The organism is Amycolatopsis thermalba (assembly GCF_003385215.1).
GTDB classification, from domain to species: domain Bacteria; phylum Actinomycetota; class Actinomycetes; order Mycobacteriales; family Pseudonocardiaceae; genus Amycolatopsis_E; species Amycolatopsis_E thermalba.
Map to the genome: position 1 here is coordinate 1 of NZ_PQHW01000062.1, position 40,634 is coordinate 40,634.

Annotated in this window: 41 protein-coding genes, 1 pseudogene and 1 riboswitch; of the genes and pseudogenes, 26 read left to right on the top strand and 16 right to left on the bottom strand. The window is 71.6% G+C overall.

Going from position 1 to position 40,634, the window contains the following annotated elements:
• Positions 1-524 precede the first annotated feature (524 nt).
• Entirely contained in the window at positions 525-749 is a 225-nt protein-coding gene (locus D0D15_RS22685; protein WP_094004722.1) for a hypothetical protein, read from the bottom strand.
• 63 nt (positions 750-812) lie between these two features.
• On the bottom strand, positions 813-1,103 hold the full coding sequence (locus tag D0D15_RS22690; protein ID WP_094004723.1) for a 4a-hydroxytetrahydrobiopterin dehydratase: 291 nt from the start codon (positions 1,101-1,103) through the stop codon (positions 813-815).
• 33 nt (positions 1,104-1,136) lie between these two features.
• A riboswitch (TPP riboswitch) is annotated at positions 1,137-1,247 on the top strand.
• Between the two features lie 22 nt (positions 1,248-1,269).
• Here D0D15_RS22690 and D0D15_RS22695 point away from each other — a divergent pair.
• The 3 genes from D0D15_RS22695 to D0D15_RS22705 are packed head-to-tail and all read left to right on the top strand — an operon-like array spanning position 1,270 to position 4,936.
• Positions 1,270-2,310, top strand: a complete 1,041-nt coding sequence (locus D0D15_RS22695; RefSeq protein ID WP_094004770.1) for a thiamine ABC transporter substrate-binding protein — start codon at positions 1,270-1,272, stop codon at positions 2,308-2,310.
• Between the two features lie 14 nt (positions 2,311-2,324).
• Positions 2,325-3,926: an ABC transporter permease gene (locus tag D0D15_RS22700; protein WP_162830644.1), complete on the top strand. Its 1,602-nt coding sequence runs from the start codon at positions 2,325-2,327 to the stop codon at positions 3,924-3,926.
• A 2-nt stretch (positions 3,927-3,928) separates the two neighbouring features.
• Positions 3,929-4,936 (top strand): ABC transporter ATP-binding protein, encoded by a 1,008-nt coding sequence (locus D0D15_RS22705; protein WP_115944717.1) that lies wholly within the window; start codon positions 3,929-3,931, stop codon positions 4,934-4,936.
• On the opposite strand, the gene D0D15_RS22710 is transcribed toward D0D15_RS22705, so the two are convergent.
• The 3 genes from D0D15_RS22710 to D0D15_RS22720 are packed head-to-tail and all read right to left on the bottom strand — an operon-like array spanning position 4,933 to position 7,855.
• A complete protein-coding gene (locus D0D15_RS22710; RefSeq protein WP_115944718.1) occupies positions 4,933-5,799 on the bottom strand; it encodes an ABC transporter permease in 867 nt (288 codons plus the stop codon). The genes D0D15_RS22705 and D0D15_RS22710 overlap by 4 nt on opposite strands.
• Positions 5,796-6,800: an ABC transporter ATP-binding protein gene (locus tag D0D15_RS22715; protein ID WP_094004726.1), complete on the bottom strand. Its 1,005-nt coding sequence runs from the start codon at positions 6,798-6,800 to the stop codon at positions 5,796-5,798. Before D0D15_RS22715 ends, D0D15_RS22710 begins: the two co-directional genes overlap by 4 nt.
• Positions 6,797-7,855, bottom strand: coding sequence for a LolA family protein (locus tag D0D15_RS22720; protein ID WP_094004727.1), 1,059 nt, complete (start codon positions 7,853-7,855; stop codon positions 6,797-6,799). The genes D0D15_RS22715 and D0D15_RS22720 overlap by 4 nt, the downstream gene beginning before the upstream one ends.
• A 144-nt stretch (positions 7,856-7,999) precedes the next feature.
• On the opposite strand from D0D15_RS22720, the gene D0D15_RS22725 reads away from it, so the two are divergent.
• From D0D15_RS22725 to D0D15_RS22735, 3 genes are read left to right on the top strand one after another with little or no spacing between them, the layout of a single operon-like run.
• The gene (locus D0D15_RS22725; RefSeq protein WP_162830641.1) at positions 8,000-8,704 is read left to right on the top strand and encodes a response regulator transcription factor; all 705 of its coding nucleotides are present in this window, start codon (positions 8,000-8,002) and stop codon (positions 8,702-8,704) included.
• Between the two features lie 32 nt (positions 8,705-8,736).
• Complete coding sequence (locus D0D15_RS22730; RefSeq protein ID WP_162830645.1) at positions 8,737-10,032, top strand: sensor histidine kinase; 1,296 nt, start codon at positions 8,737-8,739, stop codon at positions 10,030-10,032.
• On the top strand, positions 10,029-10,415 hold the full coding sequence (locus D0D15_RS22735) for a (deoxy)nucleoside triphosphate pyrophosphohydrolase (protein ID WP_094004729.1): 387 nt from the start codon (positions 10,029-10,031) through the stop codon (positions 10,413-10,415). The genes D0D15_RS22730 and D0D15_RS22735 overlap by 4 nt, the downstream gene beginning before the upstream one ends.
• 205 nt (positions 10,416-10,620) lie before the next feature.
• Here the strand turns inward: D0D15_RS22735 and trpS are convergent, their stop codons facing one another.
• Positions 10,621-11,586 carry a tryptophan--tRNA ligase gene (trpS, locus tag D0D15_RS22740; RefSeq protein ID WP_115944720.1) on the bottom strand — a complete coding sequence of 322 codons (966 nt, stop codon included), beginning with the start codon at positions 11,584-11,586 and terminating at the stop codon, positions 10,621-10,623.
• Between the two features lie 300 nt (positions 11,587-11,886).
• On the opposite strand from trpS, the gene D0D15_RS22745 reads away from it, so the two are divergent.
• Positions 11,887-12,186, top strand: coding sequence for a YciI family protein (locus tag D0D15_RS22745; RefSeq protein WP_027934134.1), 300 nt, complete (start codon positions 11,887-11,889; stop codon positions 12,184-12,186).
• Between the two features lie 37 nt (positions 12,187-12,223).
• Positions 12,224-12,604, top strand: a pseudogene (locus D0D15_RS22750) (integrase core domain-containing protein); the annotation flags it as partial.
• 39 nt (positions 12,605-12,643) lie between these two features.
• Here D0D15_RS22750 and D0D15_RS36375 read toward each other — a convergent pair.
• Positions 12,644-12,799: a hypothetical protein gene (locus D0D15_RS36375; protein ID WP_167481539.1), complete on the bottom strand. Its 156-nt coding sequence runs from the start codon at positions 12,797-12,799 to the stop codon at positions 12,644-12,646.
• Between the two features lie 141 nt (positions 12,800-12,940).
• On the opposite strand from D0D15_RS36375, the gene typA reads away from it, so the two are divergent.
• Both typA and D0D15_RS22760 read left to right on the top strand, forming a co-directional pair.
• Entirely contained in the window at positions 12,941-14,854 is a 1,914-nt protein-coding gene (typA, locus tag D0D15_RS22755; RefSeq protein ID WP_094004773.1) for a translational GTPase TypA, read from the top strand.
• 192 nt (positions 14,855-15,046) lie between these two features.
• The gene (locus tag D0D15_RS22760; protein ID WP_369806792.1) at positions 15,047-16,777 is read left to right on the top strand and encodes an ABC transporter family substrate-binding protein; all 1,731 of its coding nucleotides are present in this window, start codon (positions 15,047-15,049) and stop codon (positions 16,775-16,777) included.
• Positions 16,778-17,028: 251 nt separating this feature from the next.
• Here D0D15_RS22760 and D0D15_RS22765 read toward each other — a convergent pair whose 3' ends face one another.
• The 5 genes from D0D15_RS22765 to D0D15_RS22785 all read right to left on the bottom strand — a co-directional run bounded on the left by D0D15_RS22765 (position 17,029) and on the right by D0D15_RS22785 (position 22,993).
• On the bottom strand, positions 17,029-18,081 hold the full coding sequence (locus D0D15_RS22765) for an ABC transporter ATP-binding protein (protein ID WP_094004732.1): 1,053 nt from the start codon (positions 18,079-18,081) through the stop codon (positions 17,029-17,031).
• Positions 18,078-19,163: an ABC transporter ATP-binding protein gene (locus D0D15_RS22770; protein WP_094004733.1), complete on the bottom strand. Its 1,086-nt coding sequence runs from the start codon at positions 19,161-19,163 to the stop codon at positions 18,078-18,080. Before D0D15_RS22770 ends, D0D15_RS22765 begins: the two co-directional genes overlap by 4 nt.
• The gene (locus D0D15_RS22775) at positions 19,160-20,101 is read right to left on the bottom strand and encodes an ABC transporter permease (protein ID WP_094004734.1); all 942 of its coding nucleotides are present in this window, start codon (positions 20,099-20,101) and stop codon (positions 19,160-19,162) included. Before D0D15_RS22775 ends, D0D15_RS22770 begins: the two co-directional genes overlap by 4 nt.
• Complete coding sequence (locus tag D0D15_RS22780; RefSeq protein WP_094004735.1) at positions 20,094-21,074, bottom strand: ABC transporter permease; 981 nt, start codon at positions 21,072-21,074, stop codon at positions 20,094-20,096. Before D0D15_RS22780 ends, D0D15_RS22775 begins: the two co-directional genes overlap by 8 nt.
• 167 nt (positions 21,075-21,241) lie before the next feature.
• Positions 21,242-22,993, bottom strand: a complete 1,752-nt coding sequence (locus tag D0D15_RS22785) for an ABC transporter family substrate-binding protein (RefSeq protein WP_094004736.1) — start codon at positions 22,991-22,993, stop codon at positions 21,242-21,244.
• 384 nt (positions 22,994-23,377) lie between these two features.
• Here D0D15_RS22785 and mshB point away from each other — a divergent pair, with 384 nt between their 5' ends.
• Genes mshB through D0D15_RS22800 form a run of 3 tightly spaced genes read left to right on the top strand, consistent with a single transcriptional unit; the run spans position 23,378 to position 25,283 of the window.
• Positions 23,378-24,208 carry an N-acetyl-1-D-myo-inositol-2-amino-2-deoxy-alpha-D-glucopyranoside deacetylase gene (mshB, locus tag D0D15_RS22790; RefSeq protein WP_094004737.1) on the top strand — a complete coding sequence of 277 codons (831 nt, stop codon included), beginning with the start codon at positions 23,378-23,380 and terminating at the stop codon, positions 24,206-24,208.
• Positions 24,209-24,580 carry a hypothetical protein gene (locus D0D15_RS22795; RefSeq protein WP_094004738.1) on the top strand — a complete coding sequence of 124 codons (372 nt, stop codon included), beginning with the start codon at positions 24,209-24,211 and terminating at the stop codon, positions 24,578-24,580. It abuts the gene before it with no gap.
• Positions 24,573-25,283: a hypothetical protein gene (locus D0D15_RS22800; protein ID WP_198958177.1), complete on the top strand. Its 711-nt coding sequence runs from the start codon at positions 24,573-24,575 to the stop codon at positions 25,281-25,283. Before D0D15_RS22795 ends, D0D15_RS22800 begins: the two co-directional genes overlap by 8 nt.
• 3 nt (positions 25,284-25,286) lie before the next feature.
• Here D0D15_RS22800 and D0D15_RS22805 read toward each other — a convergent pair whose 3' ends face one another.
• Positions 25,287-26,048, bottom strand: a complete 762-nt coding sequence (locus D0D15_RS22805) for a site-2 protease family protein (protein WP_094004740.1) — start codon at positions 26,046-26,048, stop codon at positions 25,287-25,289.
• 213 nt (positions 26,049-26,261) lie between these two features.
• Here D0D15_RS22805 and D0D15_RS22810 point away from each other — a divergent pair, with 213 nt between their 5' ends.
• Together D0D15_RS22810 and D0D15_RS22815 are read left to right on the top strand one after the other, a co-directional pair.
• Positions 26,262-26,585, top strand: a complete 324-nt coding sequence (locus D0D15_RS22810; RefSeq protein ID WP_026153473.1) for a WhiB family transcriptional regulator — start codon at positions 26,262-26,264, stop codon at positions 26,583-26,585.
• A gap of 136 nt (positions 26,586-26,721) precedes the next feature.
• Complete coding sequence (locus tag D0D15_RS22815) at positions 26,722-28,647, top strand: hypothetical protein (RefSeq protein ID WP_115944721.1); 1,926 nt, start codon at positions 26,722-26,724, stop codon at positions 28,645-28,647.
• A 122-nt stretch (positions 28,648-28,769) separates the two neighbouring features.
• Here D0D15_RS22815 and D0D15_RS22820 read toward each other — a convergent pair whose 3' ends face one another.
• Entirely contained in the window at positions 28,770-29,231 is a 462-nt protein-coding gene (locus tag D0D15_RS22820; RefSeq protein ID WP_094004742.1) for a metallopeptidase family protein, read from the bottom strand.
• Positions 29,232-29,327: 96 nt separating this feature from the next.
• Here D0D15_RS22820 and D0D15_RS22825 point away from each other — a divergent pair, with 96 nt between their 5' ends.
• The 7 genes from D0D15_RS22825 to D0D15_RS22850 all read left to right on the top strand — a co-directional run bounded on the left by D0D15_RS22825 (position 29,328) and on the right by D0D15_RS22850 (position 34,368).
• Entirely contained in the window at positions 29,328-29,684 is a 357-nt protein-coding gene (locus tag D0D15_RS22825; RefSeq protein WP_094004743.1) for a DUF3499 domain-containing protein, read from the top strand.
• 79 nt (positions 29,685-29,763) lie between these two features.
• The gene (locus D0D15_RS22830; RefSeq protein ID WP_094004744.1) at positions 29,764-31,119 is read left to right on the top strand and encodes a phosphomannomutase/phosphoglucomutase; all 1,356 of its coding nucleotides are present in this window, start codon (positions 29,764-29,766) and stop codon (positions 31,117-31,119) included.
• A gap of 11 nt (positions 31,120-31,130) precedes the next feature.
• Complete coding sequence (locus tag D0D15_RS22835; RefSeq protein WP_094004745.1) at positions 31,131-31,343, top strand: Trm112 family protein; 213 nt, start codon at positions 31,131-31,133, stop codon at positions 31,341-31,343.
• Positions 31,327-32,421 (top strand): hypothetical protein, encoded by a 1,095-nt coding sequence (locus D0D15_RS22840; protein ID WP_115944722.1) that lies wholly within the window; start codon positions 31,327-31,329, stop codon positions 32,419-32,421. Before D0D15_RS22835 ends, D0D15_RS22840 begins: the two co-directional genes overlap by 17 nt.
• Positions 32,422-32,489: 68 nt before the next feature.
• Positions 32,490-33,713, top strand: a complete 1,224-nt coding sequence (gene manA / locus D0D15_RS22845; protein WP_094004747.1) for a mannose-6-phosphate isomerase, class I — start codon at positions 32,490-32,492, stop codon at positions 33,711-33,713.
• 35 nt (positions 33,714-33,748) lie between these two features.
• The gene (locus D0D15_RS37880) at positions 33,749-33,931 is read left to right on the top strand and encodes a maleylpyruvate isomerase N-terminal domain-containing protein (protein WP_425266801.1); all 183 of its coding nucleotides are present in this window, start codon (positions 33,749-33,751) and stop codon (positions 33,929-33,931) included.
• Positions 33,910-34,368, top strand: coding sequence for a maleylpyruvate isomerase family mycothiol-dependent enzyme (locus D0D15_RS22850; protein ID WP_425266802.1), 459 nt, complete (start codon positions 33,910-33,912; stop codon positions 34,366-34,368). Before D0D15_RS37880 ends, D0D15_RS22850 begins: the two co-directional genes overlap by 22 nt.
• Here the strand turns inward: D0D15_RS22850 and D0D15_RS22855 are convergent.
• Positions 34,365-34,817 (bottom strand): Lrp/AsnC family transcriptional regulator, encoded by a 453-nt coding sequence (locus tag D0D15_RS22855; RefSeq protein WP_094004774.1) that lies wholly within the window; start codon positions 34,815-34,817, stop codon positions 34,365-34,367. The two genes, D0D15_RS22850 and D0D15_RS22855, sit on opposite strands and share 4 nt — an antisense overlap.
• A gap of 80 nt (positions 34,818-34,897) precedes the next feature.
• Here D0D15_RS22855 and D0D15_RS22860 point away from each other — a divergent pair, with 80 nt between their 5' ends.
• The 3 genes from D0D15_RS22860 to D0D15_RS22870 all read left to right on the top strand — a co-directional run bounded on the left by D0D15_RS22860 (position 34,898) and on the right by D0D15_RS22870 (position 37,944).
• Positions 34,898-35,356: a DUF2000 domain-containing protein gene (locus D0D15_RS22860; protein WP_094004748.1), complete on the top strand. Its 459-nt coding sequence runs from the start codon at positions 34,898-34,900 to the stop codon at positions 35,354-35,356.
• A gap of 57 nt (positions 35,357-35,413) precedes the next feature.
• Positions 35,414-36,328 (top strand): cation diffusion facilitator family transporter, encoded by a 915-nt coding sequence (locus D0D15_RS22865; RefSeq protein ID WP_094004749.1) that lies wholly within the window; start codon positions 35,414-35,416, stop codon positions 36,326-36,328.
• An 80-nt stretch (positions 36,329-36,408) separates the two neighbouring features.
• Entirely contained in the window at positions 36,409-37,944 is a 1,536-nt protein-coding gene (locus tag D0D15_RS22870) for an amino acid permease (protein ID WP_094004750.1), read from the top strand.
• A 49-nt stretch (positions 37,945-37,993) separates the two neighbouring features.
• Here the strand turns inward: D0D15_RS22870 and D0D15_RS22875 are convergent, their stop codons facing one another.
• The gene (locus tag D0D15_RS22875; protein ID WP_162830642.1) at positions 37,994-40,294 is read right to left on the bottom strand and encodes a hypothetical protein; all 2,301 of its coding nucleotides are present in this window, start codon (positions 40,292-40,294) and stop codon (positions 37,994-37,996) included.
• A gap of 86 nt (positions 40,295-40,380) precedes the next feature.
• On the opposite strand from D0D15_RS22875, the gene D0D15_RS22880 reads away from it, so the two are divergent.
• On the top strand, positions 40,381-40,634 hold a 254-nt coding region (locus D0D15_RS22880; protein WP_162830643.1), incomplete at its 3' end, for an adenosylhomocysteinase.

Sequence of the window (40,634 nt, forward strand, 5' to 3'; positions counted from 1 at the left end):
GTCGGCAGCGGCTTCATCTGCGCCGCCATGCTCGCCGTGTCCTGCCGGCTGAAGTTGCCGGTCAGCCACACCGCGAAGCCCAGCACGGCGGCCGCGGCCAGGCCGATCGCCAGGGAAACTGTCAGCGATTTCGCTTTGGATCTATGTCGACCCACCATTTCGGAAGATCACCATTTTCGGGGAGGGGACTTGTTTCGGCCGTTCGGGGGATGGCCGTCCGTGAGATTACGAATAGGACACGGAAAAGTCACCAATCCGTGGTCATGGACACAGATCAACTGCGCAGAAAAACGGCCCGCCGGCGCACCGGCGGGCCGCTGACCAGCTGGGATCAGCCCAGCGCGGCGAGCACGAGAACGGCGATCAGGGTGATGGCGGTGGCCAGGCCGGTGATCCAGGCGCGCTGGGCCGGCGACAGGGCGGGCGTGCTGTTCATGGCGAACCTCGCGGTGATCAGGGACTTCTGCGCGTACAGCGCCCGCGTACCCGTGGTCGTTACCGCGCCGAACCAGACGTGACCGAAATCACTCCTGTGGCCCTCGGTGGCGGGCCGTGTACCAGAACACCGCGCCCGCCGCGGCGATCATCAACCCGAACGACAGCGTCCCGACGACCACCGCGCGCGTCTCGCTCGGCGGTTCGGCGGCGACCCCGGTGGACGAGACCGCCGACGCGGTTCCGGCCAGCACTCCCAGCAACACGGCGACGGCGGCCCCCACGGCGGCCAGTCGCGCGACAACCTTCCTCATGATGCGTTCCCTCCATCCGGGGAACGCACGAGACCGGCTCCGATGTTGCCGGTCCGGCCTAGATCACAGCGCGTCGATCGTGCCGTCGATCCGCTCGGCGAGCGACACGTCCTTCGCGGTGATCCCGCCCGCGGAGTGCGTGCTGCACCGGAACGTCACGGTGCGCCACCGGATGTCCATGTCCGGGTGGTGGTTCACGTTCTCGGCGATTTCCGCGACCCGGTTGACCACGGCAATGGCCTGCGGGAAGTCGGCGAGTTCGGCCGTGCGCTCCAGCGCGTCGCCCGCGCGCTGCCAGTACGGCAGCTTGTTCAGGGCCTCGGAGATCTCGGTTTCGCTCAGTAGTTCCGCCATGTGCTCCATGGTGGTACGGGGGCGGGTACGCTGCACGGTTGCCACGGGAGTCCGGGTCCACCGGGCTGAGAGGCGGGTTCGCCCCGCGACCGTTCGCACCTGATCCGGATCATGCCGGCGCAGGGAGGGCCCCGACCTTTCTCGCCGGAACGAGCGAGGAGTGGTCATGAAATTCCGCACGGGCGTCCTGGTCGGCCTGGTCTCCGCCCTGACCGCGGGCTGCACGCTGGCCGGCAACGACGCGGAAGACGGCCCGGCCACGGTCACGCTGGTCACCCACGACTCGTTCGCCGCGCCGCAGCAGGTCCTGGACGCCTTCCAGCAGCAGACCGGCATCACGATCAACGTCGTGAAGAAGGGCGACGCGGGCGCGCTCACCAACACCCTGGTCCTCACGAAGGCCAACCCGATCGGCGACGCGGCCTTCGGCGTGGACTCGACCTTCGCCTCGCGCGCGCTCGCCGAGGGCGTCTTCGCGCCCTACACCAGCCCCGAGGCCGACCGCGGCCCGCAGCGCTACGCCGTGGACTCCGAGCACCGCCTGTCCGCCGTCGACCTGGGCGACGTGTGCGTGAACATCGACACCACCTGGTTCGCCGAACGCGGCATCCCGGAGCCGGCGACCTACGACGACCTGGTCAAGCCCGAGTACAAGGACCTGCTGGTGGTGGAGAACCCGGCCACCAGCTCGCCCGGCCTGGCGTTCCTGCTCGGCACCATCGCCCGCTACGGCGAGCAGAACTGGCAGAACTACTGGACCCGCCTCAAGGACAACGGCATGCGCGCCGTCGCCGGCTGGGAGGAGGCCTACGGCCAGGACTTCTCCGGCTCCTCCGGCAAGGGCCCGCGCCCGGTCGTGGTGTCCTACGCCTCCTCGCCGGCCGCGGAGATCGGTGAGGACGGCAAGCCGCGCACCAAGGCGCTGCTGGACACCTGTTTCCGCCAGGTCGAGTACGCCGGTGTGCTGGCCGGCTCGCCCAACGCGGCCAACGCCCAGAAGGTGATCGACTTCCTGCTGTCCCAGCAGTTCCAGGCGACGGTGGCGGAGAACATGTACGTCTACCCGGCGCGCGAGGGCGTGGCGTTGCCCGCGTCCTGGACGACGGCCGCCCCGCTGCCGCAGAACCCGGCGAGCCTGCCCGCCGAGACGGTGCAGGCCGGGCGTGAGCGGTGGATCGAACAGTGGCGCTCCTTGCTCGGCCAGTGACCAGCACTCGGCCACTGAGCCGCACCGGGCTCGGGCTGGCGGCACTGGCCGTGCTGCCGCTCGGGTTCCTGGTGGTCTTCTTCGCCTGGCCGGTCGGGGCGATCCTGCGGCTGGGCTTCGTCGACGGCGAGGTGCTCGCGGCACTGGCCGAGGGCGAGACGTGGCGGCTGGCCTGGTTCACCGTCGCGCAGGCCGCCGGATCGACGCTGATCGCGGTGGTCGCCGGGCTGCCGGTCGCGTTCCTGCTGGCGCGCGTGCGGCTGCCCGGGGTCGCGGTGGTCCGGACGCTGGTGCTGGTCCCGTTCGTGCTGCCCACCGTGGTGGTGGGCCTGGCGTTCCGGGCACTGTGGACGGACGGCGGCTGGATCTCCATCGCGCTGGCCAACGCGTTCTTCAACGTCGCCGTCGTCGGCCGCACGGTCGCCGGGCTGTGGGCGGTGCTCGACACGCGGGCCGAGGACGCCGCCCGCGCGCTGGGCGCGTCCCGCTGGCGGGCGTTCCGCTCGGTGACGCTGCCCGCGCTGATGCCGGCGATCACGTCCGCGGCCGCGGTGGTGTTCCTGTTCTGCGCCACCAGTTTCGGCGTGGTGCTGATCCTTGGCGGCGCGCGGTACCGGACGCTGGAGACCGAGATCTACCTGCGCACCGAGAACCTGCTGGACCTGACCGGCGCGGCGGCGCTGTCGCTGGTGCAGATCGCCGCCGTCCTGGCCGCGCTGCTGCTCGGCGCCGCGGCCCGCAAGCGCCGGGAGAGCGCGCTCCGGCTGCGGTCGAGGCGGGAGACCGCCCGGCGCCCGGTCGGCGGGGAGTGGGCCGTCGTCGGCGCCGCGGTCGTCGTGCTCGGCCTGCTGCTGACCCCGATCGTCGCGTTGCTGGTGCGCTCGGTGTCCACCGCGGACGGCTGGAGCCTGGCCGGCTACCGGGCGCTGTCGAGCACCGGCAACGACGGCACGCTCCAGGTCTCCGGCTGGGAGGCGGCGCTGAACTCGCTGCGCACCGCCACCGACGCGACGGTGCTGGCGATGGTCATCGGGGTGTCGGCGTCGGTGCTGCTGGTCGCGTTGCGCCGCGCACCGGGACGGCTCGCGCGCGGGGTCGGCGAGTCGATGGACGCCGCGCTGATGCTGCCGCTCGGCGTGTCCGCGGTGACCGTCGGGTTCGGCTACCTCATCACGCTCGACGCGCTGCCCGGCGATCTGCGCCGGTCGCCGCTGCTGGTGCCGCTCGCGCAGGCGCTGGTGGTGATCCCGCTGGTGATCCGCACGGTGCTGCCGGTGGTCCGCTCGATCGACGACCGGCTGCGCCAGGCCGCCGCCACCCTCGGCGCGAGCCCGGCCCGCGTGTGGCGCGAGATCGACGTGCCGCTGACCTTCCGCGCGGTGGTCGCGGCGGCCGGGTTCGGATACGTGGTCGCGCTCGGCGAGTTCGGCGCGACGAGCTTCCTGGCGCGCCCGCAGACGCCGACGCTGCCGGTCGCGATCGCGGCGCTGATCGCGCGGCCGGGACAGCTCAACAACCAGATGGCGTACGCCGCGTGCGCCCTGCTCATGCTGGTCACCGCGGCCGCGGTGATCGTGATCGACCGGCTCGCGTCCGGCCGGGTTGGGGAGTTCTGACGATGGCGTTGACCGTGTCCGGCCTGACCGTGCGGTACGGCGGTTTCACCGCCGTGTCGGGCGTGGACCTGGAGACCGCCGACGGCGAGGTGCTCGCGCTGCTCGGCCCGTCCGGTTCCGGGAAGTCGACGCTGCTGCGCGCGATCACCGGCCTGGAGCCGATCACCGCGGGCAGCGTGCGCTGGGACGGCGCCGACCTGGCCCGGGTGCCGGTGCACAAGCGCGGGTTCGGCCTGGTGTTCCAGGACGGCCAGCTGTTCCCGCACCGGGACGTGGCAGGCAACATCGCGTTCGGGCCGCGGATGCACGGGATGCCGGCGGCCGGGCGCGCGGAGCGGGTGAGCCGGCTGCTCGACCTGGTCGGCCTGGCCGGCTACCAGAAGCGGCGGGTGACCGAGCTGTCCGGCGGTGAGGCGCAACGGGTCGCGCTGGCCCGCGCGCTCGCGCCGGAGCCCCGCCTGCTGCTGCTCGACGAGCCACTGTCCGGTTTGGACGCCGGGCTGCGGGAACAGCTGGCCGTGGACCTGGCCGAGATGCTGCGCAGCGCGAAGATCACCGCGCTGCTCGTCACGCACGACCAGGAGGAGGCGTTCACGCTCGCCGACCGCGTCGCCGTGCTGCAGGCGGGGAAGATCCGCCAAGCCGGGGCCGTGCGCGAGGTGTGGCGCCGTCCGGCCGACGAGAACGTGGCGCGCTTCCTGGGCGTCATCACGGTCGTCGACGGCCGGGCGGCGGACGGGATCGTGCGCTGCCCGTTCGGCGAGGTCGCCGTGCCCGAGGCGCTCGACGGGCCGGTCCGGCTGGGCCTGCGCCCCACCGGCCTTAGGCTGGCAAGCGCCGGGATCGCCGGCGAGGTGCTGAGCAAGGTGCACCGCCGCGACAACGTCCGCCTCTCCGTCCGCACCGGTGCCGGCGTGCTCGACGCGGTCGCGGCGGTGTCCGCCGACGTCAACCCGGGTGACGAGATCCACCTCGCCCTCGACCCGGACGGGGTGGCCCTGGTCGGCTAACCGTCCTTCGTGGACAGCCGCGCGTAGGCCAGGGACAGGCCGATCACGACGTAGCACGCGGCCCGGATGGCGCCCTCGCCCAGCTGGTCGGCCGGGATCGGGTCGCGCAGGATGTCCGCGATCGCCGTCCAGGACTGCGGCAGCAGGAACGGGTGCAGCCAGTCCACCGCCGAGAGCAGGAGCAGCACCGACGACACCACGACGCCGGCCAGTATCGACACCACCACGAGCATCGGGTGCTCGGTGCACGCCGAGATCGCCAGCGCGATCGCCGCGACCGCCCACAGCTGCAGCGTCACCCACGCCGCCGCCAGCGCCACCCGGCCCATCGCGTCCACAACGGACAGCGTGTTGCCGGACAGCGTGAACAGCGAACCGGTCCCGTTGATCACCAGCCCGGTCGCCATCGCGACCACGGCCATCAGCAGCGCCGCGGCCAGCGTGAACGTCGCCACCCCGAGCGCCTTCATCATCAGCAGCCTGCCCCGGCTCACCGGCGCGAGCAGCAGCCCGCGCAGTGTGCCCACGGACGATTCACCGGCGAGCGCGTCCCCGGCCGACATCGCCGTGATCAGCGGCAGCATCAGGTTCAGCGTCACGCCGAGCGTGGCCAGCGGCGGGACCAGCGCGTTCCCGGCCGCGGACGTCAGCAGCGAGTCGTTGCCGCCACCGCCGCCGGGCTGGGCGTCGTTGTTCGCCGCGATGGTCAGCCCGATCCCGATGATCACCGGGATCAGCGCGAGCAGGCCCAGCACGATCAGGGTGCGCGGGCGGCGGAAGATCCACCGCAGCTCGGCGCGGTAGAGCCGGTGGAACGGCACACTCCACCGTTCCACCGGCGTCGCGTCCAGTGTCGCGGTCATGCCGCCCCCTCGTCCACATCCGGCAGGCGACCGGTTTCGGAATCCCGCTGCGTCAGCCGCGCGAACAGGTCCTCCAGCCCGGTGCGGGCCCGCTTCGCCTCGTGCACGGACACCCCGGCCCGCACGAGCGTCTCGATCACCTGCGGCGCGGTCGCCGCGCTCAGGTCCGCCCGCACGCCCTCCGGCGTGAGCCGGCCGGGGATGCGGTTGTCGCGCAGCGCGGTGAGCGCCTGGTCACCGTCCGGAGTGGACACGACCAGCGACGGCGTGCCGGACTCCAGCAGCTCGTCCAGCTCGCCCTGCGCCACCACCGTGCCGTCGTGCAGGACGGCCACGTGCGTGCAGGTCGCCTCGACCTCGGCGAGCAGGTGCGAGGACACCAGCACGGTGACGCCCTCGGCGTGCAGCTCGCCGATGATCCGGCGGATCTCCCGCGTGCCCGCCGGGTCCAGGCCGTTGGTCGGCTCGTCCAGCACCACCATCCGCCGCGGCACGAGCAGCGCCGAGGCGAGCCCCAGCCGCTGCTTCATGCCCAGCGAGTACCCCCGGTAGCGCCGGTGCGCCGCGTGCCCCAGCCCGACCCGCTCCAGCGCGTCCTCGACCGCGCGGGGGATGGCCGCCGACGACAGCCGCGGCTCGGCGGCGGCGACGCGGCGAAGGTTCTCCCGCCCGGACAGGAACGGGTGGAAGCCCGGCCCCTCGACCAGCGCGCCGACGTCCGGCAACGCCCGCTGCGCGCCCTCCGGCATCCGCCTGCCGAGCAGTTCCACCTCGCCCTCGGTCGGGCGGACCAGGCCGAGCAGCATCCGGATCGTGGTGGTCTTGCCCGAGCCGTTCGGCCCGAGCATGCCCAGCACCGCGCCCTCCGGCACGTCCAGATCGACCTGGTCCACCGCGACCGCGGTCCGGTACACCTTGCGCAACCCCCTGGTCCGCGCGGCCAGTGCCGGACCCGCGGTGGGCGCTTCGACCGAAGCGCCCACCGGCAGTGTCTCCGTCATTTCGCTCCCAGAGCCTCGACCAGCACCTGCTCCGGCACCGCGCCGGCGGCGAAGCGGCCGTCGTCGGTGATCAGGGCGGTGCCGACCTTCGTGGTGATCACGTAGCCGGTGCCGAACGCGCCGCTGACCGGCTTGCCGAACTGCGCCAGCAGGGCCTTCGGGTCGACGCTGTCGCCGCGCTCACCCTGCTGCGGCGCGAGCGCGTCGGCCGGGAACGTGCCGGTGACGACGCTGTCCCACCCGTCGCCGCTGACCTGGACCGCGTTCTCCAGGTCCCGCTGCTCCGGGCGGTCGGCGGGCACCTGCTCCTCGGTCACCTTCGCGCCCTGCGGCGGCGTGAACTGGAACTCGCTCGCCGGCTGCGGCGCGAACGCGATGTCGCTGAACGCGACCTGGAACGCCGGGTCGGAGGTGCCGTAGGTCATCACGGCCAGCCGCAACGGGACCCGCTTCTCGGCGTCGACCGCGACGCGCACCTCGCGCAGCAGCGTGCGCTCGGTCGGCTTCGGCGTCAGCACCAGCTCGTAGACCGGCCGGCCGGCCACCCGGGCCGTCCCCTCGACGGTCACGGTGCTGCTCTCCCGCACCTTCGCGAGCAGCTGCGCCGTCGCCGTCGCCGGGTCGCTCAGCTCGTACTCCCCGGGCTTCTGCAGCGCCTCGGGCGGCACGGTGACCTTCGTCGCCGCGTTCTCCGCCGAGTCGTACGTCCACACGGTCGCGCCGTTGCGGACCACGGTGTGCTCGCTCGCGCCCTGCTCGATGGCCAGTTTGCTGTTGCCCGCCCCGTCGTTGTAGACGCGGGCCGCGTCGATGTCCAGGCTCGTGCCACCCGGCAGGGTCGAGACCGGCAGGCCCAGGTTGTTGTCCACCTCGACCGTGCCGGCCAGCGCCGGCGTCTTGGTGGTGACCACCGACTGCACCAGCTCCTCCGCGCTGATCGCCGGCAGCTCCGGGGCCTCGCCCGCGGTGGCCGGCATCGCGAGCCACGCGAGCCCGGCGGCGCCGAGCGCGGACCCCGTGACCGCCGCGGTGATGGCCTTCGTCTTCGGCTGCATTTCGCTCTCCCTGTGTCGGCGAGCACCAGTGTGCTCTTTCCCCGCCGCTGACACTCCTCCGTCGGCCCTGAGATGGACCTGAGATGCTGAGAGACCGCTGAGAGCGCGCGCCCGAGCTGGAAAAACCGGGCATGCTTGTCAATCGTGAACCCTCGGATTCTCGTGGTGGACGACGAGCCCGGCGTGCGCAAGGCGCTGCACCGCGGACTGCGGGCGGAGGGCATGGACGTGGTCACCGCCCCCGACGGCCCGAGCGGCCTGCGCCTGGCGCAGACCGGGTCGTTCGACGTGCTGCTGCTGGACATCATGCTGCCCGGCCTGTCCGGGTACCGGGTGCTGCAGGCGCTGCGCGCGCAGGGCATCACCACGCCGGTGCTGATGGTCTCGGCCAAGGACGGTGAGGTCGACCAGGCCGACGGGCTCGACCTGGGCGCCGACGGCTACCTGGTCAAGCCGTTCTCGTTCGTCGTGCTGGTCGCGCAGATCCGCGCCGTGCTGCGGCGCGCCGCCACCGAGGGGACGCGCGGGCCGCTGCGCATCGGGGGTCTCGTCGTCGACCGCGCCACCCGCGAGGTGCGCTGGCACGACGAGCCGGTGGCGTTGAGCCCGCGCGAGTTCAGCCTGCTCGAGGTGCTGGTCGGGCGCGCCGGAACGGTCGTCACCAAGGACGAGCTGCTGCGCGCGGTGTGGGGTGACGAGCAGGCGGCGACCCGCAACGTCGTCGAGGTCTACGTCGGGTACGTGCGCCGCAAACTCGACGCGGTCGGCGCGGGCGCGCTGGTGCGGACCGTGCGCGGGCACGGCTACCTGGCCTCCGACGCGGCGCTGGACGAGGTCCTGCCCGGGTGAGCTTCCTCCGCCGGTGGTGGGAACGCCGGTCCATGCAGTTCCGGATCACGGCGCCGGCCGCCGCGGTCACGCTGGCGTTCCTGCTCGGACTCGCCGTCGTCGCCGGGCGCGGGCTCGGGCCGCTGCGGGACTCCTCCGTGGACACCGAACTGGCCGAGGCGCTCGGCCCGGCGGTCGCGACCGTGTCCGCGGGAGGGCTGCCCGGGCCGCCGGACGGCGTGGTCCTGCGCGTGCTCGACACCGCGGGCGCCCCGGTCGACGGCGGTCCGGCGCCCCCGCTCGGGCCGGGTGACGTGCGTGCGCTCAAGGCCGGGCAGCCGGTGACCGTGGACCGGATGCGGTGGCTGGGCGCGGTGGCGACCGCGCCGGACGGGCAGCTGCGGCTGGTCGCCGCCGGCACCGGGCTGGTGGGCCAGCGGGCGGCCGTGCAGAAGGCGGCGACCTGGCTGCTGTGGGCCGCGGGGCTCGGCGCGGCGCTCGCCGCGGTCGCGACCTGGCTGGTGGTGCGGTTCGCGCTGCGGCGGGTGAGCCGGCTGCGCCGGACGGTCCGCGTGCTGCGGCCGGGGGAGCGGGTGCCGTTGCCCGAGGCCGACGACGAGCTGCGTGCGCTGGCGGCGGACTTCAACGCGCTGCTGGCGCGGCAGGAGGAGGCGGCCCAGCGGCTGCGGCGGTTCACCGGGGACGCCGCGCACGAGCTGCGCTCACCGGTCGCGTCGATCCGCGTGCAGGCCGAGGTGGCCGTCGCCAACCCCGATCCGGAGCTGGCGCAGGAGACGCTGGCCGACATCCTCGCCGAGGCCGAGCGGTTGTCCGCGCTGCTGGACGGGCTGCTGACGCTGGCCCGGTCCGACGCCGGGGAGCTGCCGCCCGCCGAGGCGGTCGAACTGCTCACCGAAGCGCGCGCGGCCGCGGACCGCCTGCCGCCCGGATCGCCCGCGGTGCGCGTGACGGGCGTGGTCGGGCAGGCGTGGGCGCACGCGGCGCACTCCGAGGTCGAGCTGGTGCTGAACAACCTGCTGCGCAACGCCTGCCGGTACGCCTCGTCGCAGATCGTCGTGTCGGTGCTGCCCGGGCACTCCACCGTGCGGGTGGTGGTGGACGACGACGGGCCGGGCATCCCGCCCGAGCACCGCGACCGGGTGTTCGACCGGTTCTACCGCGTCGGCGACGACCGGGCGCGCACCTCCGGCGGCACCGGGCTCGGGTTGGCGATGGTCGCCGAAACCGTGCGGCGGCGCGGCGGGCGGGTGTCGGTGGGCGAGTCCCCCGAGGGCGGTGCCCGCTTCCAGATCGTGTGGCGGTCGGCCGGTAACGTCTCCACCTCGTGAAGGTGATCGTGGGAGCGGCCATCGTGCGGGGCCGGTCCCTGCTCGCCCAGCAGCGCGCGTATCCGCGTGAGGTGGCGGGCCTGTGGGAGCTGCCCGGCGGCCGGGTCGAGCCGGGTGAGTCCGAAGTGGACGCCCTGCGGCGGGAGTGTCGCGAGGAGCTCGGGGTGGAGGTCGCGGTCGGCGCCCGGGTCGGCCCGGACGTGCCGTTGCGGGCCGGGCTGGTGCTGCGCGTGTTCACCGCCTCGCTGACCGACGAGCGCGCCCGGCCGGAGGCGCTGGACCACAAGGCGCTGCGCTGGCTCGACGAGGCGGGCCTGGACAGCGTCCAGTGGCTGCCCGCGGACCTGGAACTGCTCCCCGACCTGCGGCTGCTGCTGCGCTGAGTCAGCGTCCAGGATGCCCGGCGTGGCGTCGTGGGTGAGGGTCCAGCGCAGCGCAGGTAGGCGAGGGGACCCGCCAGCACGTCCCGGTCCCCTTGACCGGTCCTCTGCGGGCGGTCACGACGGCGCGTGATGGGAGGCGTGGCCGCCACCCCTGGCACGGGCGCTCCTCGCGGGCACGGAAAGTTGCCGGATCAGCAATCCCGGGTCACATGCCCGCGCCGACGAGCCGCATCGCCGAGGTCAGGCGGTGCTCGCCGCGTTCGGCGGCCCGGTGCGCGCCTTCCTTGCGGATCCGGGCCAGCTCCGCCGGGTCCGCCAGCAGCTCCAGCGTCCGCTCCCGGATCGGGCGCAGCGTCTCGATCACCGCCTCCGCCACGGCCTCCTTCAGCTCGCCGTACGACGCGAACTCCGCCGCCACGTCCTCCGGCGGCGCGCCCCGGCAGCCGGCCAGGATCTCCAGCAGGTTGGCGACCCCGGGGCGCTCCTCCGGCGCGTACGCGACCCCGCTGAACCCGTCCGTCACCGCGCGGCGCACCTTGCGGCGGATCAGGTCGGGCTCGTCCAGCACGAACACCACCCCGGCCTCCTCCCGCGCCGACTTCGACATCTTCCGCGCCGGGTCGGACAGGTCCCGCACCCGCGCGCCCGTCGGCGGCAGCACCGACCGCGGCACCGTGAACACCTCGCCGTAGGTGCTGTTGAACCGCCGGGCCAGCGCGCGGGCCAGCTCCACGTGCTGGTTCTGGTCCTCGCCCACCGGGACCTCCGCCGCGCCCTGCAGCAGGATGTCGGCGGCCATCAGCACCGGGTAGGTCAGCAGGCTCAGCCGCACGCCCGGCTGGCCGCTGCCCTTCTCCTTGAACTGGATCATCCGCGCGGCCTCGCCGTAGCTGCAGGTGCACTCCAGGATCCAGGTGAGCGCGCCCAGCTCGCGGGACAGGTCCGACTGCACGAACACGCGCTCGGCGGGGATCCCGGCCGCCACCAGGACGGCCAGCATCTCGCTGGTCCGCCCGCGCAGCTTCGCCGGGTTGTGGGTGGTCGTCATGGCGTGCAGGTCGGACACGAAGTACAGGTCGTCCGGGCCGCCGTCGGTCACCCAGCGCTGGATCGCGCCCAGGTGGTTGCCGAGGTGGGTGTGGCCGGACGGGGTGATCCCGGAAATTCGCATCGGTGGTGTCCTCGGGTCGGTGGCCACCCCCGCCACGGCCCCCGGGAACGACGAAGGCCGCCTGCGCGGGCGGCCTCGTCGTGGGTGCTGGTGTCAGCGCACGTCGGTGGGACCGCCTGCCGGCGGCCACCAGAAGTTCGCGATCGTGCGCACACCAGCAGCGTAGCAGCGGCCGAAAGTAATATCCACATTGCCTTCCGGAAAGCAATTCTTTGGAATGTCGAACCGGTGTCGCGCAGATTACTGGCAAATGGCTGAGAATCATTTCCCGGGGGCCGTTCCCGGGGCTACCGTGAAGGTATGTACATCGTGCTGATCGACTACACGGCCCCGGTGGAGGAAGTCGACTACTACCTGGCTGACCACGCGAAATGGCTGGACCGGCACTTCCGGTCAGGCGAGTTCCTGACCGCCGGGCGGCGCACGCCGCATTCCGGCTGCGTCATCATCACGCGGCCGATGCCCCGCGTGAAACTGGAGGCGATCCTCGCCTCGGATCCGTTCCACCTGCGCCGGCTGGCGCGGCACGAAATCGTCGAATTCGGCGCCACCCGCACCGCGCCGGAACTCCGCCTGGTGAACGAAGCGCTGGCCGTCTAGGTGTACTCGGCCAGGACGGGTGCTGGACCCGTTGACGTTCGACGACGTCCATTCCCTGGCCGATGACCACTCCCGGCTGGCCTGCTCCGCGATCCTGCCCGACGACAAAGGCGCGACGTGCCCTGCCTTCCTTCGCCCGTCGCGGCATCCCCGGATCGAGCGGTTGATGACCGGCAACGCCTGGGCCTACCGCTGGTCCCTACGCCAGACTGCGCCGAGCACGGCATCCGCCAGAGGTTCGTCAAACCCCACTGCCCCTGGCAAAACGGCAAAGTCGAGCGCTACCACCGCACCCTGCACACCGAGTGGGCCTACCGGCAGGGTCTTCACCAGCAACACCCAACGAGCAACCGCACTTGCACCCTGGCTCAAGCACTACAACACCCAACACCGCCGCGGCGCACTCGGCAGCCACCCATCACCAGCCGACTGCCACCAACCTGATGGCCAAGTACACCTAGGCCGCCTTCTTCAGGTCCGCCTTCGCCCGCTGGAGTGCGAGGACCGGGCACTTCTTGCAGCGCGGCTTCGACCGGCAGCACTTCTTCTTGACCTTGCCGGCCTTCATGAGCTTGCGGACCACCTTGCGCGGGTCCGCGTCCTTCTTGCCCAAACCACCACTCCACAGCTCCGAGGTGCCCTTAGGTTAGGTGACCTAAGTGATCATCCACCGTGGCCCTGGTCACAATGTGGTACCGGGTATCCTGAACGGGATCGCGTATGCCAAAGCGGGCCCGCGATTCATCCCTTCGAAATGTTCAGGAGCCCTCGCGTGCCCACAGCAACCGCCGAGAAGGTCCGCACCGACCTCCGCAACGTCGCCATCGTCGCGCACGTCGACCACGGCAAGACCACCCTGGTCGACGCCATGCTGCGGCAGTCCGGTGCCTTCGGCGAACGTGCCGAGCTCGTCGACCGCGTCATGGACTCGGGCGAGCTGGAACGTGAGAAGGGCATCACGATCCTCGCCAAGAACACCGCCATCCGCCGCCAGACCGCCGACGGCCCGGTCACCATCAACGTGATCGACACCCCCGGCCACGCCGACTTCGGCGGCGAGGTCGAGCGCGGCCTGGCCATGGTCGACGGCGTCCTGCTGCTGGTCGACGCCAGCGAGGGGCCGCTGCCGCAGACCCGGTTCGTGCTGCGCAAGACCCTGCAGGCCGGCCTGCCGGTCGTGCTGGTGGTCAACAAGGTCGACCGCCCGGACGCCCGCATCGCCGAGGTCGTCGAGGAGACCCACGACCTGCTGCTCGACCTCGCGGGCGACATCGAGGACGCCGACCTGGACGCGGTCCTCGACCTGCCGGTGATCTACGCCTCCGCGCGGGCCGGCCGGGCGAGCCTGGAGCAGCCCGCCGACGGTGAGCTGCCCGACAGCGAGAACCTCGACCCGCTGTTCGACACCCTGCTGCGCCACGTGCCGCCGCCCCAGGCCGACCCGGAGAGCCCGCTGCAGGCCCTGGTCACCAACCTCGACGCGTCGAACTTCCTCGGCCGCATCGCGCTCATCCGCATCCACGCCGGCAAGCTCCGCAAGGGCCAGTCCGTCGCGTGGCTGCGCGAGAACGGCGCGGTGCAGAACGTCCGGATCTCCGAGCTGCTGGTCACCGAGGCGCTGGAGCGGGTGCCCGCGCAGGAGGCCTCGGCCGGTGACCTGGTCGCCATCGCCGGCATCCCGGACATCACGATCGGCGACACGCTGGCCGACGTGGAGAACCCGGTGGCGCTGCCCCGGATCACCGTCGACGAGCCGGCCATCTCGATGACGATCGGCGTGAACACCTCGCCGCTGGCCGGTCGCAACGGCGGCGACAAGGTCACCGCGCGCCTGGTCAAGGCCCGGCTGGACCAGGAGCTGATCGGCAACGTGTCGATCCGCGTCCTGCCCACCGAGCGCCCGGACACCTGGGAGGTCCAGGGCCGTGGCGAGCTGGCGCTGGCGATCCTGGTCGAGCAGATGCGCCGCGAGGGCTTCGAGCTGACCGTGGGCAAGCCGCAGGTGGTCACCAAGACCATCGACGGCAAGCTGCACGAGCCGTTCGAGCGCCTCACGCTGGACATCCCCGAGGAGCACCTGGGCGCGGTCACCCAGCTGCTCGCGGCGCGCAAGGGCCGCATGGAGGACATGGGCGGGCACGGCACCGGCCGGATCAAGCTCGAATTCGTGCTCCCGGCCCGCGGTCTGATCGGGTTCCGCACCGACTTCCTGACCGAGACCCGCGGCACCGGCATCGCGAACCACGTGTTCGAGGGCTACCACCCGTGGGCGGGCGAGATCCGCACCCGGCACAGCGGTTCGCTGGTCGCCGACCGGTCCGGCCCGGTGACCTCCTACGCGATGATCCAGCTCGCCGACCGCGGCACGTTCTTCGTCGAGCCGGGCGCCGAGGTGTACGAGGGCATGGTCGTGGGCGAGAACCCGCGCGCCGAGGACCTCGACATCAACATCACCAAGGAGAAGAAGCTCACCAACATGCGCTCCTCCACCGGTGACGAGCTGGAGCGCCTGGCGCGCCCGCGCAAGCTCGGCCTGGAGGAGGCGCTGGAGTTCTGCGCCGCCGACGAGTGCGTCGAGGTCGCGCCGAACGCGGTGCGCGTGCGGAAGGTGACGCTGGAGATCACGCAGCGGGCCAAGGAGCGTTCGCGCGCCAAGTCGCGCGGCTGAGGTCTGAGCGGGGGACGTCCATCGCGGTGGACGTCCCCCGTTTCGTTGTCCGGGGGAACCACGACACGCTCAGCAACGTCCACCTTTCGGCGGTACCTGATCCGGTGACAGCGAGTCCCGGCCGGTCTGGCAATCTCGGTACCGCGGCTACAGGCCTTGTGACACCATCATGGGCTCATCAGGGGAGGCAGCGTGCGGGGAAGCGGTAAAGCGGCGGCACTGGTCACGGTGTTGCTGACCGCGGTGGCCGCCGCCTGCACCAGCACCCCGCCGCCGCCGGTGGTGACCTCGCCGGTGGCCCACTCGTCGACCCCCGCGGTGCCGACGGCGTCGCAGATCGTGATCGGCGTCGACGACATCGCGGGCGGGTACAACCCGCACAACCTGGCCGACCAGTCCACCATCACCACGGCGCTGTCGCAGATGCTGCTGCCGTCGGTGTTCCGGCCCGACGCCCACGGCGAGTACCAGCTCGACACCACGCTGATGCGCTCGGCCGAGGTCACCTCGACCGACCCGTTCACGGTCACCTACCTGATCCGGCAGGACGCCTCGTGGTCCGACGGCGCGCCGATCGCGGTGGAGGACTTCGTCTACCTCGCCGAGGCGATGCGCGACCAGCCCGGTGTCGTGCAGCCCGCCGGGTACCGGCTGATCAGCGGCATCCAGCCCAGCGAGGGCGGCAAGGGCGTCCAGGTGACGTTCGCCGAGCCGTACCCGGGCTGGCAGACGCTGTTTTCGAACCTGCTGCCGCAGCACCTGCTCAAGGACGCCCCGGGCGGCTGGCAGGGTGCGCTGCAGGACAGTTTCCCGGCCTACGGCGGCCCGTTCTCGATCAAGACGCGGGACAACGCGCGCGGTGAGATCATCCTGGAGCGCAACGAGCGCTACTGGGACAAGCCGGCCGCGGTGGACCAGATCGTGCTGCGCCGGTCGGACGCCACCGGCCTGGCCGGGGCACTGCGCAGCGGCAACGACCAGTTCGTGATGTCCCGCACCGACAGCGCCGGGCTGAACCAGTTCCAGGCGCTCGGCCCGGCGGTCCAGCTGACCACGGTGGCCGGGCCGCGGGTGGCCGAGGTGCTGCTGCGCCCGGCGAACGGCCCGCTCGTCGACGACCAGGTCCGCGAGGCCGTGTCGGCGTTCATCGACCGGAACGCGCTGATCGACGAGGGCACCGGAGGCGGCCCGTCGGCCGGGCTGCGGGCCGAGGCGCAGGTGCGGTGGCCGTCGCAGGCCGGGTACGCGCCCACGATCCCCGCCGGGTACGGAGTGCCGGACCCGGCGAAGGCGGAGTCGCTGCTGACCGCGGCGGGCTACGTGAAGGAAGCCGGGATCTGGCGCAAGGACGGCAAGGCGCTCACGCTGGTCGTCGCGTCGCCGGGGCAGCAGGAGCCCTACGCGAGCATGGCCAAGGAGCTGAGCAACCAGCTGATCGCGGCCGGCATCCAGGTGAACACGCTGAACGCCCAGCCGCGGGACCTGTTCGCCAACCTGCTGGCGTTGCCGGTCAGCCAGGGCTCGACCGCCCCGGCGGGCAACTCGGGTGCCGTCGGGGTCGACATAGCGGTGGTGCCACTCCCGGTGGGCGGCGACGCGGCGACGGTGCTCGCCTCGACGTTCGGATGCCGCCCCGGGCAGTCCACACCGTCGGCGAACGTCGCGGTGATCCCGGCCAACCCGGCCGCCGTCTGCGACGAGACACTGCAGACGACGATCGAAGAGGCGCTCACGGGAAAGAAGCCCCTGGCCGACGCGCTGGCCGAGCTGGAGCCGAAGCTGTGGGCCCAGCACACGGTGATGCCGCTGTTCCAGCTGGCCGACACGCTGGCGACGGGACAGGGGATCTCCGGGATGACGGTGGGACCCCCACTGCTGGGCCCCTTCGGCGAAGCGGTGAACTGGACCCGCAGCCCCCGCTGAGCGGCGCGCGGCTGGATCAACCGGCGGCCGGCAACGAAAGCCAGCCACCCCCACGAGCTACCCCTCTCCCGCAACCCGATCCCCAGCCAAATCGGTTGCCGAGCAGCGGGGTCAAGGCACGCTTTCCCGCCTTGACGCCGCTTCTCGGCAACCGAACACTGAAAGATCGGGTTCGGAGGGGCAGATCCGGGCGTAGCGAAGCGAAGCCGGCGCAGTAGATACCCGCGTAGCGGCTCCGCAAGCCACGAGAATCAGATCAACTGCCGCGCCTGTGCGTAGTGGCAAGCCGCCGGATGACCCTGTCCGCGATCGACGAGCAACGGCTCCTCGTCGATGCACTTGGTCCGCTCCGCATCCGACAACTCGTTCGCGAACTTCGGGCACCGCGTCCGGAACCGGCACCCACTCGGCGGGTTCGCCGGGCTCGGCACGTCGCCGGTGATCACGATCCGCTCGCGCGACCGCTCCTTGCGCGGATCCGGCACCGGGATCGCCGAGATCAGCGCCTGCGTGTACGGGTGCGCCGGATTGGAGAACAACTCCTCCGACGGCGCCGTCTCCACGATCTTGCCCAGGTACATCACCGCGATGCGGTTGGAGATGTGCCGGACCACCGACAGGTCGTGCGAGACGAACAGGTACGACAGGCCGAACTCCGACTGCAGGTCCTGCAGCAGGTTCAGCACACCGGCCTGGATCGACACGTCCAGCGCCGACACCGGCTCGTCCAGCACCAGCAGCTTCGGCTGCAGCGCGAGCGCACGGGCGATGCCGATGCGCTGCCGCTGACCGCCGGAGAACTCGTGCGGGTACCGGTTGCCGTGCTCGGGCCGCAGGCCGACCGTGGCGAGCAGCTCGCGCACCCGCTCCCGGCCGCCCTTCTCGTACAGGTTGTGGATCCGCAGCGGCTCGGCGATGATCTCGTTGACCGGCATGCGCGGGTCGACCGAGGCGTACGGGTCCTGGAACACGATCTGCATCTGCCTGCGCAGGGACTGCATCTGCTTGCGGTTCAGCTTGTGCAGCTCGGTGCCCTCGAAGAACACCTCACCGCTCGTGGCCGGCTGCAGGTTCAGCACCACCCGCGCGGTGGTCGACTTGCCGCACCCCGACTCGCCGACCAGGGCGAGCGTCTCCCGCTCGTAGATGTCGAACGATACCCCGGACACGGCCTGGACCTCGCCGATCTGGCGCCGGATCAGCCCGCCGCTGCGCACCGGGAAGTGCTTGACGACGTTGCGGGCGGACAGCACCGGGGTCCGCTGGTCCTGCTCGGGCAGCACGCCGGCTGCGCTCTCGCTCATTCGGTCTTCTCCCCGGGAGTCACCGCGGCCACCGCGTCGACGTCGTCGACCGAGGTCGGGTTGAACAGATCAGTGGCTTCGCGGCCGGCCAGCTCGTCGCTGAAGTGGCAGGCCGCCTTGTGCAGACCGTCCGTGGTCGGTTCGAGCGCCGGCTCCTCGGCGTCGCAGATCTCCTGCGCCATCGGGCAGCGCGGGCTGAACGGGCAGCCCGGCGGCATGTTGACCACCGAGGGCGGGGAGCCGGCGATGGGGGTGAGCCGGTCGGTCTTGATGTCCAGCCGCGGCAGGCTGCCGAGCAGGCCCAGCGTGTAGGGCATGCGCGGGGTGTAGAAGATGTCGTCGACCGTGCCGGCCTCGACCACCTTGCCCGCGTACATGACCTGCACCCGGTCGGCCTGGCCGGCGATGACGCCCAGGTCGTGGGTGATCAGCACCATCGCGGCGCCGGTCTCCTGCTTCGCGGCCTGCAGCGCGTCCAGCACCTGCGCCTGCACGGTCACGTCCAGCGCGGTCGTCGGCTCGTCGGCGATGATCACCTCGGGCCGGTTGGCGATCGCGATCGCGATCACCACGCGCTGCCGCATACCGCCGGAGAGCTGGTGCGGGTACTCCGTCGCCCGCTGCTGCGGGTTCGGGATGCGCACCAGGTCCAGCAGCTCCACGGCCTGCTTGCGGGCCACGTCCTTGCGCACGTCGTGGTGCGCGGTGATGGCCTCGGCGATCTGGTCGCCCACCGGGTAGACCGGGTTCAGCGACGTCATCGGGTCCTGGAAGACCATCGCGATGCCGCTGCCGCGGACCCGGGTCATCTCCTTCTCGGACAGTTCCAGCAGGTTCCGGCCCCTGAAGTTGATCGTGCCCTTGACCCGCGCCGTGCGGGGCAGCAGCCCCATGATCGCCAGCGAGGTCACCGACTTGCCGGAGCCGGATTCGCCGACCACGCCCAGCACCTCACCGCGGCCGAGCTGGTAGGTCACGCCGCGCACGGCCTGCACGAGGCCGTCGTCGCTGGGGAACTGGACGGTCAGGTCCTCCACCGAGAGGACGGGGTCGGCCGTCGTCTGGGAGTCGAACGAGGTCATGCGCGCACCTTCGTCTGCTGGGGGTCGAACGCGTCGCGGAGCCCGTCCCCGATGAAGTTGATCGTCAGCGCGATCAGGATGATGAACAGGCCCGGGAAGTAGAACAGCCACGGGCGGGTGTCGACCGCCGTCTGCGCGCTGCTCACCAGCAGGCCGAGCGAGGTGTCCGGGGGCCGCACGCCGAAGCCGAGGAACGACAGCGCGGTCTCCAGCAGGATGCCGATGGACACCAGGATCGTCGCGTTCACGATCACCGAGCCGAGCGCGTTGGGCACCAGGTGCCGGAAGATGATCCGCGCGTCCCCGGCGCCGAGCGCGCGGGCCGCCTCGATGAACTCCTTCTCCCGCAGCGACAGCACCACACCGCGCGCGACGCGCGACACGTAGGCCCAGTACAGGCCGGCGATGACGACGGCGATCAGCCACCAGCTGCCACCCACGTTGTGGGCGAGCACGGCGGCGACGGCGAGCAGCGGAAGCGTGAGCACCAGGTCGGCGATGCGCATCAGGATGGTGTCGATCCAGCCCCGGTAGTAGCCGGCCACCGCACCCCAGATCGTGCCGACGACCGTGGCGAAGATCGCCACCAGCACGGAGATCTGCAGCGAGATCTGGGTGCCGCGCAGCACGTTGGCGAGCATGTCCTTGCCGACCGCGTCCGTGCCGAACGGGTGCGCCAGCGACGGCCCCTCGGAGTTGTCCGGGGTGATGTCCTCGGGCCCGTACTTCCACAGCCAGCCGCCGACGTAGGCCAGCAGCACGATCACGATCAGCAGGATCAGGCTCGCCACGGCCAGCCGGTGCTGCATGAACCGGCGCAGGACCAGCTGGAACTGGCCGCGTTCCTGGACCGTGAACTCCCGCTCGACCGTCCCCTTCGGGGTCGCGTCCTGGAGCTGGGCGGTCACGGTGGTTTCGGTGGTCGAGCGCTCAGGCATGGCGGATCCTCGGGTCGAGCACGCCGTACAGCAGGTCGGCGACAAGGTTGAACAGGATGACGAAGGTCGCCGAGATCAACAGCCAGGCCTCGACGGCGTACACGTCGCTCGCGGCGATGGCGTCCAGCAGGAACGTACCCGCGCCCTGCCACTGGAACACCTTTTCGGTGACGACGGCGCCGGAGATGATCGAGGCCAGGTCGAGCGCGGTGACCGTGGTCAGCGGGATGAGGGCGTTGCGCAGCGCGTGCCGTCGCATCACGACGCCGCGGGACAGGCCCTTGGCGCGGGCGAGCCGCACGTAGTCGCTGTTGAGCACTTCGAGCATCGAGCCGCGCTGGAAGCGGCTCCACGACGCGTAGGAGATCAGCGCCAGCGAGATGGTCGGCAGGATCATGTGCCCCAGCACGTCCGTGAGGTGGGCCCAGAACCCGCCCGTCACGTAGATCGAGCTCGCGCCGATCGTGTAGAAAACCTGGTCGCCCACGGCGTTGTTGACCGAGATGCCGCCCTGCTTGAGGAGCACCGCGAGCCAGAACGAGGGCATCGACAGGAAGAGGAAGCCGAAGAAGGTGGCCGTGTAGTCCAGCTTCGAGTACTGCTTCACGGCGCTGACGGCGCCGACCACGATCGCCAGGATCAACGCGATGATCATCGCGAGGAAGATCAGGCGGAAGGTGACGGCGAAGCGGGAGATGACCTCGGACCCGATGTCCATCGTCGAGTTGACGGACGGGCCGAAGTCGCCGCGGAAGATGCCGGTGATCCAGTTCCAGTACCGCTCCATGAGCGGCTGGTCCAGGTGCAGCCGGCGGGTCTCGGCCGCGATGGTCTGCGGTGGTGGTGGCGGATTCCGGGTGAGGAGACCGCTGAGCGGGTTGGCCGACAGCGACACCATCACGAAGACGACGAACGTCGACACGATGAGGATCGGCACCGACACGAGCAGCCGGCGCAATGCGAAGGCGAGCATGGAGGTCTTCCTGCTGAAGTTCGACCAGCACGCCGCTCGTGACGGCGGAACCGGGCGGCGCGACCTGTCTGGTTGGGGTGGTTTCGTGCGGTTAGGGGGTGGGGGAGACCGGCGATGCCGGCCTCCCCCACCGAATTACTTCTCAGTAATGTACTCCGGCGGAGCGATCAGCCCTTCCGGATGCCCCACTCGTGCATGTTGTAGACCGGCCCGTCGAGGGTCGAGTTGTTGCGGATGTTGGCGATGTTGTCGTACGACGCGATGAAGGTCGGCTTCTGGTACAGCGGAAGCACGTACGCGTCCTCGGCCATCAGCTGGTTGGCCTGGTTGAGCAGTTCCGCCGCCTTGGCCTGGTCGGTCTCGGCGTTGGCCTGCGCGATCAGCTGGTCGACCTGGGGGTTGCTGTACTCGCCGTAGTTGCTCTCCGAACCGGTGGTCCAGTTCTGCTCGGCACCGGAGAACGGGAACGGCGAGGCGACCCACGCGAACACGATCACGTCGAAGTCACCGTTGCTGGTGGTGTCACCGAGGTCGTCGGTCGGCACGATGTCGACCTTGACGCCCAGCTGGCTGGCGGCCTGCTGGAACAGCTCGCACTCGTTCTGGCGGATCTGGTTGCCCACGGTGTAGCGCATCCGCAGGGTCGGCACCGGCGCGCCGCTCGGGTCGATCAGCTGGTCGCCCTGCAGCTTGTACCCGGCGCTGGTGAGGATCTGCTTCGCCTTGTTGATGTCACCCGTGCCCTGGCCGGTGGACGAGATGACGTCCTGGTAGCCCTCCTGGCCCGGCATGAAGTTGTGGTTGTGCAGCGGCTTCACCTTGTCGGTGAACTGGCCGACGGTCTTGTCGATGATCCCCTGGACATTGACCGCGGTGTAGAGCGCCTGACGCAGCGCCTTGTTCGCCAGTGCCGGGTTCTTCAGGTTGAAGTCGAAGTGCTCCCAGGTCAGGCCGAGGCCGATGTAGGAGGACACGTTCGGGATGTTGCGCACCTGGTTGACCAGGTCGACCTGCGGCTGCGGGTAGATGACCTGGACCTCGTTGTTCTGCAGGGCCGTCGGCTCCTGCGAGGCGTCGGTGATGATCCGGAAGATCACGCGCGACAGCTTCGGCTTGGCACCCCACCACGCGGGGTTCGGCACCATGGTGATCGACACGTTGTTCTGGAAGTTGTCGATCTTCCACGGGCCGCCGGACCAGGTCGGGACCGTCTCGCCGAACCACTTGTACGACTCCGCCAGGCCGGCCGGGGTGTTCACGTCACCGTGCTGCGCGGCCAGGTGGGCGGGGTACATGGCGCCCGAGGAGCTCCACAGGTTCTTCCAGTCGGTGTACGGCCGGTCGAAGGTCACGGTGACCGTCTTGCCGTTGTCCGAACCCACGACGGAGTTGACCAGGTTGTAGCCGGAGGAGCTGGCCGGGGCGCAGTCCGGGCAGTCCTTGCCGTTCTGGACCTTCCAGTTGTAGACGAAGTCGTCGGCCGTGATCGGCGTGCCGTCGGACCACACGGCCTTCGGGTTGATCTTGTAGACCACCGTCTGCGGGTTCGTGCTGGTGATGTCGGCCGAGGTCACGAAGTCGGTGGCCAGGGTCGGCTTGAGGTCCGGCGTCGTGTAGAAGGTGTAGGGCAGGATGCCCTTGGTCACCATGCCGGTCTCGAAGACGTTGCCCTCACCGGACGTGACGTTCCAGTTCGGGATGTTCTTCTCGATCGCGAAGGTGACGTCACCGCCGTCCTGCAGCTGGTCAGCGGCGGCCGAGTTGCACGCGTTCGGGTTGGCGTCGCATTCGGCGAACGCCTGCCCGGTCTGGACGCCACTGTTGTCACCGCCGCCACCGCCACAGGCGGCGAGGACCAGCGCGGCGGTCGCGGCGAGCGCGCCGATTCTGGCGGCACGTGACTTGGTCTTCCCTAACATTCATTCTCCTTGCTCGACGCCGTCGTGGGTAGCGAGGCGGCCTCGTCCTGTGGCGGCGAACTGTCGAGGTGATCGAGTTTGCTCACCGTAGTCGTGCAACCTAGGCAGAGGAACAGCCGAGACGGCCACTCAGCGTGAGATTGTGATGGAACAGTGACGCGCCGTCCCTCACTCGAACGGGTGAGGAGCGTTGCCGTTCGTGGCCGCCTGACCTTCCCCCCGGAACTCGGTGCACGGGCACCCCTTCTTGGATATCCCCTGCTACGGCGCGGTGCGTAGCTCGGGGGAGAATAACCGACGCGTCCCACTTTGTGGACCCCACGAAAGGACTAGTCATACGCCTGTGACAGGAACGCCACACAATCTTCTAATTAACCTGAACTCGTGACCGCTACCTCCGCACGCCGGCTCCTGCTCGTGCACGCCCATCCCGACGACGAAAGCATCACGACCGGCGGGACCATCGCCCGCTACGCCGCCGAAGGGGTCGACACAACCCTCGTGACCTGCACACTCGGCGAGGAGGGGGAGATCATCCCCAAGGGTCTGGACCAGCTCGGGGCGTGGGCCGGGGACCAGCTCGGTGGCTACCGGTCGGGGGAACTGGCTTCCGCCGTCCGGGCGCTCGGGTTGACCCGGCAGTGTTATCTGGGAGGTATCGGGCGCTGGCGTGATTCGGGCATGGCGGGCACGCCGTCGGCCGGCCACCCGCGCGCGTTTTCCGGAGGAGATCCACATGAGCAGGCCACCCAGCTGCGGGCCGTTCTCGACGACGTGCGCCCGCATGTGGTCGTGACCTACAACGCCTTCGGCGGGTATGGGCACCCGGACCACATCCGGGCACACGCAGTAACCATGATCGCCGTCCAGGATGCCCCGTACGTGCGACGGGTCTTCCACATCGCCGCCTCCCGCGACGCCCTCGACCGCGGGGTGGCGCGCCTGCGGGAGGAGCCCGGCCTGCCGTGGCGGCTGCCCGCCGACGGCGAGCTGCCGACCACGCCGGACGAGGAGATCACCACCGCCATCGACGTGCGGGACCACCTCGACGCCAAGATCGCGGCCCTGGCCGCGCACGAGACGCAGATCAGCGTCCGGCCCCCGGCGTTCGCGTTGTCCAACGGCATCGCGCAGCCCATCGACGAAATCGAGCACTATGTACTGGTGCACGGCCCGGCCGAGGGCGCGGAGCGCGACCTGTTCGGAGGGCTGTAGGTGTCCAGGCTGCTGCTGGTGCTGCTCGTCCTCGACGCGGCGTTGCTGGCCGTGCTCGAGCTGTTCTTCCTGCCGCTCCACGTCGGCGGGACGATCCCGTTCCCGGTCACCGTGCTCGTCGCGGCGCTCACCACCCCGCTGCTCGTGCGGCTGGCCGGGCGGCTGGTCGCGCCGCGGGCCGCGTTTGCCCCGCTCGTCGCGTGGGTACTGGTGATTGTGATCGTCGGGCTGTTCGGGCCCGGCGGTGATCTCGTGCTGCTGCAGGACTGGCGAGCGTTGCTGCTCATCGCCGGCGGGGCGCTGCCGGCGGCGATGAGCCTCGGTGGCGTGCTCGCCGTGCCGCCGAAGAGGAGTGCAACCAGTCGTGGGTGAAGCGATTTCCGACCGTCAGGTCGTCGCCGTGCTGCGCCCGATCGTGCGCGCGTCCGGCCCGGTGCTGCACGCGTTGCGCACACCCGGCCGCCTGGAAGGACTGGCGTCGGTGCGCGTGCCGGGGTCGGCCGCGTGGGAGGCGATGGACCGGGACGGCCACATCGACTGGTGGGTCAACCGGCTGGGCCGGCTGACGTCGCTGGTCACCTCGATCCCCGGGCTCGGCGGCGTGCTCGCCGACCGGCTGCCGGTGCAGGACGCGCTGGGCACGGCCGCGCAGGCGCTGCTGCTGACCGCCATCGCCGAGGAGCACGGCATCGCCGACATCGGCGAGAAGGTCCGGCTGGTCGCGTGGGTGCTGTTCCAGCGCGACATCGACGCCGCGCTCGCCGCGGGCAAGCACGAGGAGTACTCGACGGCCGACGAGGACGCCGAGACCGCGAAGCTGGCCGGCGAGTTCTCCCAGGTGGAGCACCGGCCGCGGCGCATCACGCTGAAGTCCGCTGGCAAGACGCTGTGGCGGATGGGCCGCTCGCTCATGGCCATCACCGACGAGCTGGAGAAGCGGCCGCACGGCCGGTTCTACCACCGGGCCGTCGGGATGCTGCCGGTGGTCGGCCTGGTCGGCGACTACCTCGGCGAGCGCAGCGGGCTCAAGCGGGTCGTGCGCCGCGCGGACGAGTGGTTCGCCCGCGCGGCCTGACCGCTAACGCCAGAACTGGAAGGTTCCGCCGCCCACCCGGGCCGAGTACGAGTCGCCCCCGCACACCTCGTACAGCCAGTAGACGGCGTCCCAGAACGTCGCTCCGACCGCGGGAACCGCGAACAGCAGGGCGAACAGGACGAGCGGCGCCCACGGCCGCGCCTTGGCGCCGAACTCCCGTGCCTCCGGGGACAGGTAGGGCTCGATCGCGCCGTACCCGTCCAGACCGGGCACCGGCAGGATGTTCAGCACGAACGTCGCGATCTGCAGCAGCGCCAGGAACGACAGCCCGATCAGCAGGGTGAGGGGCATCGGGATCAGTTGCACGGCGACCGCCAGCACGATGCCGAACAGCAGGTTGGTCAGCGGCCCGGCGAGCGAGGTCCAGGACGCGAACGCCCGGTTGCGCAGCGCCCACCGGTTGATCCACACCGCGCCACCCGGTAGCGGGATCCCGCCGATGGCGAGGAAGAGCAGCGGCAGCACGAGCGAGAGCACCGGGTCGGTGTACCGGCGGACATCCATGTTGAGGTAGCCCTTCGAGGCGACCTCGTAGTCGCCGCCCTTGAAGGCGACGAAGGCGTGCCCGAACTCGTGCAGGGTGAGCGAGAGCGCCCACCCGCCGATGACGAGCAGGAAGATGCCGCCCACCGTCATGGGATCGTCGTTGCTCGGCTGACCGAAAGCGGCGAGTACACCACCCACTACGGTGAGTGCGAGAATGCCGAAGAAGACAGGACTGGGTCGGACCGCGGATCGTTGCACGGGGCCCAGTCTCTCGCATCCTGGCGAGTTGATGTTCGGCGTGTCCGCTTGCGCGACGGGGCAGAAGCATCCCCCAACCTCGCTACTCCGCTTGACCTAGCCTCATTACACGGGTGTAATCACAGTGCTGTTATTCGTTGCTGCAAGGGGGCGACGGGTACGGCGATGCAAGACCGCCAGCCTGGGGAGTGCGTGGAAGCAGAGGAGGCGGACGTGCGGTTGGAATCCGACGGAAGGGATTGGGGGAACGTCGTGGAGTGGCGAGAAGGCCCGGAGGTGGAACTGGGCGAGCTCGTCGACCTCTTCGACAACGACGAGCCCCCCGAGTGGCAGGACCGCGCACTGTGCGCGCAGACCGATCCCGAGGCGTTCTTCCCGGAGAAGGGCGGCTCGACCCGTGAGGCGAAGCGGATCTGTCAGGGCTGCGAAGTGAAGGGCGAATGCCTGGAGTACGCGCTGGCCCACGACGAGCGCTTCGGCATCTGGGGTGGTCTGTCCGAACGGGAGCGTCGGAAGCTCAAAAAGCGGGCTGTGTAAGGAAATTTAACGCCTGCTTCACAACGAGGTGGCAGGGCTGGCGCGTGCTCGTGCGGGTGCGTGGAGTCACGGTCGGCTCGGTTAGGCTGGCGCGGCAGAAGATCCTCACCGATCGCCGCCGCCCACTGGAGAAGCCTTGCCCGACAACGTGAACGTCCCGGACAGGATCTCGACGGTGGCCAGGATCGCCCCGGTGGCGGGCGTTTTCGTGGTGCTCGCCGCGCTCGGGCTGTCGGTGAACGCGGGACGACTGGGCTTCGACCTCGCCGGCGGACGGCTCCTCGAAGCCGGTTCGCTGAGCGAGGTCTGGTCGGCTTACCTGGCCGGCTGGCACGCCGTGGACGGCGGCACCGCGAGCGCGGCGCCGGCCGCGCTGGCCGTGCTCGGGATCTTCGGTGCGGTGTTCACCCCGCACGGGTTCGTGTCGTTGCTGATGATCGCCGATGCTCCGCTGGCCGGGGTGTCGGCGTTCTTCGCCACCCGGCGGCTTCCGGTGCAGCCGTGGGTCCGCGCGGTGATCGCCGCCGCCTACGGGCTGCTGCCCGCCGCGACCGCCGGGGTGGCGCAGGGCCGGCTCGACGTCGTGGCCGTCCACATCCTGCTGCCGCCGGTGATCGCCGGGATCGCGGGCGTGCTGTCCGATCCCGGGCAGCGGTGGCTGCACTCGTCGTCGCTGTGCGCGCTGGGCCTGGCGCTGCTGGGCGCGTTCTCGCCGCTGGCGCACCTGCTCGCGCTGGCCGGGCTGGTCCTCGGGTTCGTCGTGCTGCCCTCGCCCGCGCCGCTGCTCAAGCGCGCGGCGTCGGTGGTCATCGTGGTGCTGGTGCCGCTGGCGTTGCTGATGCCCTGGCCGACCGTGCTGGTCAACCACCCGGAGCTGGTGCTGCACGGGCTGAGCGGCCCGGGCGATCCGGTGACCGCGGTCGACCTGGCCGGGCTGGATCCGGGCGGCGCCGGGGCGTGGCCGGTCGGGCTCGCGGTGCTGCTGGCCGCCGTGATCGCGTTCGCGGTGCGGCCGGGCCGCGCGGCCGGGGCCGGGCTCGCCGTGGTGGTGCTCGGGGTCGCCGGGCTGCTGGTCGTGCGGCTGGTGGCGGTGACGCCGCTGCAGCGCGGGCCGGTGTCCCCGGGCTTCGCGGGGGTGCCGCTGCTGGTCATCGGGGCCGGGCTGCTGTGGATCGTGCTGTCGGCGTGCCGCGGCGCGGCCGGAAAGCCCTTTCTCGCCGGTGGGGCGGCGCTGGTGGTGGCGCTGGCCGTCGGGGTCGTGGTGGCGGGCAGTGGCGGGCCGCTGCACTCCGGCGGCGGGCCGGCGCTGGCGGCGGACCAGGCTGACGAGCTGGCCCGCACCGGCCGGTCGGTGCTGGTGCTGGGCACCGGGCCCGCGCCCGCGCTGCAGACGGGCGGCCGGATGCCGCGGTTCGGGGACGAGCAGCTGGCGGTGAGCGCGGCGACGCCCGGGCGGCTGGCCGGGTGGCAGGACGCGCTCGTGAACCCGGAAGCGCAGCGGACGCGGGCGGCGCTCTCGGGCGCTGCGGCGTCGGGGGCGTTGTTCGTGGTGCTCCCGGCCGGCGCGGATCCGCGTCCGGTCGTCGCGGTGGCCGGCGACCTGGCGTCGTCGGTCGCGCCGACGTCCGACGGGCGGCCGGGGCTGCGGCTGCTGGAGCCCGGCGGGCAGGTCGTGCTGATCCCGCCCGGGGTGGCGCGCCAGGCGGTGACGTCGCAGGCGCCGACCAGCACGCTCGGGGTGACGCCGGTGGACGCGGAGCTGCCGGACGTGCGGGTGCGGGTGTCGGAGGGCGTGCCCGGGCGGCTGCTGGTGCTGGCCGCAGAGCACGAGGACGGGTGGCGCGCACAGGTGGACGGCAAGCCGGTGCCGATCGTGCCGGCGTGGGGGCACCAGGTGGCGGTCGCGGTGCCGACCACCCAGGCCGAGGTGACGCTCGAACACCCCTCGACCCTGCGGGACGTGCTGTTGCTGGTGCAGATCGCGGCCGCGCTGTTCACCCTGCTGACCGCGGTGCCCACCCGCCTGCGCGAGCCACGCCCGCTGGAGCCGGCGCGCGCCTGAGCCCTGGTGTGCTGGTGTCGGGTGGGGCGGTGCTGGCCGCCGTGAAGCTGGCCCGCGGCTGCGCCCGGCAGCCGCCGCCTCCGGCTGAGAACCGGACGCCGGAAAACCACCCGTTCCGGGAACTACTCGCCGCCCTCGATGATGTCCGGTTCGACGCCCAGGTAGCCCGCCACCTGCTCCACCAGCACGTCGTGCACCAGTTCGGCCAGTTCGCCGGGGTCCTTGGCCCGCGCCTCGAGCGGCCGCCGGTACAGCACGATCCGCGCGCGCGTCGGCAGGCCGGCCCGGTCCACGCCCGCCGGCACCAGCCGGGACAGCGGCACCGCCCCGTCGTGGAGCACCCCGTCGTCCGCCGGGCCGCCCGCGCCCCGGATCTCGGGCACGTCGTCGACCGCCACGTCCAGCTTCGTCAGCTGGTCCCGCCACCGGGCCTCGATCGGCTCGAGCGCGTCGAGCACGAGCTGGTCGAACTTCTCCGCGCGGCTGGCCGCGGCTGGCAGGGTCGCCGGGTACAGCGGCCCACGCAGCCCGCGGCCATGCCGGTCCCGGCGGACGCGCCGCCGATGCCGGGAACTTCGAGCCATAGACACATCCGGAAGGTTACGCGTTGGCGTCGGTCGGTGGCCCCCACCGGTGCGCCTGCGCGCACTTGCCGGGGGGAAGCGCTATCGTCTGCGATCGTGTCGAGCGTACGAAAGTGTTCGCGAACGGGGTGCCTGAACCCGGCCGTCGCCACGCTTACCTACGCCTACAGCGATTCGACCGCGGTGGTCGGTCCCCTCGCGACGGCGTCCGAGCCGCATTCCTACGACCTGTGCGAGGAGCACGCGCTCCGCCTCACCGCACCCCGGGGCTGGGAGGTCGTCCGGCACGAGGGCGAGTTCGCCGCCCCGGACCGGTCCGACGACGAGCTCACGGCGCTGGCCGAGGCCGTCCGCGAAGCCGGCCGGTCCGATCGGCCCGCCCCGCCACCGGAACCGGAGGGTCCCTCCGGCCGTCGCGGCCACCTGCGGGTGCTGCCCGACCCGATCTCGTAGGTCACGCCACATCCGCCGAGCGTTCCCCCGGTAGGCTCTCGGGTATCCGCAGCCCATGGACAACTCTCGGGGAGAGCGCGTGTCAGACCTGTCGGCCATCGTCAAGGCCTACGACATCCGGGGTGTCGTCGGCGAGCAGCTGGACGCCGGCCTCGTCCGGGACTTCGGCGCCGCCTTCGCGCTGCTGATCAAGCCGGAGTCGCCGTCGGTGGTGATCGGCCACGACATGCGCGAGTCGTCGCCGGGACTGGCCGCCGCGTTCGCCGAGGGCGTCACCTCGCAGGGCCTGGACGTCGTGTCGATCGGCCTGTGCAGCACCGACCAGCTCTACTTCGCCTCCGGTTCGCTCAACCTGCCCGGGGCGATGTTCACCGCGAGCCACAACCCGGCCAAGTACAACGGCATCAAGCTCTGCCGCGCGGGCGCCGCCCCGGTGGGGCAGGAGTCCGGGCTCGCCGAGATCCGCGACACCGTCGAGCAGGGCGTGCCGTCCTTCGTCGGGCAGCCGGGCAGCGTCACCGAGCGGGACGTCCTCCGCGACTACGCCGCCTACCTGCGCAAGCTGGTCGACCTGTCCGGCAGCCGCCCGCTGAAGATCGCCGTCGACGCGGGCAACGGCATGGGCGGCCACACCGTCCCGACCGTGTTCGAGGGACTGCCGATCGAGCTCGTGCCGATGTACTTCGAGCTGGACGGCAGCTTCCCCAACCACGAGGCCAACCCGCTGGACCCGAAGAACCTGGTCGACCTGCAGGCCAAGGTCCGCGAGGTCGGCGCCGACGCGGGCTTGGCCTTCGACGGCGACGCCGACCGCTGCTTCGTGGTCGACGAGAAGGGCGACCCGGTGTCGCCGAGCGCGATCACCGCGCTGGTCGCCGTGCGCGAGCTGGCCAAGGACCCGGGCGGCACGATCATCCACAACCTGATCACCTCCCAGGCCGTCCCGGAGATCGTCGCCGAGAACGGCGGCAAGCCGGTCCGCACCCGCGTCGGGCACTCGTTCATCAAGCAGGAGATGGCCGCCACCGGCGCGATCTTCGGCGGCGAGCACTCCGCGCACTACTACTTCCGCGACTTCTGGCGGGCCGACACCGGCATGCTGGCCGCGCTGCACGTGCTGGCCGCGCTCGGCGAGCAGGAGCGGCCGCTGTCCGAGCTGACCGCGGAGTACTCGCGCTACGCGGCCTCCGGCGAGATCAACTCGACGGTCGACGACCAGGTCGCCAAGCAGCTCGCGGTCAAGGACGCGTTCGCGAGCCGTCCCGGCGTGGAGATCGACGAGATGGACGGCCTGACCGTGAAGCTGCCGGGCAAGGCGTGGTTCAATCTGCGCCCGTCCAACACCGAGCCGCTGCTGCGGCTCAACGTCGAGGCCGCCGACGAGGACGCGGTCCGCGCGCTGACCGACGAAGTCCTCGCGATCGTTCGCAGCTAGGGAGGTTCCACATGGCAGTCGCGCTCGATGCCCAGTTGCTGGAGATCCTGGCGTGCCCGTCCGACGACCACGCGCCGCTGCGCCCGGGAACGGCGAGCGACCCGGAGGCCGACGCGCTGACGTGCACCTCCTGTGGCCGCGAGTTCCCGGTCCGGGACGGCATCCCCGTGCTGTTGCTCGACGAGGCCACGATTCCGGGTGAGTCCCGTGCCGACGGTGCTTGACGACACCCTCCTGGACGACCCCGCGCGCCTGGCGGAGGCCGACACGGCAGGACTGCTGAGGGCGGCGGCGATGGCCGGCGCCCAGGTGCGGTCCACCGCCGAGGTCGCCGCGGACGCCGAGCTGGCCGACCGGCTCGACCTGGGCCGTCCGCGGGCGCTCGTGCTCGTCGTCCGTCCCGGGGTGAGCCGCAGCGTGGCCCGTCTGCTGTACGCGTTGCTGGCCCCGGCCTGCCCGGCGCCGGTCCTGGTCTCCGAGGCGGTGCCGCCGTGGATCGGGGCGCTGGACGTCGTCTTCGCGCACACCGACGACCCGTTCGACCGGGAGCTGGCCGCCGGCATCGAGCGGGCCGCGCGGTACGGCGCGACGGTGGTGCTGTCCGCGCCGAACGAGGGCCCGGTCGCGGCGTCGGTCGCCGGGAAGGGCGTCCAGCTCGTGCCGCGGGTCCCGGTGCCGCCCGAGCTGACCTTCGCCCGCGGCCTGGCCGCCGGGCTGCTCACCGCGAACGCCCTCGGCCTGCTGGTCGGCGACGTGCAGTTGCTGGCCGACCAGCTCGATGCCGAGGCCGAGCGCGGCCACCTCGGCCGCGACTCCTTCGCCAACCCCGCCAAGGCGCTCGCCCTGCGCCTGGCCGACCGGATCCCGCTGCTGTGGGGGCTGGACCCGATCGCGGTCGCGGTCGCCCAGCACGCCGGCTACGCGCTGGGCTCGTTCGCCGGCGTCGTCGCCGACATCGCCGACTACCGGCAGGCGCTGACCCGTCGCGCTCTGCGTCAGGCGGCGGCGAACAGCTCCGGCGAGCGGGACATCTTCGCCGACCCCGATCTGGACACCGACCTGCCGAACTACCGGGTGCTGCTGCTCGCGGTGCACAGCGGCCCGGCGGTCGACGCGGCGCGCCTCGACGCTTCGCATACGCTTCCCGGTGCCGGAGTGGTCGCCCCCGCGGACGAGATCGTCGGTGACGAGCCTGTGCGCGCCGGGGTGCTGGCGCTACGGTTCGAGCTGGCCGCGGTCTACCTCGGGCTGGCCACTGGCGCCACCGGGGGTGGCGGGCACTACGAGCCTGCGTCCGCCTGACGCCGGTTCGGGCCCGATCCCGCGGGAATCGGGCGAGGGGTTGGAAGAACCAAGGAGTTGAGACGACAGTGGAGCTGCTGCGCAATGCGGTGCGGCCCTACGCCTGGGGGTCCCGGACGACCATCCCCGAGCTGCTGGGCCGCGAGGTGCCCGCGCCGCACCCGGAGGCGGAGCTGTGGATGGGCGCCCACCCGGGCGACCCGTCGCGCATCGTGGGTCCGGACGGTGTCGAGCGCAGCCTGCTGGAACTCGTCGAGGCCGACCCGCTCGGCCAGCTGGGCCGGGAGTGCGCCGAGCACTGGGGCAACCGGCTGCCGTTCCTGCTGAAGATCCTCGCCGTCGAGGAGCCGCTGTCGATGCAGGCGCACCCGTCGGCCGAGCAGTCGGCCGAGGGCTACGCGCGCGAGGAAGCCGCCGGCATCCCGCGGGACGCGCCGAACCGGAACTACCCGGACCCCACCGCCAAGCCCGAGCTGGTGTGCGCGCTCACCGAGTTCCACGCGCTGGCCGGGTTCCGCGAGCCGGAACGCACGGTCGAGCTGCTGCGCGCCATCGAGACCCCGGGCCTGGCCAAGTACACCGAGTTGCTGGCCGCCCAGCCGGACTCCGACGGCCTGCGCGCGTTGTTCACCACGTGGATCACGCTGCCGCAGCCGGTGCTGGACGAGCTGCTGCCCGAGGTGCTCGACGCGTGCGTGCTGCACGTGAAGGACCACGGCGAGTTCGACGTGGAGTGCCGGACGATCCTCGAACTGGGCGAGGCGCACCCGCGCGACGCTGGCGTGCTGGCCGCGCTGCTGCTCAACCGGCTGACGCTGAGCGCGGGCGAGGCGATCTACCTGCCGGCCGGGAACCTGCACCTGTACCTGCACGGCACCGCGGTGGAGATCCTGGCGAACTCGGACAACATCCTGCGCTGCGGGCTGACGCCGAAGCACGTGGACGTGCCCGAGCTGCTCCGCGTGGTCGACTTCACGTGCGCGGACATGCCGATCCTGCGTGGCGAGCCGTCCGCGTGCGGCGAGGTCTACACGACCGACGCGCCGGAGTTCGAGCTGTCCCGGTGCGAGTGGGAAGCGGGGGAGACCGGTTCGCTGACCGTGGACAACGGCAAGCCGCAGATCCTGCTGTGCACGCAGGGCTCGGTGCGGGTCAAGGCGGAGAGCGGACAGGAGATCGAGTTGCGCCGCGGCCAGTCGGTGTGGGTGCCGGCGTCGGACCCGGCGGTCGCCGTGCACCCGGCGGAGAGCGGGCGGACGCAACTGTTCCGCGCCACTTCCGGCTGCCTGTAGCGATGATTCCGGCGCGCCGTGGCGGTCTCACCGGCATGACCGAAAACCTTTGGCCGCTGGTGCACGCCGAACGGGCCGCGCTGGCGGATGACCTCGCCGATCTGACGGACGGGCAGTGGGCCACGCCGTCGTTGTGCGCCGGGCTGTCGGTGCGCGAGGTGCTGGCCCGCCTCACCGCGGGCGCGAGCCTGACCCCGTGCGATGGCTGGCGGGGGTGATCCGCTGCCGGTTCGACTTCGATCGCCAGGTGGCGATGCGGCTGGCCGAGCAGCTGGGCGCCGCGCCGGCCGACACGCTCGCCCGGTTCCGCCGCGTGGTGGCGAGCACGACCAAACCGCCCCTGCCGGTGGTCGCGATGCTCGGCGAGGCGGTCGTGCACGGCGAGGACATCCGGCGGCCGCTGGGCGTGCGCCGCGACCCCCCGATCGCCACGCTGACCCGGCTGGCGGAGTACTACGCGGGCTCCGACCTCGTCGTCGTCGCCAAGGGCCGCGTCGGCGGCCTGCGGCTCGCGGCCACCGACGGCCCGTTCGCCACCGGCTCCGGCCCGCTGGTCAGCGGCCGCACGCTGGCGCTGATCATGGCGATGACCGGCCGCACGGCGTACTGCGACGAACTCGACGGCGACGGCGTCGAGGTGCTCCGGGCCCGCTAGGCCGGCTCGATCACGCGGCTGCGGATGTGCTCGTAGATCACGTTCGTGCGGACGTCGGCCACTTCCTGGCGCTGCGTGAGCCGGTCGATGACGAACGCGTACAGGCTGTCGTTGTCCGGCACCGCCACGTGCACGAGGAAGTCCTCGCCGCCGGTCACCACGAACACGCCGAGCGTCTCGGGCAGCAGCGTCACCCATTCCCGGAAGGCATCGATGACCGGCCGGGACGGCGGGCGCACCCGGACCGCGATGAGCGCCTGCACCGGGCGGCCGATCTTCGCCAGGTCCAGGTCGACGTTGTACCCGCGGATCACCCCGCGCTCCCGCAGGGCCCGGATGCGCTCCAGCGAGGTCGACGGCGAGACGCCGGTCGCGGCGGCCAGTTCGCGGTTGGTCCGCCGTCCGTCGCGCTGCAGTTCCCGCAGCAGTGCCTGATCAAGTTCGTCCAAACCGGCCAAAACGGGTCTCCTGTCGAATTAAGTTCGGCTCTGCTGGATGCAACTCACATCTTTGCCTAACTTGTGCGCTCGTGACCACAGATCATCAGGTTGAGGTTCAGCTCGACGCCACCACCCGCACCGCGAAGGTCAAGTGGGTGATCGTCGCCGATCCCTCGCTCGGGCCGGGGCTCGTCGCCAACGCCACCGCGTGCCTGGGTGCCGCGGTGGGCAAGGTCCTGCCGTCGCTGCTCGGCCCGGAGGTCGCGGACGCCTCCGGGCGCCCGCACGCCGGGCTGCCGTGGACCGGCTGCTCGATCCTGGCCGCGGACGCCGTCAAGCTGCTGCAGATCCGCACGAAGGCCGCGAACCGGGAGGGGATCTTCGTCGCCGACATGTCGAAGCACGCGCAGGCCAGCCGGTCCTACGTGGAGTACACCGAGGCGATGGCGGGTACCGAGGAGGAGGCCTTCGAGTACTACGCCGTGAGCCTGGTGGGACCGCGGAACAAGATCGACAAACTGGTCGGCGGACTCCCACTGCTGCGCTGAGGCGGGAAGCTCTAGGCTCACTGCGACAAAACGGAAAGACTTCAGCAGGGGGTCAGCGTGTCGGCAAGTGGCGGAACGAAGGCGATCGTCGCGGCTCTGATCGCCAACGCCGGGATCGCCGCGGCGAAGTTCGTCGGGTTCCTGATCACCGGATCGTCGTCGATGCTCGCCGAGTCGGTGCACTCGGTCGCCGACACGTCCAACCAGGGCCTGCTCCTGCTGGGCCAGCGCCAGGCGCGGCGGCGGGCCACGCGCGAGCACCCGTTCGGTTTCGGGCGGGAGCGGTACTTCTGGTCGTTCGTCGTCGCGCTGATGCTGTTCACGCTCGGTTCGGTGTTCGCGCTCTACGAGGGCATCCACAAGATCGAGCACCCGGAACCGCTGACCAGCCCGCTGGTCGCGGTCGGCATCCTGGTCGTCGCGATCGGCCTGGAGACCTACAGCTTCCGGACCGCGATCACGGAGTCGCGCAAGATCAAGGGCGACGCGACCTGGTGGCAGTTCATCCGCCAGTCGCGCACCCCGGAGCTGCCGGTCGTGCTGCTGGAGGACGCCGGCGCCCTGTTCGGCCTGGTCTTCGCGCTGATGGGCGTCGGGCTGTCGGTCGTGACCGGCGAGCCGGTGTGGGACGGCATCGGCACCGTGATGATCGGTGTCCTGCTCGGCATCATCGCGATCATCCTGATCGTCGAGATGAAGAGCCTGCTGATCGGCGAGGGCGCCACCGACCGCGAGCTGGACAGCATCTGCGAGGCCCTGACCGGCGGCCGGGTCGACCGCGTGATCCACATCCGCACCCAGTACCTGGGCCCGGACGAGCTGCTGGTCGCCGCGAAGCTCGCGCTCGCCCCGCGTCTGGAGCTGTCGGAGGTGGCCGGCGAGATCGACTCCGCGGAGGCCCGGGTGCGCGAGCGGGTGCCGTCCGCGCGGCTGATCTACCTGGAGCCGGACCTGGATCGTCAACTCGTCTGACCTCCGATTCGCTCGCCTCACCCGTTCGCGTTAGGGTGACCAACCGGACCTGAGACCCAGGACACCGGGAGGAGACACCCTTGCCAGGTAACGGGCTGTGGCGCACGAAGTCGATTGAGCAGTCCATAAAGGACACCGACGAGCCGGATACCAGGCTGCGGCGCAGCCTGTCCGCTTGGGACCTGACGGTGTTCGGGGTCGCGGTCGTGATCGGCGCCGGCATCTTCACGCTGACCGCGCGCACCGCCGGTGACTACGCCGGCCCGTCGGTGTCGCTGGCGTTCGTGTTCGCCGCGATCGCGTGCGGTCTCGCCGCGCTGTGCTACGCGGAGTTCGCCTCGACCGTGCCGGTCGCGGGCAGTGCGTACACGTTCTCGTACGCGACGTTCGGCGAGTTCATGGCCTGGATCATCGGCTGGGACCTGGTGCTGGAACTCGCCGTCGGCGCGGCCGCGGTGTCCAAGGGCTGGTCGGCGTACCTGGAGACCGTGCTCGGCTACATCGTCGGCGACGGGGCGAAGACGAGCTTCGCCATCGGCGGCGTCACGGTGGACTGGGGTGCGTTGATCCTGGTGATCGCGCTGGCCCTGGTGCTCACGCTGGGCACGAAGCTGTCGTCCCGGGTCTCCATGGTGATCACCGCGATCAAGGTCGGCATCGTGCTGTTCGTGATCGTGCTCGGCCTGTTCTACGTCAAGGGCGCCAACTACACGCCCTACATCCCGCCGGCCGCGGAGGCGGCCGCCGGCGAGTCGGGCGTGGACCAGTCGCTGTTCTCGGTCATCGCGGGCGGGGCGAGCAGCTCGTTCGGCCCGTTCGGGCTGCTGGCCGCTGCCTCGCTGGTGTTCTTCGCGTTCATCGGGTTCGACATCGTCGCCACCACGGCGGAGGAGACGAAGAACCCGCAGCGCTCGGTGCCGCGCGGCATCTTCGGCTCGCTGGCGATCGTCACCGTGCTGTACGTGGCGGTGTCGCTGGTGGTCGTCGGCATGGTGCCCTACACCGACCTGGCGACCGACGCCGGCGACGGCAGCCACAAGACGCTGGCGACCGCGTTCGCCGCGAACGGCGTCAACTGGGCGGCGAACGTCATCTCGGTCGGCGCGCTGGCCGGTCTGACCACCGTGGTGATGGTGCTGATGCTCGGCCAGGTCCGGGTGCTGTACGCGATGTCGCGGGACGGCCTGCTGCCGCGCTCGCTGGCCCGCGCGAGCGACCGCGGCACCCCGGCCCGCGCGACCGTTCTGGTCGGCCTGCTGGTCGCGGTGGCGGCGACGTTCTTCCCGGCGAACAAGCTGGAGGAGATGGTCAACGTCGGCACGCTGTTCGCGTTCGTGCTGGTGTCGGCGGGTGTGCTGGTGCTGCGCCGGACGCGGCCGGACCTGCCGCGCGCGTTCCGGGTGCCGTGGGTGCCGGTGGTGCCGATCCTCGCGATCCTGGCGTGCCTCTGGCTGATGCTGAACCTGACGGTGCTGACCTGGCTGCGGTTCCTCGCCTGGATGGCGCTCGGCGTGGTCATCTACTTCGTCTACAGCCGCCGGCACTCGCTGCTGGGCAAGCGCCAGGCGACGGAGACGCCGCTGCCGGTGGACGGCGCCGACCCGACGAAGCCGTGAGACCGTAACGAACAGGCCCCCTCACGCGGAGGGGGCCTTTTCGTTGTGCTCAGCGGGCGAAGTTCAGGTGGAACCGGGGGAGGTCGGGGAACAGGGGAACCTGCTCGGCCTCCCCGCGGGCCGGCTTGCCCGGCGTCTCCAGGCCGGCCGCGATCGCCACCGCCTGGTCCCATTCCGGGTCCACCAGGTAGTCCGCGTGCCCCAGCACCCCGGCGGTCCACCGGCGCGCACCGGATGGCGGGTGCACCGGGTCGGGTAGCCAGTGGTCGCCGCCCAGGACGAGGGCTCCGGTCGCGCCCGCGGCGGCCGGCGGGAGCGCGCCCCAGCCGCCGTCGGGCAGGTAGCCCTCGCCGGTGAGCTTGTCGCCGTCGACCTGGTGCCGCCACGTCGTCACGCCGCCGCCGAAGATGTCCGTGCCGCGTGCCAGCCCGCGCCACCGCCCGTCCAGCGCCCCGTACAGCGCGGCGAGCGCGGCGTGCGGCAGCACCGCGGGGAACGCCCGCTGGTACCCCCACTGCAGCGGTGACCCCGCGCTGAGCAGGCCGACCCGTTCCCGGTCGGCCGGCGAGACGCTGTGCACGAGCCGCGCGGCCGCGATCACCGCCAGGACACCGCCCAGCTTCTCGCCGCCCAGCACGACACGGGTGTTCGGCTCGGCCAGGTGCTCCTTCGCGCGGGCCGCGAGGTCCGGCACCACCTTCAGCGCGTAGCACGGCGGGATCGCCGGGTGCGCCGCCCGCGGCCAGAAGCACACGAGATCGGCCAGCGCCCCGAGGTGCCGGTTGCGCCCGGGCTTCGTCGCCGCGGTGTAGACGACCCGCAGCAACCCGACGGCCAGCACGCCGAGCCCGAACACCCCGGCCGCGGACAGCGGGTCGAGCCAGCCGGGCAGCGTGCCGAAGCCGTACCAGGCCACCAGCAGCGCGGCCGCGCCGAGGGACAGGCCCGCGATCACGCCGAGCGCGAGGTGGTGCAGGTGCCGCCGTTCCCACGCGGACCGGGCCCACGCGGCGGCCGCGGCCTGCTCGTCCGCCGGGGATTGCAGCATCCGCACGATCGCGGGCACCCCGCGCGACCGCCGTCGCAGCGGCACGCCCACGGCGAACCCGAGCACGCCGAGCACGATCGCCAGCACCAGGCCGCCACCCCACAGCGCGGTCACCAGCCGGTAGCTGTCCGGCAGGCGGAGGTCACCGGCCCCGGACAGCCGCCGCAACCCGGTCGCCAGCCCCGCGCCGAACCCGGCGCCGAGCAGCGCCGCGAGCGCCAGCGCGGGCGCCGCCGCCCAGCCACCCGCCCACGGGCGCAGCCGCTTCGGCAGCTCGCGCCAGGTCCGGCGGGCCAGCAGCGCCGCGGGTACCAGCAGCAACGCGAACACCAGCCACGCGCCGATCAGCGCCGCGCCGACGCCTTCGACGGTGGCGTCCGAGCCGGTGGGCACCGCACCGCGCACGCCGACCGCGACCAGCAACGCGACCGCCACGAACAGCAGCCCGCCGCGTGCCCACCCCGGCAGGTCCCGCGCCCCGGACGCCGACGTGACGAGCGCGATTCCGGTCAGCACGAGCGAAGCGGCCCACAGCAGCCGCCCGGACACGTCGCCGGGCACGTCCAGCGGCCCGCCGACGGCGAGCAGCGCGACGGTGCTCAGCGCGGCGACGGTGTGCACGCAGCGCAGCACGGGCGAGTCCGTGTCGCCGCGCAGCACGTCACCGGGCAGCGTGTCGCCGGGCGGCGGTGGCGTGTGCGCGCGGACCGTCCAGTTCGTCCCGGACACCCGGTACAGCACGAGGACCACCAGCGCCACCAGCAGCCGCCCCGCGGCCAGGCGGACCTGCTCGACGTCGCGCATCCAGCCCGGCAGCCCGGTCAGGCAGCGGCGGCCGGGCGCCAGGCACTGCGCGGCGAACAGGTCGAGCGTGATGACCGCGACCTGCGCGACGAGCAACATCGTCAGCAGCAGTGCGGCGATCCGCAGCACACCCCGGCACAGCCCGCCGAGCACGGCCGCCGAGCGGCTGCTCGCCGGCACCGGCGGCAGCATCCAGTGCGCCACGTTGGCCAGCGAGAACGGGAACAGCAGCGCCCACGCCGCCTTCGCCGCGCCCCCGGAGGTCATGCCGCTCCACAGGTACCCCTCCAGAGTGCGCGGCACCGACCGGCCGAGCGCCTGCAGCACCGGGCCGGGCGCCGGGCGCCGCAGCCGGTCCGACGGGCGGATGACCCGGCCCACCCCGTCCCCGGCTACCTCCACCGTCCCGGCCGCGTCGAGCAGCTGCTCACCGCTGGTGCCGGACAGGCCCGGCACGCGTAGTTCGACCACTCGGGTGTCGGGGCCAGGAAGCGGCACGTCGGCTGTCTCCTTTTCCGGGTGTCCTGCGATGAACGGACAACGGTACTGTTCAGGTGGAGTCGATCGTTGGAGGAAATGCCGCTATGACCCCCGAAAGCGTTGCGAAGTGGCACGACACCCGCAACGGGGTGGAATTCGCCGTCGCGGACCTGGAGCTGGCCGAGTTCGGCCGCAAGGAGATCCGGCTGGCTGAGCACGAGATGCCGGGGCTGATGGCGTTGCGCCGTGAGTATGCGGAGGTGAACCCGCTGCGTGGTGCGCGGGTGTCGGGTTCGCTGCACATGACGGTGCAGACGGCGGTGCTGATCGAGACGCTGGTCTCGCTGGGTGCTGAGGT

Coding starts and splice junctions, on each gene's coding strand:
- D0D15_RS22730 (WP_162830645.1), top strand. CDS start 8,737: ATGCAGTTCCGGATCACGGCGCCGGCCGCCGCGGTCACGCTGGCGTTC.
- D0D15_RS22765 (WP_094004732.1), bottom strand. CDS start 18,081: ATGAGCGAGAGCGCAGCCGGCGTGCTGCCCGAGCAGGACCAGCGGACC.
- D0D15_RS22705 (WP_115944717.1), top strand. CDS start 3,929: ATGGCGTTGACCGTGTCCGGCCTGACCGTGCGGTACGGCGGTTTCACC.
- typA (WP_094004773.1), top strand. CDS start 12,941: ATGTTCAGGAGCCCTCGCGTGCCCACAGCAACCGCCGAGAAGGTCCGC.
- D0D15_RS22695 (WP_094004770.1), top strand. CDS start 1,270: ATGAAATTCCGCACGGGCGTCCTGGTCGGCCTGGTCTCCGCCCTGACC.
- D0D15_RS22690 (WP_094004723.1), bottom strand. CDS start 1,103: ATGGCGGAACTACTGAGCGAAACCGAGATCTCCGAGGCCCTGAACAAG.
- D0D15_RS22685 (WP_094004722.1), bottom strand. CDS start 749: ATGAGGAAGGTTGTCGCGCGACTGGCCGCCGTGGGGGCCGCCGTCGCC.
- D0D15_RS22820 (WP_094004742.1), bottom strand. CDS start 29,231: ATGGCTCGAAGTTCCCGGCATCGGCGGCGCGTCCGCCGGGACCGGCAT.
- trpS (WP_115944720.1), bottom strand. CDS start 11,586: ATGCGAATTTCCGGGATCACCCCGTCCGGCCACACCCACCTCGGCAAC.
- D0D15_RS22770 (WP_094004733.1), bottom strand. CDS start 19,163: ATGACCTCGTTCGACTCCCAGACGACGGCCGACCCCGTCCTCTCGGTG.
- D0D15_RS37880 (WP_425266801.1), top strand. CDS start 33,749: ATGACCGAAAACCTTTGGCCGCTGGTGCACGCCGAACGGGCCGCGCTG.
- D0D15_RS22835 (WP_094004745.1), top strand. CDS start 31,131: ATGGCAGTCGCGCTCGATGCCCAGTTGCTGGAGATCCTGGCGTGCCCG.
- D0D15_RS22785 (WP_094004736.1), bottom strand. CDS start 22,993: ATGTTAGGGAAGACCAAGTCACGTGCCGCCAGAATCGGCGCGCTCGCC.
- D0D15_RS22775 (WP_094004734.1), bottom strand. CDS start 20,101: ATGCCTGAGCGCTCGACCACCGAAACCACCGTGACCGCCCAGCTCCAG.
- D0D15_RS22715 (WP_094004726.1), bottom strand. CDS start 6,800: ATGACGGAGACACTGCCGGTGGGCGCTTCGGTCGAAGCGCCCACCGCG.
- D0D15_RS22720 (WP_094004727.1), bottom strand. CDS start 7,855: ATGCAGCCGAAGACGAAGGCCATCACCGCGGCGGTCACGGGGTCCGCG.
- D0D15_RS22780 (WP_094004735.1), bottom strand. CDS start 21,074: ATGCTCGCCTTCGCATTGCGCCGGCTGCTCGTGTCGGTGCCGATCCTC.
- D0D15_RS22745 (WP_027934134.1), top strand. CDS start 11,887: ATGTACATCGTGCTGATCGACTACACGGCCCCGGTGGAGGAAGTCGAC.
- D0D15_RS22710 (WP_115944718.1), bottom strand. CDS start 5,799: ATGACCGCGACACTGGACGCGACGCCGGTGGAACGGTGGAGTGTGCCG.